This window comes from Nibrella viscosa (genome assembly GCF_039541875.1).
Lineage (GTDB): Bacteria > Bacteroidota > Bacteroidia > Cytophagales > Spirosomataceae > Nibrella > Nibrella viscosa.
Genome location: NZ_BAABHB010000003.1, coordinates 519,042 through 576,712, shown reverse-complemented (window position 1 = coordinate 576,712; position 57,671 = coordinate 519,042). Strand labels below are relative to the sequence as shown.

Sequence of the window (57,671 nt, the reverse complement as noted above, 5' to 3'; positions counted from 1 at the left end):
CGCCGGGCAGGTTGCGCCTTGTAGTTTCGCTCCGTCGTTGAGATCGACTGTGCCGGCAGCACAATACCTGTCATACGACCATCGCGGGAAGAAGGACGTTTATAGTCACCAATGGTTACCCGACGGGCATTTCGTTTCCGGAATGATACTGATGCTTCCGGCTCCCACTGGCTGGCCACAGCCGCTTTGTTGGGATGCTTATAATTGCGCGTTGAGTAGGTCACGTCCCGGCGCAGCTTGGTATCCTCCTGAGCCAGGCTGGTACCAGCTACAGCTACGCCTAACAGACCGAGCAGCGCCCGTCTTAGACTTTTCATGAGAGTAACTGTGGTTTTGTTGTGTTGATGCAAAAATAACCGAAAACTAATAACTAAAAAAATAGTTATAGTTAAATTATCTTCTTTGCCATCCGAATAACCGAGTCTGCCGAAGTAAATTCATTTATTCTGTCAACAAATACCCACTTTATATCTATTGTTTCGGATGAATGAACAAATTCATCATCAGGGTCGGCTTCAAATAGAAAACGAATATCGTAATGAAGATGTTCAGGTTCATTCCCCTTCGCCGGAATGGGATGGACATCAATATCGAATATAGCCGGGCTCACCAGCCGCAACGACATCAGCCCTACCTCCTCCTCGGCTTCGCGCCGGGCCACCCGTGCCACATCCGGATCGCCATCGGCATGGCCCCCCGGCTGAAACCAGCGGTCGAGCTTTCGGTGGTGAATCAGAACAACCTGCCGGCGGTCAGGACTCACAACCCAGGCGGAGCCGGTCACATGACCAATATGTAGCGAACGCTCAAAACAATCGGGATGTGCCTGAACAAAGGCCAGCGTTTGCTGCCACATGGCCGTTTCACCGGCATCGGCAGGCGCGTAGGTTTTCAACAGGGAAAGCAGTGGCTGACGGTGCATACAATAGAATCAAAACAGGTTAATCTTTTCTTTGTGCCTAAAAACCCGCAATTTCGCTTTGATATTTACACAAACACTTAATCCAGACAAAACCATGCAAAAAATTATGCTGAACGTGGTGGCATTCTGCCTGGTTGCCCAATTGGCTACCGCCCAGATTCGCCTGCCCCAACCCAGCCCCGGGGCCTCTGTGATGCAGACCATCGGTACTACCGACGTAACGGTAAAATACTCGCGCCCAGCCATGCGCGGTCGCGAAATTTTTGGCACCCTGGTTCCTTATGGTCAGCTTTGGCGTACCGGTGCCAACGCAGCCACTACCTTATCGACTACAACCGATTTGTTGGTCAACGGTCAGCGGTTACCGGCCGGTACGTACTCTGTATTTACCATTCCAACCCAGACCGAATGGACGCTGATCATGAACAAAAATACGGCAGCCAGCACCGATGCCTATAAGCAGGAAGAAGACGCCCTGCGTGTACAAATCAGGCCGCAGCAGAGTGGTGAGCGCACCGAAAGTTTCACGATTAACTTCAGCGATGTGACCGACAGTACCGCCAAACTGAATTTTATGTGGGCCAACGTAAAAGCAGCCGCCGACCTGCGAGTTGATGTCAAAGCCAACGCCCAGGCCAATGTAGAGAGGGCCGTAGCCGACAAACCGGAAGATCCGGCTGTATTGCAGGCCGCTGCCGCCTGGAACCTGGCGCAGGGCCGGAACCTGGAGCAGGCACTGGCGTGGACCGATAAGTCGATCGGCCTGAAAGAAACCTTCCGGAATGTCTGGACAAAAGCCCAGATCCTGGCGAAAATGGGCAAAGCCGCCGAGGCCCTAACCCTGGCCCAGCGGGCCATGTCACTGGGGCAGGCCTCCAACGACCCGAGTTTCCCATTCTTTAAGGATGCCATTCAGAACGGGATTACTGATTTCCAGGCAATGATTCCGCCGATGCCGATAAAAGGTAAGAAGAAGAAAACGTCCTAAGCGAGAGTGCGTACCCGGAAGCCCGTCTGCCTCAGACGGGCTTTTTTGTTACCGGCCGGAGGGCGGGGCTGGTGGGCAAGAGTTTTTCCAGGAGCCAGGCAATACCGATCACCAGCACACACCCAATCAGATTGAGCCAGAGAAAAGCCGTCAAATCAATCCAGTAGCAATATACCACCAGCCCTTCAGACAGCACAGCCGACCAGAAGGTAGCTCTGGCTCCCAGGCCTTTGAAATAGAACGCAACCAGAAAAACACCCAGAATAACGCCGTAAAACAGTGATCCCAGAATATTGACGGCCTCGATCATGCTGCCCAGCCGGTTGGCGAACTGTGCCACCAGGATACAAAATACCCCCCAGATAACGGTCGACACCCGCGACACCCACAGGTAATGCGCATCGGCATCTTTCTGGTGTACAACCCGTTTATAAATGTCAACGACGGTAGTTGACGCCAACGAGTTATAAGCGGCCGCAATTGACCCCATTGATGCGCTAAATATTACGGCAATGAGCAGGCCAATTAGCCCATGCGGCAGATAGTCGAGCACAAACCGCAGAAAAATATAGTTAACGTCGCTGGTATCGGCCGTAGGGTTATTTTTCTGAATCAGGCCTACCACATCTTTTCTAACGGTCGCAATAGCAGCATCGGCCTCGCGCAACGTTACGCGTGCCTGGTTTAGTTGTGTGTTATTGTCCGTATCCAGCGCTGTCTGAATAGCTGCCACCGCCTGCTGACGCTGGGCGTTCAGGTTCCGGTGCTTAATCTCCAGCAACTGATACTCGCCCGCGTACGGGCTTTGTTTCAGCGCTTCTGTTTCCTGTTTGTTAAAAAATACCGGTGTCTCATGGTACTGATAAAAGGTAAATACCAGCACCCCCACCAGCAGAATCAAAAACTGCATCGGCACCTTCAGCAGCCCATTCATCAGCAAACCCAGCCGACTTTGCCCTATCGATTCGCCCGTCAGATAGCGCCCTACCTGCGATTGATCGGTACCGAAGTACGAGAGCTGCAGAAAAAAGCCGCCAATCAGGCCCGACCAGACGTTATAGCGGCTGTCTGGATCAAATTTCAGGTCGATCAGGTTCAGCCGGCCCGCTTTCCCGGCGACCTGAAGCGCATCGGTGAAGCCTACCTCCTGCGGCATCAGGTGAACGGTCATCCAGCCGGCAATAATCATGGCCAGCGTCACAATCATCATCTGCTGAATATGGGTATACGAAATGGCCTTTGTGCCGCCGGTGACGGTATAGATCAGCACTAGCCCCCCCATGATGAGATTGGTCCAGTAGATGTTCCAGCCCAGAATGGTCGACAGAATTATGGCGGGCGCATAAATAGACAAACCGGTAGACAGCCCCCGCTGAATTAGAAACAACAAGGCGGTCAGGATTCGAACGCGGGCATCGAAACGGGTTTCCAGGTACTCGTAGGCGGTAAATACCTTAAGCCGGTGGAATATAGGGACAAACGTGATAGACAATACCACCATGGCCAGCGGCAAACCGAAGTAAAACTGCACAAAGCGCATCCCGTCGGTGTAGGCCTGCCCCGGAGCCGACAGAAACGTGATGGCACTCGCCTGCGTAGCCATCACCGATAATCCCACATGGTACCAGGGCAACGAGTGGCCCGCCAGCAGGTAATCGTCCATGTTACGCGTTCCCCGGCTTCGGTAAATACCGTAGGCGATGATCCCGAATAGGGTTATCAATAGCACCAGCCAATCGATACTGCTCATGAAAACCAGACCATTAAGGTGTAGAACAGAACGATCTCGAGCAGCAGTCCGCCAATGACAATGGCGTATAGCCGGGACCAGGAACGTACAAAGGGAGGTAGGTCGTGGGTGTCGTGGTGCATACGGTTTATGGTGGGTAGACAGACCAGCGCCGGCAGAATAAGCACCGGTTAGTTATATCAGGCAACGAAAATAGACAAATTTCAGGTATATGCCCGCCAGTTTTGCCAAGACTTCTTGGGGCTAGTGTTTGAATTGCCTGCCGAATGCCATAGTTTGCCGGCTGAAAAACATGTCCGACAAACAAAACCAGCATGGAAACACAACAGACCACGTCCCCCGAAAAACAGCTTTTTACCCTCAGCGGCAAAGTAGCCGTCATTACCGGAGCTAGCAAAGGCATTGGCGAAGACATTGCCCGGCTGTATGCCCGGTTTGGCGCTAAGGTGGTTGTCAGCAGCCGCAAACAGGAAGCGCTGGATCAACTGGCCGATGCTATTAAACAGCAGGGCGGAGAGGCCACCGGCGTTGCCGCCCATGCGGGCAATATGGATCACCTCCGTCACCTGGTAGACAAGACCGTTGAGCTGTACGGCGGCATTGATATCCTGGTTAATAACGCAGCCACCAACCCGGTATTTGGCCCGGCACTTGACTGCGACGAAGGGGCTTTTGACAAAATTATGCAGGTGAACGTAAAGGCTCCCTTTGAACTCAGCAAGATGGTGTACCCCTATATGAAAGCCCGTGGCGGTGGCAGCGTGATTATGATGAGCAGCATAGCCGGTCATACGCCCGATCCTGGCCTGGGGATCTACAGCGTCAGCAAAACGGCACTGAATATGCTAACCAAAGTGCTGGCCAACGAATGGGGCCCGGACGGTATCCGGGTCAATGCTATCTGTCCGGGCCTGATCAAAACCAGGTTCAGCGAAGCGCTCTGGCAGAACGAAAAGATTCTGGATCATTTTACCAAACGATTGCCCATTGCCCGGATGGGAACCACCAACGAGATCAGCCCGCTGGCTTTGTTTTTAGCCTCCGATGCCTCTACGTATTGTACAGGTAGTTTGTTTTACGCCGACGGTGGTGCTGTCATCTGAGACTTCTTTGAAACAAAACAGGCCCTCTCCATATCCGAAGAGGGCCTGCCATCAATCAGTAGGCGCTTACTGCACCGACACGATCTTGAATTCGGTCCGGCGGTTCTGCTGATGCTCCGGTTCACTGCATTCCACCCCGTCGACACACCCATTCACCACCTCGGTTTCGCCATAGCCTTTCGCGAGCAGCCGGCCGGGATTAACACCCCGCGCTACCAGATAATCCATAGCAGCCCTGGCGCGGCTCTCCGACAGCCGCAGGTTGTAAACATCGCTGGCGCGGGCATCCGTATGGGCACGTAGTTCAATTTTCATCTCCGGATATTCCTTCAGGAGTTCGACCACCCGGTCCAGTTCTTTGGCGGCATCCGGACGGATAAAGAATTTATTCAGATCATAATAGATGTTCTTCAACTGAAACACATCGCCCTCGCCATACAGACCCAGAGAGTCGGTGATTACCTTCGGGCTCCGGCCGGGCCTCATCTTCTCGTATTTGGCCCGTTTGGTAGCGTAACGGTCTTTTTCGGCCGTGATCGAATACGGCGCTCCGGGTTTCATATTAAACTCATAGCTACCATCGGGGCCGGTCACTACGGTCTGTTCTGTTTTATCTTTTTCATTGCGGAATGTCACCTTAACGCCGGCAGCCGGACTCTGATCCACTTCCGCTTTCACTACGCCTTTCATCAGGGCTCCTTCTGTGCGCTGGAGGTATATAGATACCGTCATAACGGGCTGCTTCGACTGCGTCAGGGTCGAGAACTTTACACTGTTTGTCTGAAACCCTTCTTTTGCGGCCTTAAATTCGTAGTCGGCGCTGGTTTCCAGACACAGGTCTGCCTTACCATCCTGACCGGTAATCCGCAGGGCCTGACTTATCTCTCCACGCAATACCCGAACATCAGCCCCTTCGAGCGGACTGCCCGTTTTGGCATCGTACACGAGAATATTGAGTTGCCGGCAGTTTTTCCGGAACATAAAAATATCATCGTCGCTCACGCCCCGTTTCCGGTTGCTGCTAACGTAACCCGACGACCGGTTTTTGTTGGTGATAATGCCAAAATCGTCTTTCTCAGAATTAATCGGAGCCCCCACGTTTTCGACACCCTTGTAAGCAATACCGTCCTTTAACTCGGCAAAAAAAACATCGAGACCTCCCAACCCTTCGTGCCCGTCAGATGAAAAGTACAGGTTGTTGTTTTCGTCCACAAACGGGAACATTTCGTTTCCTTCGGTATTGATCTCCTTCCCCATATTGACCGGGGTCGACCACTGTCCGTTCACGTATTCGGCTACGTAAATATCCGTCCCACCGTAGCCGCCCGGCATATCCGACACAAAATACAGTTTGGTATTGTCCGGGGAGAATGCCGGATGGCCCACCGAATATTCGTTGCTGTTAAACGGCAGTTCCTGTATATCGGTCCAGGTACCGTTCTTCTCCACGGCCGAGTAGAGTTTCAGCTTTTTCACCCCGTCGGAGCTTTTGCCGGCTTTGCCTTTACTGGTGTTATTCCGGGTGAAAATCACCATTTTCTGATCTTTGGAGAAGGTTAGTGGTCCTTCGTGATACTTAGTATTTAAAGTCCGGCTGAATTTCTCGGCTTTACTCAGGTTTTTATCATCCACAGTTGCATCCGACGGCAGATTTACGGCACTTCCTCCTCCCAGCACGGCGGTACTGGTTGTCCGGACTGCGGGATCATTGGTCAGGGGCTTGAACTGAGTGGTATCCGGAAAAAAGTAAAGGTCCAGAAACGGTGTCTGGTTCCAGCCAAACACCCGCTTCACGGCGCCTGACTCATCCCGGGCCGACACAAACACTAACCCATTCTTGTAATACATAGGGCTAAAATCAGCCTGCCGGGTATTAATGGGTAAAGCCGCCATCTGGTACGACGATGAATCCTGATAGAACCGGTTCATGTCCATGTACGACATGGTAAACCGGCGCCCCCGCATATCTTCTTTCTGCTTTTCACCGTAGCGGCTGTATATCTTTTGCGAGTCCCGGTATTTACCATTAGAGGCCAAAGCCTGTGCATAATACAGGTACACTTCGCTGCTCAGGTCGTCGTAGCTCTTGACCAGCTCCCCATACACCCGTTCGGCGTTACGGGTATCCTGCATTTTGCGGTAGCTGTACGCCAGCTTCAGCATGGCTTCGCGGGTTTCGGCTGGTTGGTTTTTTTTGTCCCCCCGGAGAAACTCCTCATACATGCGCACCGCCGTAGCGTAACTCATGTCGTCAAACTGTTTGTTGGCGGCACGCAGCCGACCACTTTGGGCCAGAAGAATATGGCTGCTAAACACCAGCCCTAACAGCAACAGTGTCCGTACAGAATAATTCATACGCGTTTCGTACAAGATCTAGAAGGCTTATAATAGACAAATATGCGGTAATATGCACAAAGATGATAATTGGTGCAAAAAAGAAACGATCATATTACAAGCTGTTTAGTATCGGATAATGTAACAAATGTACGGCAACAGGCTCCTAAACCAGACTTATTTGCAGAATTCGGCGCGTCTGCCCGGTCAGCCGGTATGCATGGCTAATACGCCGGCCAATGACCCAAACAATTTCGTTGCCGCTCAGCAATACGGCGGTTTGCTCCCGCTGCACTAGTGACACTTTCTGATCGTTCAATAAATCACTCACCAGTTTTTTTCCCTTTAGGCCCAAAGGCTGATACCGATCTCCCTGCTGCCACGGACGGATATACAGTGGCAACTGTATCCGGTCGGCGTCCAGACAGGCTATGGCCGGGTCGGTGGGCACCTGATACCCATCGGGTTTGTCAAATGTTTTGAAGCGGAGCCGCAACACGCCCATCACCACATCGCCCTGCGGCCATTCATCCAGTTGAATATGCCAGGCGTTGTCTGCTGCCAGCGGCATCAGTACCAATCCATCCCGGTCGTGTAGCAGCCGGTGCGTAGCCGACCGGAACGTTTGCCCCGGCTCCCGGCTTACGGCCATCCATATTTGCCGTATCTGATCGGAAGTGAAGCCATACGGCCGCAGCCACTCCTGCAGGCAGAACTGGGGCTCTGTAAGGTTGACGAGTTGACGGACATCAAACAAAAGCCTGCCCGCCTGTTCAACCACTACGGTCTGCCGGCGCTGTGCCAATACTTCGCGCAGCAGCCGCCCGGCCGCCCCAAGCCGCTCAACGGTTTCGGGCAGGGTATCGGTCAGTAAGGCCGGATTCAGCGCCTGTAACACGGGTAGTACGTGGTGGCGCAGGCGGTTGCGCAGGTATTTATCCTCTGCATTGGAGCTATCCTCCCGCCACGTCAGGGTATGCTCCTGCACATAGTCCAGGAGTTGTGTCCGGTTAGCGAACCACAAAGGCCGGATTACCCGTCCCTGCCGCACCGGAATTCCCTGAAGGCCGGCCAAACCTGTCCCCCGCACCAGATTAATAAGCAACGTCTCCAGTACATCGTTCTGGTGATGGGCTGTTGCAACGCCGGTATACCCAAACGAATCCAGCACCTGCTCAAACCAGGCATACCGCAGGTCACGGGCGGCCATCTGCACAGAAATTTTCCGGTTTTTGGCCACAAGAGCAGTTTCAAAACGGGCTTGGTGAAACGGAACCCTGTACCGGTCTGCTATGTTCTCTACAAAGCGAGCATCATCGTCGGAATCAGCCCCGCGCAACCCGAAATTAACATGGGCAATAGCAAACGGCTGACCAACCCGGTGGAAGATATGCGCCATCGCAACCGAATCGATTCCCCCGCTGACAGCCAGTAACACCTGGTCTGTTGGACCGAATAAAGGCTCTGCTCCCCCTGCGGGTGCGTTAATAAACGTTAAAAAGGCCTGTTCTAACGGGGTGTATCGGTCCGATACCATAGTTTTGTAGCTCAAAAATCGTTAATATAACGACGCCAGACCTTGCTTTTGCGAAAAAAGCACCTAAACGATATTTATTCGCCTATGCGTTGCAACCCTTTTCACCTGTTTAGGGTCTTTGTGGTAATCCTGCTGCTGGGCAGTCTGGCCGGGCTCCATCCCGTATGGGGTCAGTCTGGCCCGTCCGCTTCAGCGACCGGTGAGAAAGTAGAACTTCTCCCGCCGGGTGCCGACAGCCTGGTGGTGGTTAACCAACCCGGTATGGTAGTCCGTAAGTTGTTCAACAACGTACGGTTCCGGCATAAAGGGGTGCTGATGTACTGTAACCTGGCAATCCAGAACGTGACCACCAACGTAATAGAAGCGTATGGCAACGTCCGGATCATTCAGGGAGATACCATCAGCGTACGCAGTGATACTATGTTTTACTACGGCAACACCCGGCTGGCCAACATGCGCGGGCATGTTGTACTAAAAGACCGGAAAATGACCCTCAGTACATCACAACTCGACTACGACATGGCTAATGGGCTGGCGGTATACCCCAAACCAGGCCGTATTGTTGACCGGGAGAACGTACTGACCAGCAAAGAAGGGTACTACGACACCCGCACCAAGCAGTTTACCTTCCGGCAAAATGTTAAGCTGGTGAACCCGAAGTACACGCTGACGGCCGACTCGCTGTTGTATAATTCGCTTACTAAGATTGCCACCTTTCAGGGGCCAACCAAAATTGTGAGCAAAGACGGAACCCTGCTCGCCAGAGAGGGACAGTATAATACCATAACGCGGGTATCGAATTTCCAACGCCGGGCCACGGTGGAGACGGATAAATACACCCTGACGGGCGATACCCTCGATTTTGACAATACAACAGAAATTGGAGTGGCCAGGGGGAATGTGGTAATGGTGGCGAAGAGTGACCAGACGATACTGACGGGCAACCAGGGCCGCTACAACGGAAAAGCCGGCGTTTCGCGTCTGACCGGGAACGCCCTGGTGCGCAGTGCCATCAACCAGGATACGCTTTATATGCGGGCAGATACCTTGTTTTCGTTTGATAATAAGGAAAAGAAAACCCGCAAACTCGTCGGCCAGAAAAATGTGCTGGTGTATAAATCAGATCTGCAAAGCCGGTGCGATTCGCTGGTGTATGATGTTGCCGATTCAGTCATCTATTTCTTTAAGAAACCCATTGTCTGGAGTGAAAACTACCAGTTAGAAGCCGATTCGATTACCGCTAAGCTAAAGAATAACCACCTGCACACCATGCTGCTGCGCAGTAAGTCCTTTGTGATTTCGCAGGATACACTCCGGAATTTCAACCAGGTAAAAGGCCGCACCATTACGGCGCATTTTCAGCAGTTGGCCGACAAGGCAAACCCGACCGAAAGCAAGACCTCGCTGGACCGGGTGATTGTGGAGGGAAACGGCCAAAGCATTTATTTTGCGATGGATGACAAAAACAAAATGGTAGGCTTAAACCATGTGGAGTGCAGCAAAATGAACCTGGAATTTAAGGAAAGCAAAGTGGACCGAATTCGCTTTTATGGTCGTCCCGACGCAGCCTTTGTTCCACCCCACGAAGTTACCGATGATAAGAAGCACCTGGACGGTTTCCGGTGGCGAAAAGACGAAAAACCGACGAAGGCAAAAACGCTTGGTCAGGCGGAAAAACCGGCCGACGAACCAAAGCCTAAAAAGCCGGAAAAAATCAATGCCTCCATTAAACCTTCACCCGGCAAAACGGTTCTAACTGATAAAAAATAAAACTTTTAACAATTTTTTAGACCCCCTGCCGTTGACTTTGTCTTTTTCCTTAAATACGTTTGTGTTGAATACGTGTATCCTTACAATTTTTGAGAATGAAACAAACTTTACGTATATATGGTTGTCTGATCGGTCTGCTACTGGCTACCGTTTCGCTTCGAGCCCAAACCGATGGGCCGAACCGAAGCCGGTTGGAGTTGGGCCGCAAAACAACTACCCCTTCGGTACCGACTAGTTCCCGGGTGATTCACTCCCGGAACTTTCCGTTCCTGAAACACCCGGCCGCAGCCAGTCTGGACCGGGATGTTGCCGTGAGCAAAAACTCAGCGATCAACGCCTACTATCGTTCGCTGCTGATTACCCCGCCCCCTCAGAAGCCTACAGGCACTGCCCGATCGGTCCAGGCCGAAAGTACGGCTACAACGTCTGCACCAGCCAGCGAAATCCGTCCGGTAATCAGTGAGCAGTCTATAAAGTCGGAAGATATGATGTTTGTCAATGACCAAATTTCGGTCTCTAACATCTATCCAAATCCAGCCAACGATATAGCAGAGATCGATTACCAGCTTTCAGCCGGTATTGGAGAGGCCAAACTTATCCTTCTGAATGTGCTTGGGGCACCGGTGGCCGACTATGTACTGGATCGTACTGATCGTAAGCTCCGAATTATTACCCGTGATATGAATTCGGGCGTTTATTTCTATCAGCTCTCCGTTGATGGTAAAAAAGTAGCGACTAAGAAGCTTCTGGTACGGCATCATTGATGGTTGACCGGTAGCCGGCCGGTACTTGTTAAAATACCATAAAATTGCTTCAATTTGGCTACCCTCTCCGGCAGGGGGGGCACTTTTCCGGTTTTACCATCGTTTAGGAGGTGTAACTACCTGGGCCATGCTTCCCGTATGGTCTGTTTTTTTATTATCTTTGCGTCCTTATGCAAAATCGTCGCTTTATTGGCATTCTGTTTAGCGTATTAGTCGTCGTGTTTTCTTCGTGTAGCGACTTTACCCGCTTACAGAAAAAAGGAACCGATGACGAGAAGTACAAAGCAGCCGTCAACTACTACAAGAAAGGAGACTGGTACCGGTCGGGCATTCTGTTTGAAGAGCTGATCCCGGTGCTGAAGGGGAGTACGGAGTCGGAGATGGCGCAGTTTTACTATGCGTATACCCAATACCATCAGAAGCTATACTCCGTGAGTGCGCAGTTGTTCAAGCGCTTTTACGAGACCTTTGCCCGAAGCGATTACGCCCAGGAGGCTATGTATATGTACGCCTACTCGCTGTACAAAGACACGCCCAATTATAACCTGGACCAGTCGAACACGGTAGTGGCCATGTCGGCATTACAGGACTTTATCAACGCGTATCCGGAGAGCCCCTTCCGGCAGGAATGTACGGGCATGATTCTGGACCTGCGGAAGAAACTGGAGCGTAAGGCCTACGAGCGGGCTAAACTGTATTATAAAACCAGTGGCTTCAACATCGCGTCGTATAAATCGTCGGTGGTAGCCATCAATAACTTTCAGAAAGAGTTTCCGGATTCGGAGTACAACGAAGAGCTGGCGTATTTGAAAGTAGATGCGCAGTATAGTCTGGCTAAAAACAGTCTGGAGACGAAGCAGAAAGAGCGGTATCAGGAAGCCGTTGAGGCTTATCAGGCACTGATCGATAAATACCCTAACAGCAAATTTCTGAGGACGGCCGAAAAGATGTATGAGACCAGCCTGAAAGAAATTGACCGGATTGCTGCTCAGGAAAAAGAAAAGGAAAAACTGAAAACGCCTGATCCGAACCGCCCGGCAAAAGTCACTTCGGCCAACTAAACAGGACCATTTTAAGCAAAGCATAGTTTGACAGTATTGTCCATTATATAGATTACCCAAGCGACATGGCAACAAATCCATCATTGATTACCCGCGATACCGATAAGATTGCAGCCGCCACCGGCAACCTCTACGAATCTGTATCGGTTATCTCAAAACGTGCCCGTCAGATCTCTTCCAAAATGAAAGAAGAACTGAGCAATAAATTATCGGAGTTTGTGTCGGCCGTTGATAACCTGGAAGAGGTATTTGAAAACCGGGAACAGATCGAGATCTCCAAGTATTACGAGCGGATGCCGAAACCAACTACCCTTGCCACCGATGAGTTTCTGGAAGGCAAGATCTACTGGCGCAACAACGCCGACGAGGAGCAACAATAATTAATCGTTCTTTATGAGCAGAAGGCCGCACGACAACGGACAGGTTTCCGAGCGTGCGGCCCTTTTTAGTTAAGAATTAAGAGTTAAGAGTTAGCTGGCGCACGCTTTTTTAACTCTTAACTCTTCACTCATTACGTCTATGCTTTCCGGGAAGCGCATTCTGGTAGGAGTTACGGGCAGTATTTCGGCGTACAAATCGGCGCTGCTGGTGCGGCTGCTGGTCAAAGCCGGTGCCGAGGTGCAGGTAGTAATGACCGAAACGGCTAAAGACTTTATTACACCGCTGACGCTGGCTACGTTGTCGAAACGCCCGGCCCTGTCAGCGTTTATGAGCGACGCGAACACCGGCACCTGGAACAACCATGTTGAACTGGGTCTCTGGGCCGATGTACTGCTGATTGCCCCGGCCTCGGCGCATACGCTGGCCCGCTGCGCCCACGGCTTCTGCGACGACCTGCTCTCGGCGGTGTACCTGTCGGCAAAGTGTCCGGTGTATTTTGCACCGGCTATGGACCTGGATATGTACCGCCACCCAACTACGGTAGAAAATCTGAACCGCCTGGCCTCCTTCGGCAATTACATTATTCAGGCTGAACATGGCGAACTGGCCAGCGGGCTGATTGGCGAGGGCCGCCTGGCCGAGCCGGAAACAATTGTACAGGCGCTGAAGCGCCATTTTGCCCGGCGAACAGCCCTGACCGGTAAACATATTCTGATTACGGCCGGCCCAACGCAGGAACCCATCGACCCGGTCCGCTACATCAGCAACCACTCAACCGGCAAGATGGGCTACGCTATTGCCCATGCTTTTTGTCTGGCCGGGGCCAACGTGACGCTCGTCAGCGGCCCCACCGGCCGCTCGCTGCCTGACCCGGCTATCCGGCGCATTAATGTCCGCTCGGCGCAGGAAATGTACGAAGCTGCGGCCCGGGTATTTCCGCAAGCCGACGTAACTATTCTGAATGCTGCCGTGGCCGATTATACACCCTTATCGCCCGCCGACCGGAAGATCAAGAAATCAGAATCGGTATTTTCGCTGGAACTGACCAAAACGATTGATATTGCTGCTACTCTGGGCACGCGCAAGCAGCCGGGTCAACTGCTGATGGGCTTTGCGCTGGAAACGGATAACGAGCACAGTAACGCCCTGAAAAAACTTCACGCCAAAAACCTCGACTGGATTGTGCTGAATTCGTTGCGCGACGCGGGGGCCGGTTTCGGACACGATACCAATAAAATTACCGTTATTGACAAAGACGAGCAGACGACCGAATTTGCGCTGAAATCGAAGCAGGGTGTAGCAGAAGATTTGGTATCTTTAATTGAAAGAAAATTAATAGAACGTGGGGAATAGAACGCGGATGACGCGGATTGGGCAGATTCACGCAGATTTTTTATAAATTAAATCCTTTTATATCCGCCCAATCCGCGTCATCCGCGTTCTATTCCAACATTCAAGTAAGCCATGAAGCTAATTAAAATCATACTCTATTCCCTCCTCATCCTGCCCGCTCAGGCGCAGGAACTGAATTGCCAGGTAAACCTGAACTACGATCAACTGTTTGCCCAGCAGAAGACGGATTTCGGGTACTTTAACCAGTTGAAAAGCGTCATTTCAGAGTTTATGAATACCCGTCGCTGGACCAACGATCAGTACGGGCCTGCGGAGCGGATCAACTGTATTCTGAACATTAATCTCACAAAATCGGTCTCTCAGGGCGTATTTGAGGGGAATGCTCAGATCGCTGTCACCCGCCCAGTCTACGGCACCTCGTATGAAACCCCAATCTTCAGCTACGTCGACCGGGCCTTTAATTTTGCGTGGCTGCCTACTACACCCGTTTTCTTCCGCGACAATGTGTACTCCGACGAGCTAACCTCGCTGATGGCCTTTTACGCCAATGTTATTCTGGCCGCCGATTACGACAGCTTCAGCAAACAGGGCGGCAATATCTTTATCCAGAATGCCTATAACATCATGAACCTGGCGCAGCAGAGTTCGCCAAGCCCCTCCTGGCAGGCGAGCGGTGACCGCCGTAACCGGTACTGGCTTATCGAAAACCTACAGAGCCAGCAACTGATCCCCTTCCGCGAAGGCTACTATGCCTATCACCGGCAAGGCCTTGACAACTTTGCCAATAATCCGGTGCAGGTCCGCCAGCAGGTGCTTGACTTATTAACGGTTATCCGCAATATCACCCAGCAGAAACCCAATGCAGTACTCCTCAACTCCTTCTTCGATGCCAAATCCGAAGAATTATTCAACATAATGTTTGAAGGAACACCGGTCGAACGCAAAAAAGCGTTTGATTTGCTGTCGTTTCTGGATCCGGCAAAAACCGAAGCGTACCGGAAGTTGCTTCGCTAAAATTGTTTCAGGTTTCACGTTTCAAGCTAAACTGCGCCAAAAACATACCCAACCTGAAACTTGAAACTTAATTTCCGAACGGCGTTGTTAAAGAAGTGAGGAGCCAATCGTATGCTATCGCATCTGATTATTAAGAACTACGCACTGATCGAACAACTCGAGATGGCGCCCGATCACGAGTTGAATATCATAACGGGCGAAACCGGTGCAGGGAAATCAATTATGCTGGGGGCCATCGGCCTTCTGCTGGGTAACCGGGCCGATACGCGGGTACTCTATAACCCCGATCAGAAATGTGTGATTGAAGGCACCTTTGCGGTATCGGGCTACGTGATTGAAACCATTTTTGAGGAGGAGGAACTGGACTACGCCCCCACCTGTATTGTCCGGCGGGAAATCAGCCCAAGCGGCAAAACGCGGGCGTTTGTCAACGATACTCCCGTCAATCTGGAAACCCTCCGACGGGTAACCAGCCAACTAATGGACATTCACTCGCAGCACGACTCGATCCTGCTTGGCTCCAACGAGTTTCAATTACAGATTGTGGACACTTACGCGCAGGACGACGAATTGCTTCGTCGATACCGCGTTGATTATCAGGAATACCGGCAAAGACAGTCAGCTTTTGAACAACTGCATTCAGAAGCCAACGCCATGCGCCGGGAATTCGACTACAACAACTTTCTGTACGAAGAACTGGCTAAAGCCCAGTTGCAGGCCGACGAACAGGAGTCTCTGGAGCAGGAACTGACCATTCTGGAGAATGCCGAAGAGATTAAAGAACGGCTGCAACTGGCGTACGAATACCTGGACAATGCCGAACAGTCGGTGGTGTCGTTTCTGAAGAGTGCCGTCAGCAACCTGAACCACATCAGCAAACTGTCGGACCAGTACCTCCAATTACAGGAGCGCGCACAGAGTACACTGATCGAATTGCGGGATCTGGCCGGCGAAATCAGCACCGAGCAGGAAAGTGTGGAAGTAGATGACACACGGGCCGAAACCATCCGCGAACGCCTGAACCTGATTTACCAGCTACAGACCAAACACCAGGCCGCCGATATTGCCGAACTGCTGAGCATTCAGGCCGAACTGGGGCAGAAAGTCAGTAAGGTCTTGAACCTGGATGATGAGCTGGCAGCCGCCAAAGCCCAGGCCGAAGCCGCCCGCAATAAGCTTGACAGCAGCGCCGAGAAATTATCCAAAGCCCGGCAGAAGGTCCTCAAACTCATTGAGAAAGAAGTAGGCTCCCTGTTGCATGATCTGGGGATGCCCAATGCTTCGCTCCAGATCCTGTCGGAGACGGGCAAACCAACGCCGACGGGTATTGATACCGTAAATTTCCTGTTCAGCGCCAACAAGGGCATAAAACCGCAGCAATTGAAAAATGTAGCCTCTGGTGGCGAATTTTCGCGGCTGATGATGGCTATTAAATACATTCTGGCCAGCAAGCGCTCCCTGCCGACCATCGTATTTGACGAAATTGACACCGGGGTATCGGGTGAAATTGCCATCAAAATGGGTCAGATGATGCGCGACATGGCCCACAGCCACCAGATTATTGCCATTACGCACCTGCACCAGATTGCTGCCCAGGGCGCGGCCCATTATTTTGTGTATAAAGATAACTCGGCCGCCAAAACCGTCAGCCGGATCAAAAAGTTGAACTTTGAGGAGCGCGTAGCCGAAATTGCGCAGATGATCGGCGGCAAAAACCCCTCGGCCAGTTCGATTAATAACGCCCGCGAAATTCTGACGCAGAATGCGCCGGCGGCTACCTAATGCCTGTTTTATTATTGTAAACCTATGTTATCACTACACCGTATCTTGTCTGCCCCCACCGTTGCAGCCGTTGCGCTTGTTCTGAGCATTACTGCCTGTTCGACCAACGATGGCGAAAAAGTCCAGGAGACCGAAAAAGAAGTCTTTGCTATTCACGATGAAGTTATGCCCCGCATTGACTCCGTGATGATCCTTCGCAAACAGCTTACTCAGCGCATCGACAGCCTCGATAAGGCTGGTTCCACTGCACAGGCAGCTTCGGCAACGGTCCGCGCCGACGATGAAAAAGCCCAGGCAATGCGGCTAAGTCAGCGGCTGAAAGAAGCCGATAGCCTGATGATGGACTGGATGAGCCGGTACAATGCCGATACGCTTAAGCAACTGGATCAGGCGCAGGCCCTCCGATATCTGGAACAGGAAAAAGACAAAATTGCCAATGTTAAAGAGAAAATCAATAGCAGCATTAACGATGCCCGCCAGTACCTCAGCCAATAACCTGCTTGTTCTGCTGGGACTGCTCGTAGGGGTAGCGGGCTGCGGACCATCCAATAACCGCCTGCCGGTGCTTGGGGAGAAACAGGCCGTTACCAAAACAGTCAACGGCAAAGAAGTCGTCGATTCGGTTGACCATACCATACCGAACTTTCGCTTCGTCAGCCAGTACAACGACACGGTGACGGCCAACACGCTCGACGGCAAGATCTACGTAGCCGACTTCTTTTTTGTTAACTGCCCCACCATCTGCCCTAAAATGAAAACGCAGATGAAGCGGGTATATGACCGCTATAAGGGCAACCCGGACGTGATGATGCTCTCCCACACCATTGACCCCGAGCACGACTCGGTTGCGGTGCTGAAGGAGTTTGCCGAAAACCTGGGCGTTTCGGGTCGTCAGTGGCTGTTTGTGACGGGTCTTAAAGAAGACATTTACGAGATTGGTCAGAAAAGCTATATGGTAACAGCCGCCGAAGATAAAACCGCACCCGGTGGCGTGGTCCACAGCGGGGCCTTTATCCTGATCGATAAAGAAAAGCGCGTTCGGGGAGTATATGACGGAACTACGGAAGAAGGTGTTAATAAGCTGATGGGCGATATAGATAAGCTGCTGGCAGAGTATACGCAATGAGAGAGACTATTCAGATTAATTATGTTGTTGGATTACTACTCCTCGTCAATGCCTGCCAGAGTGAGGAAGAAATTAAGCGGCAGAAATACATTACCGAAGGAAAGCAGTTATACAAGACGTATTGCGCCAACTGCCACCAGGCCGATGGCACCGGTCTGGCCAATTTATACCCGCCCCTCAACGGCTCCGATTATCTGGCAAAAAAAGACAGTGTGATTTGCCTGATCCGGTCTGGACAGCAGGGACCGATTATAGTAAACGGCCAGACCTACAACCGGATTATGCCTGCCAATCCGCAGTTGAGCGAACTGGAGATAGCGGAGATAGCTACGTACATCTATAACAAGTGGGGTAATGAAACCGTCACGACAGACATAAAAACGGTACGCGAACAGTTAGCCCAATGCGCTAAACCATCCGGCCAGGCTGTAGCGCCGTAACGACTATTACCCATCCAGCCAGTTCTTGAAGGAAGGAGCGCGTTCGCGGCTCACCAGCACCTCCTCAGCCGACTCCGGCCGGAGTTCCAGCTTCAGCTTGCCGTTAAAATAGTTATGTATCTTCTGAATGGCTGATAGGTTGGCTAGGTACTGCCGGTTCAGCCGGAAAAACTGCCGGGGGTCCACCAGCGTTTCCAGGTCCTCCATCGTGTAGTCGACGATAAACCGACGACCGTCCTGCACTACCAGTCATGACAGTTCATCGGCAGTGTAAAAATACGCCACTTGTTCCTGCGCAATCGCTAGCAATTGCTCCCCCTGCTTCACCAGATAGCGGCTTTTGTACGTGCGCCGGCTCAGGCCCAGGCTATCCAGCAGCGACTCAACCTGCCGTACGTAGGGCGGGGTGAAAAGTCCTGTTTCATCGATTCATACTTCCCCATAGCCGTACTCGGCTTGCACGTTATAGCCACCCAGCAACACCTGCGAAATACCACCACCGAGGGTGAACCGATTGGGGTACGGAAAATCGGCGCGGGATTGGCGCGACGGTACAGCCTAAGCCAGGGCAGCGAAGTTCAGAACCAGTGAAACGGCAAAACCAGCGAAGAGCTACGTAGCGTTTTCATAAGAAATGGGATATACAGTGTGTGTTGGTTCATTTATGCACCAATACTGAACACAACAGCCCGATTCTGAAAACCAGCCGGGGGCAAACATCATGAAAGACAAAGCCACCCCGCATCATACGATAAGGGCGGCTTTGTCTTAGACGGAGTCGGATCAGAATCCGGTACCGCCTTCAATATTGAAGATACCTGTGGGCTTGCGGATTGAATATTGGGAGAAATCCTGATTGGCATCAAGACCAACACCTTTCAGCGTTTCGCCGGTGGCTTTACTGATAACGGTAACGGCTTTTTCGGTGTACACCTTTTTGGTGTTCGGGTTCCAGTTCAGCACATCCGTCAATAGTTTCTCCTGCTTCTGCTTGTTAATGACCACCACATTGCCCATAACAGTATACAGGTCTTTGGCCTTATCATAACGACCCGAATCGGAGCGGAGGGTAGTAACTTCCTCGCCGGCCGGCCCAAAGAAGCTGATGTTCACCGTCTCCGGGTATTTCCGGTCGTCGCTCTGGTAGCGCAGTTGCCGGGCCGTAGTCATTTTAACTTTCAGCACCGCAGCCTCACTATACAGCATCTGCACATTATTAATCTCCTCAATCGGACCGATATAGGGATTTACTTTCCTGGCAGCCTTCTCCTCTTCACAACCGCTAAATCCAAGCAGGCTGCAAACCGCTAATCCGGTAATGAAAAAAGACTTTATGCGCATACGACTCCTGATTATTGGTATTCTGAGCGTCTAGAGCTTATTACTCGCCAAAAGAACATCAGCCGGCAATAATAAGTTTATCCGTGGTCGACCGATTAGTCGATCACCACCTTACGGAACCACAAGTCATTAAGCGATAAACCAAGCGAAATTCGAACGTAGCGCTCCCGGATCTGAGTGCCGGTCAACGCGCCCCGCTGCCCGCCAACCAGGGCCAGGTTAACATGGTTGACCAGGTAGGCACCTACCGGCAGCGATATACCCAGGCTCCCGTTGATGTCGTTCAACTGCCGACCATCCACGGCATAAGGTGTTTTGTTGTACTGAAAGCCCGCCCGGTACGATACCAGATCCCAATAGCGGGTAGAGTTGCTCTTAGGCGTGAACTCGATACCGGCCGCAATATGGAGCGCATCACGCAGATTGCCAGGCTGATCGCTGATGGTACGAAACTGACTCAAAGGATTCAGCCCCACATCAACACCAACAATCAATTGGTTGTTACGCTCAATGCTGACCCCGAACTGTAGCTGGCGCGGCATAGTCACTGAGCCGGCCTGGTTGATTCGGAGCGTATCGGGTGCCGATAAGCTTTGTCCATTCAGCACCTGCTGGTAAATATCAGTTTCGCGGGCTCTTACTTTTGTACCAGGATCAACGGTGGCTCCCACGTTCAGCGTCCAGTTTTCGCTCAGCTTCGGGCGCCAGGCAGCGCCCAACCGCCAGACAAGATCACTGTAATTGACCCGATCGATACGGGTTACCTGCACATCCGTCGACGAGTTAATCAGAACCTGTGAGTCAGAATTATTGGTAACATTGCCGAAAAGGTACGACATCTCCGCCCCCAGAAAGATATTTTTCCAGAGCCGAACCCCGTTTGAAAAAGAAGCTTTATTAATAGCGCCCCGGCCGGAGTACGTATATTCCGCTTCGTAGATGGTACCGGGTATGCGGCCATACTGCCTCGTCTGGTAATCAATATAGCTGTACGGACGCAGGCTCAGCGACATATTCCACCGCGACGAAGCCGGGAACGCCAGTGCCAGATAACTCAGGTTGGCCCCAAAGTCACGCTGAGACTGCTGACTGTCCAGCACGCGCTGACTCAACTGTTTGGATTGTCCGAGAAGGCCGACTTCAAAAATCGTAAACCGCGACCGCCGGGCCAGCAGAGCCGGGTTCTGGCTGTTCAGATAAAATGGGCTGGCGTAACTGACCCCAATGCCGCCCATTCCCAGGTTGGTTACGTTGGCCTGCCCTAAGACCTCACCAATCCCCAGTGCCGAGTAAGGAGAGTTTCCAAACCCCTGCGCCATGGCAGCCGGCGCGGCCAGCGACATGGCCAGTAAACTCATATTCGCAACCCTGCTTACTCGCTTGTAATTACTTGACATTATGTTCTAAAATACGATTCAAACCGATCAGCACCACCTCCGGCGCTACAAATATGGGGGGTTTCAGACGACTTTCAAAAAAGAGAGCGTCTCCCCCACAGACAACTACCTTCAAATCGGGCCGCTCGTTGCGGTGTGCGGCAATAATTCCGTTTAATTCAAACAACATACCGTTGATGGCTCCGCTAAGCATGGCCTGCTGTGTATTCCGGCCCGTCAAGGGCGGCAGTTGCCGCACCGACTGCAAATCCGGCTCAATGAGCGGTAGTCGCTCGGTGAACGTATGCATCCCACGGAAGCGCATCCGCAGACCGGGCGAAATCAGGCCTCCCCGGAATACGCGCCCCCCATCTACAATATCGGCCGTAATGCAGGTACCCATATCAATGACCAGGCAATGCTCACCCGGAAACAACACCGTAGCCCCTACAGCAGCCGCAATTCGGTCGGTACCCAACGTAAGCGGTGTATCATAATCAATGGTTACCGGCACAGGCGTAGTCGTTTCGAACAATAGCCAGTTTGTGGTGTCTGCCATGCCCGTACCGAGTTCGGCCACCTGGCTGCGGAGCTCCTCACCGGGCCGGCTTGTCGATGATACAATTACCCGATCCGGTTGCCGGCCCTTACGGATCTGTTCAGTCAACAACTCCTGAAGGTCGTCCGATGACATATGATACCGCGTTTCCGTCAACGCCAACCCCTCAAACCAGCCCACTTTAAGAGACGAATTGCCCCAGTCGATTACCAGATTCATGGCAGACTATCTATGTTTAAACGTTCAGAAGACGCGCAAAAATTGTAAATAGCCGCTGTTTTTAACCAATTTTAACAAGACAAAATTTACACCACTGCCTGATCAGCTTCTGAACTAAGGGCAGCGAGTAGTTCCGGGCCACCCCGTAGTCATGCTTCATACCAGGCGTCTTATGTAATTCTGCCAAGCATAGCCTTATTGGAACTGCCTCCGGAACTCTTTGGTTTAGTAGCACGTTTTGCTTTTAAACTAGCAATTTTCTTATTGCCTCGCAGAAAACATTCTGAAATTAAAAGCGTTTTATTGACAATAGCAGTAAGTTAATTTATCTTTGCCCGCACAGTTCTGTAGGCAGCGACCTGTTAACTCACTTCTAGAGCGGACGCTGACCGTCAATCCGGCGGACCTTCCAGTAATTTTCAGAAGCAAAAACTTGAACACCGCACGACGGATCGTCACCCTGGTGGCTGATTGTTTTTAGCTACCATTGTTAAGGGGCAGTTTGGGTTAGTGACCCGGTCATACAAACCACTTCCTCTACTTAATTAATGTATTTTTCGTATAATTAACTAACCCTCAAAAGCCTCCGCCCTGCATTGACAGGTAACCAGCGATCGGCAACTCGTTACTTTCCATCGATCACTATTTCACATGTAGCAAGTCTGTCTTGCTAGTCAGTACTGTATGTATAACATTGAAGAATTAAATCTGAAACTCTTGTCGGAGCTACGCGCTATTGCCGATGAGTTTGGTATCAGCGACACCAGTAAATACCAGAAAAAAGAATTGGTTTATAAGATATTGGACCAACAGGCCCGTATGCCGGTTCCGGAAGAGGCTGTAGCCACCGCCCAGCCGGCCGAAGGGGTACGACGGGGTCGTCGGGGCCGTTCGGTGCAGCCACAATCAGCGGGCGAACCGGCCACCGTTAGCGCAACGGATACTCCGGCCGCCGATATCACACCCGATGAACCGGACAGCAAACCGATAGCAAACGGTTCGCCGGGCGAAGGCGAACAGCGGAACCGGCAACGCGTTCGGCGGGATGCCGGCGCGGCAGATACTCCTCCCCCTGCCCCGGAGGAAGGCTTTGTCAGCCGCACGGAAGAAGGCCAGGGCCGTCAGCCCCAGGAAGCAAGATCACACGAAGCCGAGCCCCGTGACACCCGCTCACGAGAGGCCGGGCCACGAGAGGATGGGCCACGTTCGGCCGGACGTCGGGAAGGGAATCAACGGCCTAACGGGCCACGAGAGGCCGGGCCACGAGAGGCCGGGCCACGCGATGTAAATCGGCGGGATATAAAACCTCGGGAAGAAAGACAAGTTCGTTCTGCCGACGCGGGTAGGCCTGAAACTAATCCCAGACGCCGGGAACGTACCCGTCCGGTAACCGATGATCCGGCACTGGCAACGGGTCCCGAAACCGACGATGTGTTGTTCTCCGGCACCAATGAGAATTCGCCGGAAACAACGTTTATGACCTCACCGGAAGTTGCGCCGGAAACAGCCCGTACCGATGGGGATGGCCAACAACCTTCCGATAACATTGCACCGGTTGCCCCTCAGGAGCCGAATGGTGCGCCGGAAGGCGAACGGCCTCAATATGCCGCTCCGGCTCAGCCGGCTATCAATCAGCCATCGCGGGAAGCCCAGGAATATACAAACCGTATTCGCCGGCAATATAATCAGCACGTCCGGGAGTTCGACGGTATCATCGAGAACGAAGGGGTACTGGAAATTATGCAGGATGGCGGCTACGGTTTTCTACGCTCGGCCGATTACAATTACCTGGCCAGCCCGGATGATATTTACGTGTCGCCTTCGCAGATTAAGCTATTTGGTCTGAAGACAGGTGATACGGTACGTGGCCAGATTCGTCCACCGAAAGAAGGGGAAAAATACTTTGCTCTGCTGCGGGTAACGACAGTGAACGGCAAAACGACCGAAGAAATCCGCGACCGGATACCGTTTGAGTATCTGACTCCGCTGTTTCCGGAAGAACACCTTAAACTAAGCACCCGGCCAGACCAGTACTCAACACGCCTGCTGGATCTGTTTGCCCCTATTGGTAAAGGCCAACGGGGTATGATTGTGGCTCAGCCAAAAACCGGTAAAACAGTCCTGCTCAAAGAGATTGCCAACGCCATTACTAAGAATCACCCGGAGGTTTACCTGATTATCCTGCTCATCGACGAGCGGCCGGAAGAAGTAACGGACATGGCCCGGAGCGTAAATGCCGAGGTAATCTCATCGACTTTTGATGAACAGGCCGAGCGGCATGTGAAAGTATCGAGTATGGTGCTGGAGAAAGCCAAGCGTATGGTTGAGTGCGGCCATGATGTTGTAATTCTCCTCGATTCTATTACGCGTCTGGCGCGTGCGTACAACACCGTGGTTCCCTCATCGGGTAAAATCCTGTCGGGTGGTGTGGATGCTAACGCCCTGCACAAGCCAAAGCGTTTCTTCGGAGCCGCCCGGAACGTAGAGAATGGCGGCTCGCTGACCATTATCGCTACGGCCCTGATTGATACCGGCTCTAAGATGGACGAGGTTATCTTTGAAGAATTCAAAGGTACGGGTAATATGGAACTCCAGCTCGACCGCCGTCTGGCCAACAAGCGCGTATTCCCGGCTATTGACGTGATGGCTTCCGGTACCCGTCGCGAAGACCTGCTGCTCGACAAAGAAGCGCTGCAGCGCGTCTGGATTCTGCGAAAACACATGGCCGATATGAATCCGATGGAAACCATGGACTTCCTGCTCGACCGCCTGAAAGGCACCCGCAACAACGAAGAATTCCTGATTTCGATGAATCGATAGGCAACATTCAGTTGAGCCACAAAAAAGCCCCTTTAAACAAAAGGGGCTTTTTTGTGGATTATGCTTTTGTCACCTGGTCATAGTTACAACCAATGACGTTTTTCAGTGTCAGCGATTCCTGTATCTTTACACAGGTACGCATCCTGAAACGCAGCAGCCCAGCGTTGATGAGCTGATAACCCTGCCACTATCTTCCTGTATGTTGACAAATCGCACGCCCTGGATTATTCTGTTAGTGGTCTGGATAGGAGCCTCCGTCTGGTGGCATGTCTGCAAGATTAAGCAGCTCTGCCCCGATGAGCTTGCCGAGGTTATTCCGATTGTTACGGCTCAGGACAGTATTAAAGCAACCCCACCGCTGCCCGACTATATACCCCCGTTAGTGATTCAGGACCCCGGCCGTTTTATGCTCAAAGCGAATGACAACATCAGCTTTGCGGTTTCATCGCCGGATATTAACCTGAACAGTCTGGAGTTTGTCATTGATTCGGTTGCTGATTACCTCCGGGTTCATCCTGAACGGCGACTGCTGGTGATAGGAACCTACTCACCCAAAGAGCAAAACCCTACACCTTACGAGAATTTGGGCGTGGTCAGGGCCGATCACCTGAAGCAGTATTTCCTGAATATGGGACTTCCGAACAGCCAGTTCGAAACGCGGGGTATTGAAAAAGCCGACCTGTCGTTTACACCGGCCGGTGATTCGTTGTACGGCGTTTTGTCGTTTGTCTTTATGGCAGCCGACAGTACGGGCCGGCTCCGAACGAGTATGATGCCTCAGCTCTCTACCCTTGAAGCCCTGGCCTCAGCCGAAAAGTTTACCAGCGTGTATGATCCCATTAGCCTGTACTTCAGAGAAGGGTCGACGGCTTATATTCATACCAATGAGACAAGTCAATTCTTTAAAGAAGCAGCCCGCTACCTGCGGGATGAGCGGAATCGGTTCAAAAAGCTGCTGATAACCGGCTACACCAGCCAAGCCGGTAAAGACAATGTGTATCTTGCCCGTCAGGGAGCCGAACGTGTCCGGAATCAGATCAGGGAGTTTGGTATTCCATATGGACAAGCCACGGTACAGGCCAGCGTGGGTACTCAGCGTAAGCAAGCCGCCCAGGCAGAAGGCAGCCAGCCCGTACGAAGCTGGGTCACAGTTGTCATTCCCAGGGACACACTCAGACTAAATCCGTAACGACCGACCGATATGATTAACCTGAACCCCCTCAATAGCCCTGACGCACTCTGGCAACATGCCCTTATGTTGTCAATAGCAGCCCTTTTTGGGTTTATGATTAGCTTTATCTCCCGCCGGCAGCTAATCAGCCAATTAACGAATGAACTGGCCAATACTGAACGGGAACTGGATGATTGCCAGAGTATGCCGGCTCCGCCAGTATCATTTCATGCCGGTGACGACCCGATCCTGAACCGGATTCTCTCGCGTCGGAAAGACCTCAATTTCGAACGCATCGGGCGGGCAACGCCGGCAACAGCGGATAATCTGAAAGAGATTGTGGGCATCGGCCCGTTTACGGAGCGAAAGCTAAACGCCCTCGGTATTTTTACCTTTCGGCAGATTGCCCGGTTTACCCGCGATGATATTGAAAAAGTCAATGACATTATCGAGTTCTTCCCCGGCCGTATCGAACGGGACAACTGGGTAGGGCAGGCGCTTGAATTAATCAGCCGAAAACGATAGGTTTACGCCTTCACCCACCACTCTTTACCACACACCAACTATATGTTTGACATTGACCCGCTCAGTCGTCCGGTTGCTATTGCCGAAATCCTGCTTCTGCTCGGGGCTTCTACAGTCTTCGGCTGGCTGATGGCCCGCCTTATTTTCAGCGACCGTATTCAGGCCTTACGTACTCAGATTGCCGAAAAAGAAGCGGAACTGGAAAATTGCCGCCGGACCAAAATAGTGGCCCCAAAAAAGAAGGAGACCAGCGTTGTACCCGCCGACCCTGTCAACCGGCTTGCTGCTTCTGAAGCGGACAGCCATATGGTTTCGCAGCCTTCCCTCTACACGTCATCAGAAACTGCCGACATTAGTCACATTCCAGCTACGTCCGAAGCGGCCGTACTGGCCCGTATTGCCTCGCGGGCGCCGGAGCTCAATTTTGACCGTATCGGCCGGGCTACCCCTGCCGAAGCCGACGACCTGAAAGATATTGTGGGTATTGGTCCACTGCTGGAGCGTAAACTGCATAGCCTGGGGATCTTTACCTACCGGCAAATTGCTAACTTCACAAAGGAAGATATGGCTAAAGTGAACGATATAATCGAGTTCTTCCCCGGCCGCATTGAACGCGATAACTGGGTAGGCCAGGCTAAACTGATCTTTGAACGGAAATACGGGTCAAAGATCTAACGCTTTTCCGGGTTATCAGGATAAGCGAGTGGCCTTTTGTGGCGTGCTGCTTAGTTTGGCCGTCTGGCCAGTCTGGAAGTAGTCGCAGCGGCTTTGCAGCACACAGGCGGGGCACTTCGGCTCATACCAGGTGCAAACGCGCTGCCCATGCCAGAAAAAGTGCTTATGAAAATTATACAGCGTTTCGGCAGCGGGCGGTAAGTAGGAAAGCAGCAACGTATGCGCTTTTTCGGCACTTACCTTTGGGCCAATCAGACCCACCCGCTGCGTAACCCGGTGTACATGCGTATCGACGGGCAGAACGGGCTTATGAAACTCAAACAGGAGCAGTAAGGTAGCCGTTTTGGGGCCTACCCCCGGCAAGCGGTTTAGCCACCGCATAGCCTCTTCGGTGGTAAGCTCGTGCAGAAAATCAATGTTGGCCTCTCCCCGCTCCTGGATAATGGCCATTAGCACAGCTTTAATGTAAGACGCTTTTACGTCGGGGTAATTAGCTGTTTTAATGGCATCGATCAACTCGTTCAGCGGGGCATCGCGGACGCCCTCCCAGGTGCCAAACCGCTCCATCATGGTACGGTAGGCCGTCATCTCGTTGACGTAGGTGGTGCGGTGCGACAGAATAGTCCGGATCAGCTCACGCATCGGATCTTTGCGCTCATAGAGATCCTGCACCCCATACTGCTCGTTCAGCGTCTCGTGCGCCCAGCGCGTTTTCTCAATCAGCTCTTCTCTCATTCCCACTACTACCGTTCACTTAGCTTACAGGCTTAACCTGGTGTTCGGAGAAGCTGTTTTATTCAGGGGTAAAATAACGGAAAGAAGCTACTGTGCCGCTGCTATAAGCTGTTCCGCTAAACGGGTCAGGCCAACCGTGGCCGGCTCCGGGATAAAGGTCAGGTTCTTCCGCGACGAAATATCCGGGATATTGGGATCGATAATGTAGATAGGTGCTCCGGCTCGGACGTAATACACTAAGCCGGCCGCCGGGTACACCACCAGTGAAGTACCTACAACGATGAAGATGTCCGCCTGCTCAGTGATGTCGATAGCGGTATCCATCATCGGCACAGCCTCGCCAAACCAGACAATATGCGGACGGAGCTGTGAACCTTTTTCGCAAACATCTCCGCGTTTCAGCTCCCAGCCGTCTATGTCGTAAATCAATGATTCGTCGGCCGTGCTGCGTGATTTGAACAGTTCGCCGTGCAGGTGCACAACGTCCGACGAGCCGGCTTTCTCGTGCAGGTTATCGACGTTCTGGGTGATGATAGTTACGTTGTAATACTCCTCCAGCTTTACCAGCGCCCGGTGGCCGGCATTAGGCTCTACGGTAAGGGCCTGCTTCCGGCGCTGGTTATAAAAGTCCAGCACCAGATCCGGGTTTCGCTGCCAGGCTTCGGGCGTAGCCACGTCTTCAATCCGGTGGTTTTCCCACAAGCCGTTCGAATCCCGAAAGGTAGCAATACCGCTTTCGGCGCTGATGCCGGCACCAGACAGAACGACGATTTTCTTTTTCATAATAAGGGGAAATAGAATGCGTATGACGCGGATCGGGCCGATTTACGCAGATAAAATTTAAATATAATTTGCGTAAATCGGCTCAATCCGCGTCATCTGCGTTCTATTTTATTTTTTCGCAGCCTTCTTAGTCGTTTTAGCCGCAGCTTTAGCTGGAGCTTTTTTTGCCGGGGCCTTTTTGGCCGGGGCTTTTTCGGGCGTAGCGCCGGACGCAGGCTCGCCGGCCAACTCCAGACATTTTTCCAGCGTCAGCGATGCCGGGTCAATGTCTTTCGGAATCTTGACGTTCCGCTTGCCGACGGCAATGTACGGCCCGTACATGCCATTAACTACCTTTACGCTTGTATTCTCGGCAAACTCCTTAATGTATTTGTTGCTCTCCGTCTGCCGCTTTTGCTGAATCAGTTCGATGGCCCGCTCCAGCGTCATACCCGCCAGGGTATCACCCTTCGGTATCGAGATGTACTTATCTTCAAACTTGACATACGGCCCAAACCGGCCCTTACCGGTCGTTACCGATTTACCTTCAAACTCGCCCAGCGTATCACTCACCGATTCGGCTCGCTTCTGCTGGATAAGCTGAACAGTCCGCTCGGCAGTGATGGTGTACGGATCATCTTCTTTGGTAAGCGACACGTATTTATCATCATGCTTCACGTACGGACCAAACTTACCGATGCCGATGGTCATCGGTTTTTCTTCAAAGAAGCCAACCTCACGGGGTAAGGCAAAGAGATCGAGTGCTTCGTCCAGAGAAATCGTTTCAATAAGCTGGCCAGTGCGCAGGTTGGCAAATTGCGGTTTGTCTTCGTCGGTGGCTTCGCCTATCTGTACGTACGCTCCGTATTTACCCAGCCGCGCCGATACCTTTTTGCCAGTTCGCGGGTCGATACCGAGGTCACGCCCGGCCGACTTGGACGCTGATACTGCGGACCCTTGAACAGTTTCGACATTCTTGTGAAAATCACCGTAGAATTCTTCCAGCATCCGCTGCCAGTTCAGTTTACCCTCAGCAATCTCATCAAACTCCTTCTCAACGGTGGCCGTGAATTTGTAATCGACAATCTCCGGGAAGTACTCGACCAGAAAATCATTGACCACCATACCGGTATTGGTCGGGAACAGCTTGGCTTTTTCTGAGCCGAACGTCTCTTTACCGGTTGTCTCCCGAACGGCGTTGCGTTCCAGAATCAGTTCTTTAAACGGCCGCTCCTGCCCGGCTTTGTCCTGTTTGACAACGTAGCCCCGGTTGATGATGGTCGAAATTGTAGGCGCGTAAGTCGACGGGCGACCAATACCCATTTCTTCCAGTTTTTTTACCAGGCTGGCTTCCGTGTATCGGGGTTGCGGACGCGAAAATTTCTCGGTGGCCTTCATCTGCCCCAGATTCAGTAGCTGACCGATCGTCAGCGGAGGCAGCATGCCTTTGTTTTCCTCGTCTTCCGCATCATCTTTCGACTCTAGGTAAACTTTCAGGAAGCCGTCGAATTTAATAACCTCACCCTGGGCAACCAATTCTTCAGGTGTTGTAGAAATAGCGATGGTAGCGGTAGTACGCTCCAACTGGGCGTCGGCCATTTGTGAAGCAATCGACCGCTTCCAAATTAGTTCGTACAGGCGCTTCTCGTCTTTGTTGGCACCGGCATGGCGGTCGGCGAAGCTGGTCGGCCGGATCGCTTCGTGGGCCTCCTGCGCCGACTCATTCTTGGTTTTATACTGCCGGGTGTGCAAATACTTGTCGCCAAACTCTTTGACAATCTCTCCCGTGGCGTTGTCGATTGCCTCCTGCGACAGACTGGTCGAGTCGGTACGCATGTACGAGATCTTACCAGCTTCGTAGAGGCCCTGCGCCAGCCGCATGGTGCGGTCTACGGCAAAGCCCAGTTTACGGGAAGCTTCTTGCTGTAGGGTTGAGGTAGTAAAGGGCGGAGCCGGTGATTTCTTGCCCGGTTTGGTTTCGAGATTGCGAATGGTGAACGTAGCCCCAATGCATTTCTCCAGAAACGCCCGGGCCTCTTCAACTTTGGCAAACGACTTGGGTAATTCGGCGTTTAGGACTTTGCCGTCGGTGAGCAGGAACTGCGCCGTCACCTTAAAGCTTGATTTCGCCTGGTGCTGCTCTACTTCCCGCTCCCGCTCAACGACCAGCCGCAGGGCTACCGACTGCACCCGGCCGGCCGACAGCCCGGTGCTGCCACCCCTGATCTTACGCCAGAGTACGGGAGACAGTTCATAGCCCACCAGCCGGTCGAGCACCCGACGCGCCTGCTGGGCATTCACCAGATCGACATCAATATTACGGGGCGAACGAATGGCATTCTGGATCGCGTTCTTGGTAATCTCCCGGAATACGATCCGCTTGGTATTATCTTTCAGGCCGAGCGCTTCTTTCAGGTGCCAGGAGATAGCTTCGCCTTCGCGGTCGTCGTCTGTAGCCAGCCAGACCTCTTCGGCTTCTTTGGCTAACTTCTTCAACTCGCTGATCACCTGCCGCTTGTCAGGCGAAACCTCGTAAGATGGCAGGAAACCGTTCTGTACATCGACCGCCAGACCATCTTTGGGCAGGTCTCGTACGTGCCCAAAGCTAGACTTCACTGTGTAGTCTTTGCCCAGGTAACCCTCAATGGTTTTTGCCTTCGCCGGCGACTCTACTATGACTAAGTTTTTTGACATAAAAGGGTATTCAGGTTGCAAATAACCGCCCATCCATTCCCTCAAACAGCCGTTATCGGACTATCCCCTCTCAGGCAGGGGCCAAATATAGACGCAAAACCGGTAACTTGTGCAATGAACAGGTACCGGCTTTTTTAACGGAAAATTCTGGATGGGCTGTGTAGGCGTAACAACTTGTAGCGGCCGAACGTTCTAAAAATTACCGTAGAAAACCCCTCCGACCCGATTTTCAGAACCAGACTGATCCTTCCGCCTAAAACTACAGACGAATAAAGGCAGCAATAAACAGGCACAATAAACCCTATCCGCCAACATATAAGAAAAAGTCCTAATTTTGCCGCCGTAACCGGGAATCCGAAAGCTGTTATCCCGGTTATCCAAACAGATAGTTCCTTTAGTAACCGTATTCCCTCTATACTATGGCTTTTGACTTTGACATGATTCAACGCGTGTACGCCGGATTCGGTGAGCGCGTCGAAGCAGCCCGGCAAGTTGTGGGACGCCCCCTAACACTGTCGGAGAAAATCTTATACGCCCACCTCACAGCCGGCACCCCAACGCAGGCTTTTGAGCGGGGTAAGACGTATGTTGATTTTGCGCCGGACCGCGTTGCTATGCAGGACGCTACCGCGCAGATGGCCCTGCTGCAGTTTATGCAGGCCGGCCGAGCCACAGTAGCGGTTCCGTCTACGGTTCATTGCGACCACCTGATTCAGGCCGAAGTCGGTGCCGATCAGGATCTGGATGTAGCCAAAAACAAAAACAGAGAGGTGTACGACTTCCTGTCGTCGGTCTCCAATAAATATGGTATTGGTTTTTGGAAGCCGGGTGCGGGTATCATCCATCAGGTTGTGCTGGAAAACTATGCCTTTCCCGGCGGTATGATGATCGGTACCGACTCGCACACGCCTAACGCGGGTGGTTTGGGTATGATCGCCATCGGGGTGGGTGGTGCCGATGCCTGCGACGTGATGGCCGGCCTGCCGTGGGAGTTGAAAATGCCGAAACTGATTGGTGTAAAACTAACCGGTAAACTGAGCGGCTGGGCCGCGCCAAAAGACGTGATCCTGCGCGTGGCGGGTATCCTGACCGTGAAAGGCGGTACCGGCTGTATTGTGGAATACTTCGGCGAAGGGGCCGAAAGCATGTCGGCAACCGGTAAAGCTACCATCTGTAACATGGGTGCCGAGATTGGGGCTACAACCTCGATCTTCGCCTATGACGAGAGCATGGCCAACTACCTCCGCGCTACCAACCGCGCCGATATCGCCGATGCCGCCAATGCGGTTAGACAGCACCTGCGGTCCGACGATGAGGTATACACTGATTCGGCACAGTATTTCGACCAACTGATTGAAATCAACCTGTCGGAACTGGAGCCGCACATCAACGGTCCCTACACCCCAGATTTGGCATGGCCGCTCTCTAACTTCGCCAAAGCGGTGAAGGAAAACGGCTGGCCTGAGAAGCTGGATGTGGGTCTGATCGGCTCCTGCACCAACTCTTCCTACGAAGACCTGACCCGTTCGGCCTCCATTGCGGCTCAGGCAACGGAGAAAAACCTGAAAACCAAGTCGGAGTTTACCGTTACCCCTGGCTCTGAGCTGGTCCGGTTTACGGCCGAGCGCGATGGGCTGCTGCAAACGTTTGAAGGTATCGGTGGTGTGGTCCTGGCGAATGCCTGCGGTCCCTGTATCGGTCAGTGGGCGCGTCATATTGACGATCCGAACCGGAAAAACTCCATCATTACCTCCTTCAACCGGAACTTCGCCAAGCGAAACGATGGGCTGGCCAGCACCCACGCGTTTGTGGCGTCACCGGAAATCGTGACAGCCTTTGCCATTGCCGGTAGCCTGACATTCAACCCGATGACCGATAAGCTGGTCAACGAAAACGGGGAAGAAGTGATGCTGGATGAGCCGCAGGGTATCGAGCAGCCGCCGAGAGGGTATGACGTAGAAGACGCCGGCTACCAGGCTCCCGCCGAAGACGGCAGTCAGGTACAGGTAAAAGTAAGCCCTACCTCCGACCGTCTGCAACTGCTCGACGCGTTCCCGGCCTGGGAAGGAACCGACCTGAAAGGATTGAAACTGCTGATCAAGGCAAAAGGCAAGTGTACGACGGACCATATCTCGATGGCCGGTCCGTGGCTGAAGTACCGTGGTCACCTCGACAACATCTCCAACAACATGCTGATTGGAGCCGTGAACTACTACAACGACAAGACCAACACAGTGAAGAACCAACTGACCGGCGAATACGGCGAAGTGCCGGCCGTTCAGCGGGCCTACAAAGCCGCCGGCATCGGCTCGGTAGTGGTTGGTGATGAGAACTATGGCGAAGGTTCATCCCGCGAGCACGCAGCGATGGAGCCGCGTCACCTGGGCGTTCGGGCCATTCTGGTACGGTCTTTTGCCCGTATCCACGAAACCAACCTGAAAAAGCAGGGTATGCTGGCCCTGACGTTTGTCAACCCCGCCGACTACGATAAAGTGCAGGAAGATGACAACATAGAGATCCTGGGTCTGACCGAGTTCGCGCCCGGCAAGCCGCTGACCGTGGTCCTGCACCACGTCGATGGTACCGTCGACGAGTTCCCGGTAAATCATACGTACAACCAGGGTCAGATTGAGTGGTTCAAAGCCGGATCGGCCCTGAACCTGATCAAGATGCGCGTAAACGCTTAGTAGAACTTGTACAACGGAATTGTATTCCGTTTCTGGTAGAACGGAATACAATTCCGTTGTACAAACAGCCGGCTAATCATCCTGTCTCTACAGCGCATGATTAGCCGGTTCTGTTTTTGACAGGTATTTCCCAACGGCATACACAAATTTTTACTTGATTTGTGTATGCGACTATTTCCTAAAACTCAACAGTTCCTCTTCTGGCTTTTCATTAGCGTTGGCTTCTCAATCCTGTGGGCATTTACACGCCCAAAGCTATCCCTGAGCCAAGCTGCTCCTATCCGCCCTAACATCGTCTTTATCCTCGCCGATGACCTTGGCTGGGGTGACCTGTCGAGTTTCGGTGCGCCGGACCTGCGAACACCGCATATAGACAGCATCATCAACGGCGGAGTCAAGTTCACTAACTTTTACGCCAATAGTCCGGTCTGCTCGCCAAGCCGGGCGGCTCTGCTATCGGGGCGGTGGCCGGAGCGGATGGGGGTGCCGGGCGTGATTCGGGATGAGACCTGGGATAGCTGGGGCTACCTGGCTCCCGGCCGACTTCTGCCTGACCATCTAAACAAAGCCGGTTACCACACCGCCCTGGTGGGGAAATGGCATCTTGGACTGGAATCACCCAATCTGCCCAACGAGCGGGGATTTCAGGAGTTTTATGGGCTGCTGGAAGGCATGATGGACGACTACGTAGCCAAGCGCCGGCACAATACCAACTTCCTGCGGCATAACAAGCAGACTGTTGACCCGCCCGGCCATGCAACTGACCTGTTCACGGATGAAGCCGTCAACTACCTTAACGGCCGCAAAGCCAAAGCCAATCAGCCTTTCTTTCTCTACCTCGCCTACACCGCTCCGCATGACCCTTTGCAACCACCCGCCGAGTGGCTCGACCGGGTACAGAAGCGCGAACCGGGCATCGACCCCGTACGGGCCAAACTGGTGGCCCTGATCGAGCATATGGACCATAACGTGGGCCAGGTACTGGCTGCGCTGAAAGCCAATGGACAGCTCAGCAATACCCTGGTCATCTTTACCAGCGACAACGGCGGCTGGAAGCCCGGCAAAGCCAATGTAGGCCCTTACCGAGGTTTCAAAGGCACCATGTATGAAGGCGGCATCCGCATTCCCACCGGTGCCATGTGGCCGGGACATATTCAGGCCGGACGGGTATCCCCGGAAAAACTGCTCTTGATGGACTGGATGCCTACCCTGCTGCAAGTGGCCGGTGCTGCCGTTCCGGCCGGATTAGATGCCCAGTCTTTTTTGCTCCAAATGACCGAAGCCAACGCCCCCGCCCTACCCGAGCGGCCGCTGTACTTTGTTCGTCGCGAAGGGCAGGACACCTACAAAGGTTTGCAGATACACGCGCTGCAACTGGCCGACTGGAAACTCCTGCAACCAACCCCGTTTGCGCCTTACGAACTCTACAACCTGAAAAACGACCCGGCCGAGACCACTGATCTCTTTTCTAAAGAGCGGAAGAAAGCCGATGAACTGGTTAAGATGCTGATGGAGCATATCCGGCTAGGCGGCTCGGTGCCGTGGCAGAAGCCAGTTGGTACCCGATAGTTGACCATGACACTTTTTGCTTTGCCGGAAAACCTATAAGTTCGCGCCATGAGTACGCAACCTATAGCCGCGCTGTTCGATATGGACGGCGTTATTGTCGATAATCACCGGTACCATACCGATTCCTGGTTTCAGTTTGTAGGCCGTTACGGCCTTTCGCTAACACCAGAACAATACGCTTCGTACATAAATGGTCGGGTAGCGGCCGATTCATTACCGTATGTATTTCAGCGTTCGCTGACACCGGAGGAACTTGTCACCTATACGGAAGAGAAAGAAGAGATTTACCGGGAGATGTACCGCGCCAATCTCCAGCCTACGCCCGGCTTAATTTCATTTTTGGAGGAGCTGAAGCACAATCAGGTACCAATGGCGGTTGGCACGTCGGCACCCGTCAGCAATATTTCGTTTACGCTGGACGGCATTCAGGTACGGTCGTATTTTGATACGGTGGTTGATGCCTCCATGATTACGCGGGGTAAGCCGGACCCGGAGATTTACCTCACCGCTGCGGAGCGGCTGGGTATACCACCAGAGCGGTGCGTCGTTTTTGAAGATGCCTTTTCAGGAATTGAAGCCGGGCTGCGGGCCGGTATGCGCGTTGTTGCTCTGGCTACTACCCATACGCGGGAAGAGTTGACGAATACGGGGGCAAGTTTGATTATTGCTGATTTTAGGGAGATTAATTTTAAACAGTTGATAGAACGCGTAATAGAACGCGGCCGGGCTGGCGTTTCATAATTTATGCGCATAGGCATTGAAATAGGCGGCACCAAGCTGCAACTTGTAACTGGCAACGATACCGGACAGATCAGCCAACGGTATCGTTTTGCGGTAGATAAAGAGTTGGGAGCCACGGGAATCTTAAACCATATTGACCAGGTTCTCCGGCAACTACCCGAGCAACCTACGTCTATCGGCGTTGGCTTCGGCGGCCCCGTCGACTGGAACACCGGCCGTATAGCTACCTCTCACCAGGTAGCGGGCTGGGCGGGCTTTGGTTTAGCCGACTGGCTTCGCGAGCGAACAAATGCAGCTACCATACGGATCGAAAACGACGCGAATGTGGCCGCGTTGGGTGAAGCCAAGCGAGGGGTAGCCAGTTCGTTTAAGCATGTTTTTTACGTCACCTTAGGCAGTGGTGTCGGCGGGGGTATGGTTGTCGATGGCAACATATACCACGGCGCTATACCCGGCGAAGCGGAGATCGGCCACCTCTGGCTGGTTCCGCCCGATGCGTCCGGCAATCCGGGGCAGACAGTGGAGCAGACCTGCTCGGGTTGGGCGGTAGACCGTCAGATTCGTGACCTGCTCCCCCAACTCGACGATAGTTCTCCGCTAAAGAAGCTGGTTGGCAACACTATTGGCGGAGAAGCCCGCTTTCTGCACCCGGCTTATGAGAAGAGCGATCCGGTGGCCCGGATGCTGATTGAGCAAATTGGCTCAGTGCTGGCGTTTGGCCTGTCGCATGTCGTACATTTGTTCCACCCGCAGGCCATCGTGCTGGGCGGAGGGCTGTCATTAATCGGTGAGCCATTAAGAGCCGCTGTTCGTACAGCTTTGCCCCGGTTTGTTATGTCGGCCTTTCACCCGGCTCCGGTTGTGTTGCTGGCCAAATTAGGCGAAGATGCCGTGCCGGTGGGAGCCTTACTTTTATCATCATGAGTTACTTTCAGGATTACCTAAACCAACAAAAAGCCGCCTACGATTCTATCCCCGTAGAGCAGGTAGCCCGCATCGCCGATTTGATGAAACAATGCTGGCAGGAGGATCGCCAACTCTTCGTGTTCGGCAACGGTGGCAGCGCGGCCAACGCGTCACACTTCATCACCGACCTGGGCAAAGGCGCTTCTGATAAGCTTGGCAAACGCTTCCGATGCCTGTCGCTTAACGACAACACGGCCTGGCTCACTGCACTGGGCAATGACTACTCGTACGATGATGTCTTTGTCGGGCAGTTGCAGAACTACGCCCGGCCCGGCGATCTGGTGCTGACCATGAGTGTTAGCGGCAGTTCACCCAACCTGGTCAAAGCTATGGACTGGGCCAATCAGCAGGGTCTCACTACCGTTGCCCTCGTCGGCGGCAAGCGCGGCAAACTTGCCGATCTGGCACAGGAGGTCATCGTCATCGACTCCGAACACTATGGCCGTGTCGAGGACGCGCATATGACCATTTGCCATATGCTATGCTATACCTTTATGGAACAAAACGTTTAAGACTCAGCTATACCGATCGTTGCGCCAGGGATAAGCGGTGTTGGAGTAGCCGCGTTCTTCCCAGAAACCAAGCTGGTTGCCGGCCAGAAATTCAATACGCTTGATCCATTTGGCCCCTTTCCAGGCGTATAGCTGGGGGGTAATCATGCGGAGCGGCCCGCCATGTTCGCGGGGCAGCGGCTCACCGTCGGCGGTATGCACCAGCAGCACATCGGGCTTCAGGGCCTCTTCCAGCGAGATGTTGGTGGAGTACCCGTCGTAGCCGTAGCACATGATGTGCGTAGCCGTATCTTTCGGACGAACCAGCGCGGCCAGGTCCATAAACCGGATGCCACCCCAGGGGACATCCAGCCGCGACCAGGTGGTTACGCAGTGAAAGTCACTGATGTCTTCTACCTGCGGCAAAGCCATCAGATCCGGCCATTTCAGTCGCATGGGCTCTTCTACTTCACCGTCTAGCGCGAGTTGCCATTTATCCAGCGGTATGTTCGGCTGGTAGCCCAGGTCTAATACCGGCCACTTTTTGGTTATGGTTTGGCCAACCGGCACCTGCGGCATCCCGTGGCGGTTAGTTGGCCCGGAGCCCCTCGGTTTGTCATCGGCCATAGACGGTGTTTGCGCCATTTTCTCCTCAAACCGACGCTTCAGCCTCATCCGGGCGTCAATGATTTTATCCAGCTTCTCGTTCGTATCCATTATTTTAAAAAGGTACTTTCTATGAACGAAAACCGTTGTATAGGCTTTAAGTTCACGGTCAGCAAATTGGCGGGAAAAGTGGTATCTTTGGTAAACAACCCAATGACTAATGACTGCACAACCTAAAATATATTATACCCCGGAGCAGTACCTGGAACGGGAGCGTGAAGCTCTTTATAAAAGCGAGTACCACAATGGCGAAATATTCGCTATGGCCGGCGCTTCGCCCAACCATGTTCGTATTACGGCGAATCTCACCATTGAGACTGGGATAAAGCTGCGTGGCTCATCGTGTCGGGGATATTCCAGCGATTTGCGCCTGCACATACCAGAGACTACTTTGTACACCTACCCCGATATACTGGTTATCTACGGACCAAACCAGTACGCCGATGCTAAGCGGGATACGGTAACTAACCCTACGCTTATTATCGAAGTATTATCAAAAAGCACTGAAGCCTACGACCGGGGGAAAAATTTGTCTTCTACCGCCGGATTCCCACTTTATCTGAATACGTGCTTATCGACTCGCAAACGATCCGGGCCGAAGTGTTTCGGAAAGGTGAAAACGATTTCTGGTTTCTGGCCTCAGAAGCTCAGTCCATCAACGAAAGCATTTATCTGGCCAGCATCGACCTGACGATCAGTATGCCCGTGGCGTATGCCGATACCGAGGATATTCTGCCTGTAAACGCCTGAATCAGGACACCCGCACGTAGCTGCCCAGCCACTTCACTTCAGCCGTGTGGTGATTCAGAATATCCTTTAAGGCAGGGTCATCAACGTGCCCTTCGCATTCGAGCAGGAACCAGTAGCGGAAGGTAGCGCCTTCGCGGAGTGGCCGGCTTTCTATTTTGGTCAGGTTGATGTTGCGGGCGTTGAACTCCTGGAGAAACTCAGCCAGCACACCGGGTTTGTTGGTATTGGCCAGCCGGGCAATCAGGGTAGTCTTGTCGTGACCACTGGGCTGGTTCACAAAATCCTTCGCCAGAATCAGGAAGCGGGTGCGGTTCAGGTCACTGTCTTCTATGTTATCGAACAGGATGGGTACCGTAAAGAGCTTGGCCGCAATGTGGGAGCAGATGGCGGCTGCATTGGGCTGCTGAGCAGCCAGTTTGGCGGCCTTAGAGGTAGATTCAACCGGCACCATCTCCACCTCGGTATCCTCGAAATATTCACTCAGGAATTTACTGCACTGCCGGAACGCAATGTCTTTAGAGTAGATGTGGGTAATTTCGTTGATGTTGTCCGACTGAGTGGCAAACGTAAAATGCACCGGAATCTGGGCTTCGGCGGCAATAGTCAGCTCTTTTTCCAGCAGCAGGTCGATAGTTTCATTCACAACCCCCTCCTGGTTATTTTCAATCGGCACCACCCCGAACCGCGTCCGGCCTGTCTCTACGCTCTCAAATACTGAGCGAATTGTAGGCAACGCCATATAGGAACTCATGGCTCCAAACCGGCTTTCGGCTACCTGATGGGTAAAGCTCCCCTCTGGCCCTAAAAAGGAAACCCGCTCCGGCAATTCCAAATTGCGCGAAACGGCAAAGATTTCCAGAAAGATAGCTTCAATAGCCGCCCGGTTCAGCAGGCCGTTGTTTTGCCGGGTAAGCCGGTCTACAATCTGAAGCTCCCGCTCAGGCCGGTAAATGATGGCATTGCTTGACCGTTTCAGTTCCCCCACCTGCCGCACCAGGTCCATACGCTGGTTGAGCAGGCTGAGCAATTGGTCATCAATGGAGTCAATCTGGTTACGGAGGGATTCAAGCGTCATACAGGGAATTAAGAGTGATGAGTTACGAATTAAGCGTGGTAAGCTGCAAAGCTACTAACCCATTCTCCATAATTCTTCACTCATCACTCTTAATTCTTAACTCCTACACCAAAGCGGCTTCTTCGATGTCTTTTTCGATGCGCAGGTTTTCAATGATAAACCGCTGACGGTCGGGCGTATTCTTGCCCATATAGTAGCTGAGCAGTTTGGGAATGGAAGTTTCCTTCTCCATAATCACCGGCTCCAGGCGCATGTTTTCGCCGATAAAGAGTCCGAATTCTTCGGGAGAGATTTCACCTAATCCTTTAAACCGGGTAATCTCGATCTTGCGGCCACCCGACGATAGCTTGTTCATCGCTTTCTGCTTCTCTTCTTCCGAGTAGCAATAAATGGTCTCTTTGTGGTTCTTCGGGTTGCGTACCCGAAACAGGGGCGTCTCCAGAATATACAGGTGACCGTTCCGCACCAGATCGGGGAAGAACTGTAGGAAGAACGTCAGCATCAGCAACCGGATGTGCATGCCGTCGACGTCGGCATCGGTGGCAATCACAATGCGGTTGTAGCGCAGGTTGTCCAGCCCATCTTCAATATCCAGCGCGTGCTGCAGCAGGTTAAATTCTTCGTTTTCATACACCACCTTTTTGGTAAGGCCAAAGCAGTTGAGGGGCTTACCACGCAAACTGAATACCGCCTGCGTCTGTACGTTACGCGACTTGGTGATTGATCCGCTGGCCGAATCGCCTTCGGTGATAAACAGCGTAGTCTGGTAACGGTCCTCGGCCTTGCTGTCCGGCAGGTGAATGCGGCAGTCGCGCAGTTTTTTGTTGTGCAGATTGGCTTTTTTGGCACGCTCATTGGCTAATTTCTTGATACCTGCCAGTTCCTTACGCTCCCGCTCCGACTGCTCGATCCGCTTCTTCAGCGCATCGCGGGTTTCGGGGTGCATGTGCAGGTAATCGTCCAGCCGGTCTTTCACAAAGTCGAGTACAAACGACCGGACCGTAGGCGCACTGGCATCCGGTGCCATGTTTATTGACCCTAGTTTGGTCTTGGTTTGCGACTCGAACACCGGCTCCTGTACCCGAAGGCTGATAGCCCCAATAATCGACGCCCGCACATCCGACGGATCGTAATCCTTGTTGAAGTGTTCCCGAACCGTTTTGACGATGGCTTCGCGTAAGGCCGCCAGGTGAGTCCCGCCCTGGGTTGTATACTGCCCGTTCACAAACGAGTAGTATTCTTCGCCGTACTGGTTACCGTGGGTCAGTGCGATTTCCAGATCCTGCCCTTTCAGGTGAATAATCGGATACCGGAGTGCATCTTCATCCGTCTTATTTCGCAGCAGGTCGAGCAGGCCATTCTGGGATACAAACTTCTGTCCGTTGAACTGGATGGTCAGTCCGGCGTTCAGGTAGCAGTAATTCCAGATCATATTCTCCAGGAACTGGGGAATGAAGTGGAAGTTCTTAAACACGGTATTATCCGGCTCAAAGATGATCTGGGTACCGTTCCGCTGATTTGTATTCTCCAGGTCCGATTCAGCTGCCAGTTCCCCGCGCTTAAACTCCGCCCATTTGGTCTTGCCGTCGCGGAACGACTGCACGCGGAAGTAGGTGGACAGGGCATTAGTCGCTTTGGTGCCGACACCGTTCAGGCCAACCGATTTCTGAAAAGCGCCGGAATCGTATTTACCACCCGTATTTATTTTGGAAACGCAATCGACTACTTTTCCCAGCGGAATACCCCGGCCGTAGTCGCGTACCTCAACGCGGTGATCGGTGACTTTAATATCAATAATTTTGCCATTCCCCATCACGTGTTCGTCGATGGAGTTGTCAATGATTTCTTTCAGCAGCACATAAATGCCATCGTCGGCGGCTGAGCCGTCGCCCAGTTTTCCAATGTACATACCCGGGCGTAGACGTATATGCTCCCTCCAGTCGAGTGACCGAATGCTATCTTCCGTATACTGTACATTTTGGTTTGTTGTTTCAGCCATGTGTGGTCCTTAAATTGTTCAATTAGACTGGTTGTTGAAGAAAGAAAAAATGATAAGGTGGTTCCCCACGGATTCGGAAAAATGACCCCCTCACCGCCAATATAAGAATTTAATCCGCTGAATAGATAACTATTTAAATTACGACAAAAGTTCACTTACTTTGCTTCCTGAACTGTTGTAAAAGTACTACTTCGAGCTATATCAGCGTTTAAAGAATTGACTTTGCAGAAAAGCTGTCTCCAACAGCACACATCTTAAAAATATGCAAAATAGCCAAATTTTCCATCTTCTAATGGCACAATCATTCAGGAAAAAAGTTGGTTTATCCGGTCTCCGGTTGGTATTGGGATTAGTTCTGGCAGGTATGCTTAGCGGCAATTTGCTGGGGCAGGCCGTACCGGCACCCGCCACCCCGGCTCCATCGTCCACTCCCTCTACTTTACCCGGAAATTTACCTCGTAACCTGCCCACTCAGGGCCTGCCCGGGCGCCCTGTTCCCGGCCAGACGTCCCCGCAAAATCCGGCCGGCCGGAGCACCTCTGGTCAGCCTCAACCCTCAACGCAATCGGCACCGGGCCAGCAACCCCAGACCGGCCGTACCCAAACGCAGCTATCGAACCAGAACGGAGCTAACCCAACCGGAACTGACTTTGAGATTCAGGCACAGGAAGACCAGAAAGCCAAAAACCAACTGACCAGTGATGAACTGCAGGAACAGGGCTATGAGGCTGCCCGTGAGCGGGAGAAACAGGAAATCCGCCGGAAGCTGTTCGGGTTTGAGATTTTCAACAATCCGGCCTACCAGGAAACGTTTGCGCCCAACCTCAATATGGCCACTCCTCAGAATTATCAGGTCGGGCCGGGCGATCAGCTAAATATTCGCTTGTATGGCTATTCAGAAGCCGATTTCTCCCAGACCGTCTCTCCGGAGGGTAATATTTACCTTGCCAACCAAACCGGAATTGGTCCGGTATCTGTAGTCGGCTTATCCATTGAGGCTGCTAAAACCCGGATCATCGATCGGCTGTCGAAAAAATTTGTAGGACTTCGCAACAGCACCTACGGCCCCCAGAATACCTATCTGGAGTTGACGCTGGGTAATATCCGGAGTATCCGGGTGTCTGTCCTGGGCGAGGCCGTAAAGCCAGGTACCTATTCTATCTCTTCATTGTCAACGGCGATGAACGCCATTTACCAGTCGGGAGGGCCAAATGAACTGGGCTCGTTCCGTAAAGTGCAGGTTATCCGGAACAACAAGGTCATCGCTACCCTGGACCTGTACGATTTGCTACTGCTGGGTGTTCAGCGAAACGATGTTCGTCTGCGGGACAATGACAACATTCGCTTCCAGACGTTTGAGAAACGGGTAGAAATTACCGGTCCCGTCAAGCGTAACAAAACATTTGAGATGCTGCCCGACGAGCACCTGGGTAAGCTTCTTTATTTTGCGGGCGGCTTTTCGGCCAACGCTTACAAAAGCCGGATTAAGATTACGCGGCTGACCGACCGGGAGCGCAAAGTTATTGATGTTGCCTCCGAACAATTCGACACCTTTACCCTACAGGATGGCGATCAGGTAATGGTGGAGCAGATTCTCGACCGGTTTGAGAACCAGGTAACCATAGAAGGGGCCGTATTCCGGCCGGGGCAGTATTCGCTGGATCAGAATAAGACCCTGAAACAGTTAATTGCTACTGCCGATGGCCTCAAAGGAGATGCCTTTACGGGCCGGATTACCATTGTGCGTACCCGTGAAGATCTGGCGATTGAGACCATAACTGTGAACTACGCCGATATTATCAATGGGACACGGGAGGACATACCGCTACAGCGGGAAGACAATATCGTTATTCCGTCGCGATTTAACCTGGCCGAACCAGCTACGATTATCATACAGGGCGAGATCAACAATGCAGCCGACTATATTACGATGCCGTACATGGCAAACATGACGCTGGAGGATCTGATTCTGCGGGTTGGCGGTTTAAAAGAATCGGCCGCTTCGTCGCAAATTGAGGTGGTTCGCCGGAAGAAGGATGTCGATCCCAAATCTACGACCGCCGAAGTAGCGGAAACGTACCGCATCTCCATCAACCGAGATCTGTCAATCAACCCCGGCGAGAGTAAGTTTTTGCTGGAACCCTTTGATCAGATAACCGTTCGGCGGTCACCAAATTATCAGGTCCAGACCTACGCCCGGGTAGAAGGGGAAGTAATTGTACCGGGCAATTACCCTATCCGGAGCAAGGATCAGAAAGTCTCGGATCTGGTAAACATGGCCGGCGGGTTAACGCCTTATGCGTACATAGAAGGTGCTACCCTGGTTCGCTCCATTCAGCTAAGCCCTGAGGAGATTGCCCAGCAACAGCGCTCAATAGCCGAAGTAGCCGATGATGCCCGCAAAAGCGTGGTTCGGGTCGATCCGCTCGCTACCGGTAAGCAAGAAGCAATAGGCATTAACCTGAAGCGTATTCTGGCCAACCCCGGCTCAACGGAAGATATGTTGATTCAGGAAAATGATGTGCTCCGGATTCCCAAGCGCCTGGAAACAGTCCGGCTTCAGGGCGAAGTGCTGCTACCGAATACGGTGAAGTTCCGCCCGAGTCAGACGTTTCAGGATTATATAGCGCAAGCCGGGGGCTTTACAGCCAAATCACAGCGAAGAAAGGCATTTGTGGTATACGCCAACGGCTCCGTCGACCGCACCCGAAAGTTTATGTTTTTTAATATTTATCCCCGGATAGAGCCCGGCTCGGAGATTATAGTGCCTACCCGGACTACAAACCCGCTTACGCCACAGCAGGTCCTGGGTCAGGCAACGGCCATTACCAGCTCCGTTATGACCCTGATTACCCTGATCCTGGCCTACCGGACCATTCGATAAAAAACAGACCTGGATTACACTTATGAGTACTGTCAACTCAACCGAAACAAACAATATGACCGTGCGGCCTGTACCGCCGGATCAGGTCTCACCCAAGGCGGTTCTGCTCTCCATCTTTCGCCTGAAGTATGTTTTCAAACGAAACTGGAAGATTTTACTGGGCCTTGTGCTGGCTGGTGGCATTATCGGCTTTGTTAAAGATAAGCTGACCGATAAAAAAGTGATTTATTCGGCAACCACTACCTTTAACCTGGGCGGTGCCAGCAACAGTTTTGGTGATATGGGCGCCTTAGCCACCGCTTTTGGACTGGGGCAGGCCGCACCCGAAGCCAACATTTTTGTAGGAGACAACTTCATGATCTATGCCAAATCCCGGCCGGTTGTCGAGAAAACCCTCATGAAGACCGTCAACATCAAGGGCAAAGACACCTTGCTGCTTAACTATTATATCCGCCATGGCGGAATCCTTGATGATGAATGGGAGGAGAATGAGGAACTCCGGACTTATAGTCTTCCGCAGGCCAAAAAGCCGGAAGAGTATACCATGCATGACCATAAGGCCCTGGCCCAGATCTACACCCGGATTCAGAATGAGATAGGGGTTAGTCAGCCGGAACGTAAATCGTCCTTTATGCAGCTACGAGCCGGTATGGAAGATGAAGATCTGGCCAAGGCATTTGTGGAGACCCATCTGGAGACCATTGAAGAAGATTATCGGCAGAAACAAACCAAGAAGACCCGCGAAATGCACGAGTTGCTAAAGCGTCGGGCCGACTCGCTGGGCAGGGAACTGGGATTGTCGGAAACCAGGCTGGCCCGGTATCAGGATCAGAATCAGCAGGTCGTAGTTGCCGAAGGGCGCGTTCAGGAAACGAAACTTACCCGTAACTCCTCTTTCCTGACAACGGTCTATTTCCAGGCGCTGCAGAGTGAAGAAAACATGAAGCTTTCCCTGATACGGGAAGCGCCTTTGTTTACGATTATTGAGCCGGTATCTTTACCACTTTTCCGGGAGGTAAAGTCGTCTGCAGCCATGCAGGTCGGTATAGCGCTGGGGCTTTTTTTCAGTGTCATAATTATCTTCTTCCGGGAGACGTACCGCTCCATTATGCAGGAAGGCTAGGAAATAAGTGATATGTTAAGAATTAAGACGGGGCCGCCCGGCAGTTGGGCTGACGTACCACATTGTTCTTTTTAATTCTTAACTCTTAATTCTCAACTCTTAATTCAACTAGTGAAAACACAGGAAATAGTTATCGAGTCTGGTCGGTCGGAGCGCCACTACTGGCGTGATCTCTGGCGTAACCGTGAACTGCTCCTCATTCTCTCAATGCGTGATATTTCTGTGCGCTACAAACAATCTGCACTGGGTATCTCGTGGAGTCTGATCCGACCATTGACTACAATGCTGATTATGGTGTTCGTATTCAGCAAAGTGGCCAAGCTGCCCGCCGATCCTGGGGTACCGTATCCTCTGATGGTTTTGGCCGGTCTCACCGTCTGGACATTCTTTTCCAATGCGTTTACGCAGGTCAGCTCCAGCATCACCGTCAATGCCAACCTGGTAACAAAAGTATACTTTCCGCGGTTAATAATGCCGATGAGTTCGGTTATGGTGAGTTTCCTGGACTTCCTGATCTCCCTGGCCCTCTTTGTCTTATTTGCGGTCTGGTATCAGGTTTCGCCAGACTGGCACCTGCTGTTTCTGCCGGTGTTTATCCTGCTGGCCCTGCTGGCTTCTTTTGCTTTCGGCCTGTTTTTTGCCGTTCTTAACGTTCGCTTTCGTGATGTGGGGCAACTAATTCCGTTTCTGGTTCAGATAGGATTTTACGCCTGTCCGATTGCGTATAGCAGTCGGCTCGTAGCCGACGAAAGATGGTACTCTTTATATATGTTAAATCCCCTGGTTGGGATAATTGATGGCTTTCGCTGGTCTTTGCTCGGCGGAAAAGCCTTTTTTAATCCACAAAGTGTTCTCGCTTCGGTACTGATTGTAGGGATTTGCCTGATCCTGGCTCTTTACTTCTTCCGAAAACGGGAAAATACATTTGTCGATGACATTTAAATTCACCATTTACTGACACCACATTATGTCGGTTATTGCAGCGGAAAATATCAGCAAACGGTATATCATAGATCATAAACGGAGCAAAGGTTCGAATACCCTGCGTGACGTAGTCACCGAGAGTTTTCGAAATTGGTTTGGGCGCAAACAGGAGCAGGAACAGACTTTCGAAAAAGAAGAGTTCTGGGCGCTCCGCGACGTTAATTTCAGCATTGATCAGGGCGACCGCGTCGGCATTGTCGGCCATAACGGAGCCGGTAAATCAACGCTGCTGAAGATTCTCAGCAAAATTACGGAACCGACCACCGGCTCGGTGCGCATTCAGGGGCGGGTTGCCAGCCTGCTCGAAGTTGGGACTGGTTTTCATCCGGAGCTGACCGGCCGCGAAAATATCTACCTCAACGGCTCCATTCTGGGCATGAAACGGGAAGAAATCCGGAAAGCGTTTGATGCTATTGTGGATTTTGGTGGTATCGAAAAGTTTCTCGATACACCCGTTAAGCGGTACTCGTCGGGTATGTACGTGCGATTAGGCTTCGCCATTGCCGCCCACCTTGACCCGGAGATCATGATTATCGACGAGGTACTGGCCGTGGGTGATGCCGAGTTCCAGAAAAAATGCCTCGGCAAAATGCGCGATGTATCGGCCAGCGGCCGCACCGTTCTATTTGTCAGCCATAACCTCACGGCTGTGCAGGCGCTCTGCAACAAGACCTTCTATTTTGAGAAGGGACGGCTGATCGAACAGGGAGAAACCAACCAGGTGATTGCCTCTTATCTGAGTAAAGTGTCCAAAACCAAACTGGTACGCACCTGGCAAACACCCGAAGAAGCGCCCGGCAATGATCGGGTCCGCATCCGACGCATTGAGCTGATTCCGGACTACCCCGACAAAGCTACCCATATCGACGTGCGCACACCGCTACGGGTCCGGTTTGAGTTCTGGAATATGACAGACCGCGTAAACCTGAACCTGAGTCTGCACCTGAACTCGCTGACCGGCGAATGTATCTTCAACATCGGTACACAATCGCAGACCTACAGCAAAGGACTCATTGCCGGCGAGTGCTACATTCCGGGGTATTTTTTAAACGATGGTTCTTATACAGTATCGGTAATGGTGGTCAAAGATACGGTCACGCCTTTGTTCAATCTGGAAGATGGCCTTACTTTCGAGGTAGAAGATTACCGGGAAGGTGTGGCCTGGTACGGTAAATGGCCCGGTTATGTACGTCCACAATTTCCGTTCGAAATGAAAATGGTAGAGGAGGAGGCTTTTGCTAAATGACCAATGTAACCAAATCGTACCTGCCTGACTTTGAGGACTACTGCCGTTATTTGAAAGGTGTCTGGGAACGGGTTCACCTGACCAATGATGGCCCGCTGGTACGTGACCTGGAAAACCAGTTGAAAGAGTATCTGGGTGTCAAGCACCTGAAGTTCTGTAGTAATGGAACCGTGGTGCTGCAAATGGCGCTGAAAGCCCTTCAGATTACCAAAGAGGTCATTACCACGCCCTTTTCGTACTGTGCTACCACCAACGCCATTCTGTGGGAGAACTGCACGCCCATCTTCGCGGATGTTCACCCCGGAGACTTTTGTATCGATCCGGCCGCTATTGAACCGCTGATTACGGAGAACACGCAGGCCATCCTGGCTACACATGTTTATGGAAATGCCTGCCGGATTGAGCAGATACAGGCGCTGGCCGACAAATACAAGCTAAAGGTTATTTATGACGGCGCTCATGCGTTTGGTGCCCAATACAACAACCGGTCCCTGCTTAGCTACGGGGATCTGAGCACCTGTAGTTTTCACGCGACCAAAGTATTTCACACTGTCGAAGGGGGGTGCATTATTACCAACGACGATGAAATGGCGCATAAACTGCATTTTTACCGGAGTTTTGGCCACCGTAACGATGATTACCAGAGCATTGGCATCAATGCCAAGAACTCTGAATTCCACGCGGCTATGGGGCTGTGCAATCTGCCTATGGTAGATGAGCTGATTGCTGCCCGCAAACAGCGATCAGCTTTGTATGACAGCCGGCTGGACTTCGCCCGGCTTGAGCGCCCTTCCCGCTTACCCGGACTGCAGTATAATTATGCGTATTATCCGGTCTTGCTGGAGTCGGAGCAGAAGCTGTTAGACGTGAAGGATGCGCTCCAGAAAGAAGGTATTTTTCCCCGGCGCTATTTTTACCCGTCGCTGAATACCCTGCCCTTTATAAAGCCGTTTCAGCCCTGCCCGGTTTCTGAAGATGTAGCTCTTCGGGTGCTGTGTCTGCCATTGTACCCGGATCTGCCGGAAGAAGATATAGAGCGAATCTGTACTATCGTCAATGAAGCGGTCTATATTACGGTATAGCCTTTTCTTGCACAGATAGACAACTATCCACCTGCTAACTTGAATCGTTTGTCCTATGACGGCTATATACCTGCTGTCTTTTGTTCTCTTTGTTGGCTATGTTGGCTGGCTTGCCACCCGGATTAGCCGGTATTCGCTTACCGAATGGCTGCTTACCTCGTTTCTCCTCTTTACCGGTAGTGTAATCCTGACCGGCTTTCTTTTGTCGGCGCTGTATCTGACGTCCACAACCCCGGCCTGGGCTGCTGGTGTATTCATAACCGCTACTGTGATTGGCGAACTGCTGCGCCGGCTGGTGCCCGATCGTACTCCTTTTTCGGTCCGGCAACTGCTGCAGGATCGCCGGCAGTTGCTAAGCCGGTGGTACTGGTCGCTCCGCCCCTATGTAAAGGCAATATTTACGGTCCTGTTTGTCACGCTGGCCATTATTGCGGTTACCAACCTGTTGCTGGTGCTATTTACAGTTCCCAATGAATGGGATAGTATGACGGGGCATCTTAACCGGGTTATGCAGTATATTCAGCGGGGTAGCATGCGCCACTTCGGTGGTACCAACTGGAATATGGACACTTACCCGAAGAGTGTCTGCACCCTGCAGATTTATTCGTTTCTGATAACCGGCCGGTTTGAGAGTGCATTCCGGCTTATTCACCATCTGTCGTACTGGATCAGTATCGTTGCCGTATTTGGCATTGTGCAGCGCATCGGCAGCAACCTAACGGCCAGTTTCTTCTGCGCACTAGGCTATGCCCTTCTGCCCAATTTTCTGATGCAGGCCATTACCACCGAGACCGATATAGTGCTGACGGCCTATCTGAGTGTACTGCTTTACATGCTTTTCACCTACCGTCAAACCCGCGATAGCCGCTATCTATACCTGGCGGGTATGGCATTCGGCATCGCCTATGGGCACAAAATCACGTTTACGCTGCTGCTGCCGTCGGTATTCGTTATTATGCTTTACACCGTCTTTCTGGCACCAGACTTTGGTCAGTTTTTCGGAAGGGTCCGGCGGTTGGCACTAGCCATCATCGTGGGTATGTGCATCTGGACCCTGCCGACGGGCTATTTAAAAAATATTGAAGTCTTTGGGCACCCCATTGGTCCGCCCACGGCGCTGAAACACCAGTCGGTAGAGCGGGCGGGCTCGTTGCCTAACCTGGTAAAACAGGGTAGCCGTAACCTGGTGCGCTACGCCTACGATCACTTCAATCTTGATGGTATCCGTAACCTGCCGGCGGGGGTCTCGCTAAACGTTCAGATGCGAAGGCCCATAGTCTGGCTGGAAGATAAGTTTGGGTTACGGCTGGATGAAGAGACCGACTTTTCCATTATGCCGTTTGCCTTCAACCGAAAATTTGCGTATTACAATGCTAACCCGTACTGGGGAGTTTTCGGCTTTGGTCTAATCATTCCGCTGCTCATCCTGACGCTGCTGGGTGTTGCCCGGTCGGTGCCGCACCGCTATCTGGGCGTTGCCGTGCTGCTGCACTTTGCGGCCCTCTCCTACTCGGCGCCGTACGATCCGTTCAAAGGGCGGTATTTTATTGAAACAGGTTTACTGGGCATTCCCTTTCTGGCGCTGCTGTTCCTGAGTCCCCGGGTTTCGGTCGATAAACCCGGACGGGTGGCCGGCAAAGCATACGTCGGGCTGATAACCGTTTTAGGCTGTATCTCCGCGCTGCTCTGCGTATTCTGTAATATTCGGGCGCTACCGTTTAGCTGGAACGGACACGAATCAGCGTTCACTGCCGGCCGCATGCAGCAGATAACCGTAGGCCGGCCGGATATTTATATACCCTACAGCCGCTTCGACTCGATTGTGCCCCCCAATGCCACCGTAGCCCTGGGCACCATCAACGATGATTATGAGTATCCGCTCTACGGAAAAGACCTTTCCCGGCGGCTGATTACAATCAATCCCTTCGAAAAGGGGGTTCAGCCTATTCCCAAAGAAGCCGATTACCTGTTCTTTGCCCGGAGTGTCATTACTCCGCAACCCGGAGACCTCCGGCTCGGCACAGATACTACCCTGCGCGAAAAAATGACGGTACCGGGCGAAGATTATTACCTGAGGAAGCTTAAATGAAACTCGCTATCATGCAGCCCTACTTCCTGCCCTACATTGGGTATTTTCAGTTGATGAACCTCGTCGATAAGTTTATTCTCTACGATGACGTGGCCTTCATTAACCGGGGTTGGGTAAACCGCAATCGAATGCTGCTCAACGGAAAGGAACACCTGTTCACAATTCCGCTGAAAGATGCCAGCCAAAACAAACGGATCTGTGATATTTCCCTGGCCGACGATCCGAAGTGGCGGGATAAACTGCTGAAAACGATAGAACAGGCGTACCGGAAAGCTCCTTTTTATAATACGGTTTTTCCTTTAACCACAAAAATGCTCAATTTCGGGGCAGCCAATGTGGCAGACTACATCCGGCATAGCTTTGAGGTGCTGAATCCCTACATCGGTATTCAAACGGAGGTGATTCCGTCCTCGTGTGTATACGCCAATGACAAACTAAAAGCGCAGGACCGAATTCTGGATATTTGCCGGCAGGAAAACGCAACGCATTATATTAACCCAATTGGGGGAATGGAACTCTACCGGAAAGAGGATTTTGCCGCAGCCGGTATGCAGCTTAGCTTCATACGATCGCAGCCGGTGGTGTATCCACAATTCCGGAATGAATTTGTCCCCTGGCTGTCTGTGCTGGATGTCCTGATGTTTAATGAGCCGGCCACCGTTCGGTCGATGTTAGCTAAATACGAACTCTTGTGATCTGAAAACCCTATGGCGAAAGTAGTTATTTTTGGTGTCCTGGACACGGCCGAACTGGCCCATTTTTACCTGACCAACGATTCAGATCACCAGGTGGTGGCCTTTACGGTTAATCGGGAGTATCTGGAAGCCGATCAGTTTAAAGGTTTACCGGTGGTAGCCTTTGAAGACCTGGAAACGTTTTACCCTCCGCAGGATTACCGTTTTTTTGCGCCCATGACCGGCCGGAAGATGAACAAAAACCGTGAGAATGTATACCAGCAGGCCAAAGCCAAAGGCTACGACTGTATTTCCTACATCAGTTCGAAGGCAACACTGTTCGGCAACACCATCGGCGAAAATTGCTTTATTCTGGAAGATAACACCATCCAGCCCTTCACCACCATCGGGAATAACGTAGTGCTGTGGAGCGGTAACCATATTGGTCACCACGGGCAGATCGGCGATCATGTGTTTTTCACCTCACACGTGGTGCTGTCGGGCCATTGTGTGGTAGAGCCGTATTGTTTCTTTGGGGTCAATAGTACCATCCGTGATTACACCCATCTGGCCACCGGAACCCTGGTCGGAATGGCAGCCGCTATTTACAAAAACACGGAGGAATGGGGCGTTTACATTGGTAACCCAGCCAAGAAACTCCCTCAGCCCAGTCATGAAGTGTATTGATTAGTTGAGGTTTGAGGTTGCTACACTACGCTAACTTTAAACGTCAAACCTCAAACCTGAAACTACAGACTATAAACGATTGTCTAAAAAGCGTATACTTTTTATTGGTCACGATGCCAACCGCGCCGGCGCTCAGTTGGTTTTGCTGCAACTTATTCGGCTGCTGCAACAGGATGGCGGCTATACCATGCACCTGCTGCTGGGTGAGGGTGGCCCACTGCTAGCCGATTACCGGCAGCTCTGCCCCGTAACGCTCTGGCCACCGGCCACCCCCTACCTTTTGGGGCCGGTGGCCGATAAAATTATCGGGAAACTTGGTCTCTGGCAGACGCTGGCCAGCCGGCAGCAAACGCAACGGCAACAGACCCTTTATCAGGAACTACAGCTCGATACGGTCGATTTGGTTATGGTCAACACCGTTGCGGGTAGCCGCTGGTTCCGGCAATTACCCCTTGCCGGAACCCTGCCGGTGATTACGTTTGTCCACGAGCTGGAAATGTCGGTGCAGATGTATACCCAGCCCGATGAGTTGGCCTACCTGCTCGAGCGGTCTAACCAAATCCTGGCTGTTTCTCAGGCGACCATTGGGTATTACCAGACAGAGCATGGGGTGCCCCCCGCCAAGATCTCGCAGTTCACCCTGGTAGACCTGCCAAGCCTGCAGCAGGCAATTGCAAACGCCCGTACCCGGCCCAAGCCGCTGCTCGACCACGGCATTCCCGAAAATGCCCTCATTATTGGCGGCTGTGGCAATGCCGAATGGCGAAAAGGAAATGATCTTTTTGTGGTTCTGGCCCGGCTGGTCAAAAGCCGCCTGCCGCAGACCGATATCCATTTTGTCTGGGTGGGAATGCCCTCAGGTTCGCTCCGGGACGACTTACTTCTAGACATCAAAAAGGCGGGTTTAGCGGACCTGGTGCACCTGATCCCGCCCACGCCCGACGTACTCCGGTACATTGCCCACTTTGATATATTTGTGCTTTGCTCGCGCGAAGACCCCTATCCGCTGGTTGTGCTGGAGGCCGGCCTGAGCGAAGTACCGGTTGTTTGTTTCGACAAGGCCGGTGGTGCGCCTGAATTGGTAGAAACCAATGGTGGTTTGGTAGCTCCTTACCTCGACCTGTCGACCATGTGTGAGCAGATGGTACAGTTGGCAACCGATGCCGCTTTACGGCAGACGCTGGGGCGGCAGCTTGCGCAGAAAATTGTTGCACGCCATAACAATACCCAAAGCATGCACTTGCTTTTAACGAGTCTGCGCACTCTTATTCCGTAAAATATGACGCTGGCCTTTACCCTTTGTTCAGTCAACTATCTGGCTCAGGCCCGTACACTGGGCGACTCGCTGGCGGAGACGAATCCTGACTGGCAGTTTGTGATCGGTTTGGTCGATAAGCTGGCAACCGCCGGTTTACCCGAAGCCTTATACCCCCGCTATCGGATGGTTGAAGTCGACCAGATTGGTATTCCTGATTTTGCCGGTATGTGTGACCGGTACGACATTACAGAACTTAATACGGCGGTTAAACCGTTTTTTATCGATTATTTTTTCAATACGCATCCGGCTGTCGATAAAGTTATATATTTCGATCCGGATATTATCGTGTTCGAGCCGTTGAACCGGCTGAGCGATCACCTGAACCAGCATTCAATGGTGCTTACGCCACATGCCTGTACGCCCGTTGGCGACTGGGAGCGGCCCAACGATCTGCACCATTTAAATACGGGTATCTTTAATCTGGGGTTTATAGGTCTCCGGCGTACACCCGAGGCCCGTCAGTTCGTTACCTGGTGGGCACAGCGGCTGGTCAACGAATGCCGGATTGATTTATGCGCCGGCCTGTTTGTGGATCAGCACTGGGTTAATTTCGCCCCCATCTACCACAGCAATGTCTGGATCGAGAAGCACCCGGGGTATAATGTAGCGTACTGGAATCTCCACGAACGATTTTTTACCCACGAACCGGCAAACGAGCCGGGGAAAGCCGACCGTTGGCTAATTAACAAAAAAGAAACGCTGTTTTTTTTTCATTATAGCGGGTATAATCCCGGCAAACCTACAGACATATCAAAATATCAGACCCGGTATTCGTTCGCCGATCGACCTGATGTACTTGCTCTGTTTGATTTATATAGGCATCGATTATTAGCCAATCAGAACGAAATATACAGCCAATACCCCTGCGTTTACATCAAACCACCTAGTGTGCAACGTTATAAACGTGTGCGAAAATGGCTTAAAGCACCGTTTAACCAATTGATTGCTGTGTTAGAATCCAGATAAGTATGATTTCATGGTCAGACTTTATTGCGCTTTGGACTCACCGATACCACAAATACACGCATATTGCGGGTAAGTACCTTTCATTTGCTAAAAAATACCTGCGGCTGCGTCGGTTAAAGGCAAGGCTAGGTAATCGTATGCTGGTCGGTATAATGCTTTCCGAACAGTTCGGCGATATTATTGCCTGCGAACCGGTAGCCCGTGAAGTCCGTATTCTGCATCCGGATGCTTACATCATTTGGTTTGTCCGCAAACCGTATGTAGAGCTCGTAGCCAACCACCCTGATCTGGACGGCTATATAGTTGAAAAATGTCCAGGCGAGCGGGAACAAATCCTGCGCTCCGGCATCCTGGATAAGGTATATAACCTGCATCTGTCTCATCGGAAATGCAAGTACTGCTTCGAAGACCCCATCAACCCGATTGCCGACCAGTTAGACATCACCTATGCCAACTATTTTCACAAGGGCAATCTGCTGTCTGTGTTTTCGAAGGCTGCCGGCCTGCCCCCCCTGGACGATACGCCACGGCTTTACCTGCCCAACCCCGTTTTTGGAAAAATTGATTCGTTACAGCTTCCGCAGCCTTACATTGTTATAAACTGCCAGTCGAGTCATGTACCAAAAGACTGGTCACCGGTCAACTGGAACCGGCTAACGCGCTGGCTGCTGGATAACTACCCGTATGCCGTTGTCGAAGTAGGGCTTAAGCCAGTGGTGAACCTGAGTCACCCGCGTTTTTTTAATCTCTGCGGGCAGTTACAAATTCTGGAGACGGCCGAGGTGATCCGACGCAGCCATCTGTTTATCGGGATTGATAGCGGCCCTGCCCACCTGGCCAACGCAGCCGGCACGGAAGGCATTATTTTATTAGGGCAGTTGTTTGATTTTGTCGATTACATGCCCTACTCCGGCCGCTATAAACGCGGAGAAGGTATAACCATTATCAACAATCTTGGACATCCCTGCGCCGACCTACCGTACGAATGGGTGCAGGAAGCGGTGGAACTCCGGTTGAGTCAAGTAAAACAGGTATGACAAGAGTTGACAATCCGAGCGTTTGCGTCGTTATTCCTATTTATAAATCAGAGCTGACTCCGTACGAAGCCATTGCGCTAACCCAATGTATGCGGGTGCTGGGGCACTATCCCGTAGTACTGGTGAAACCAAACTCCCTGGATGTACGTAATCTTACAAAAAATTACCCAACTTTACAGGTTCGTTGCTTTGCCGACAGCTATTTTACAGATATACAGGCGTATAACCGACTGATGCTGGCCGAACAGTTTTACAGGTCCTTTGCCGATTTTGACTATATGCTGATCCATCAACTCGACGCTTTTGTCTTCCGGGATGAACTCAGTGACTGGTGCCGGCGGGGCTACGATTACATTGGTGCCCCGTGGCTGAGAGACCGCGATTTTACGGGCTGGTCGGATGAGGCCCTTTTCGCGATCCGGAAAAAAGTAGCTACGCTGCTAAACCTGAAAAAAGCAGATGGCCTGACACCCCGCGAAATCGTCAGCCTCAACAGCGTTGGCAACGGTGGGTTTTCGCTCCGGCGTATTTCTGTGCTGCTCCGCTGGCTCCCCTATTTCCGGCGGGTCATCGAACAGTATGAGCGCGTTCATGCCCATCAATACAACGAAGATGTATTCTGGGGTATTGAAGTAAACCGCTATTTCCCGTTGCTGAGGATTCCCGACTTCCGGAAAGCCCTCCAGTTTGCGGTTGAATTTTATCCGGAACGGGCCATTGCGGTCTATAACCAGGGACATTTGCCTTTCGGCTGCCACGCCTGGGATATTCACGGCACTGAATATTGGCGACCGATTTTTGCCCGTTACGGCTACGAAATCTAGTGTATGAACCAACCGGAGAATAAACGGCCAACTGTATCCATTGCGTTGTGTACCTACAACGGAGAAAGCTATCTGCAGGCTCAGTGGCAAAGCTTGCTGGAGCAGCAGCAGTTGCCAGATGAAGTCATTGTCTGCGATGACGTTTCGTCGGATCAAACGGTTGACCTGCTGCATAAGTTGTCGGCCAATGCGCCCTTTCGGGTGCATATTGTTACCAACCCAACTCAGTTGGGGTACAACAAGAACTTTGAGAAAGCGCTGTCCCTCTGCTCGGGCGATTTGATTTTTATCTGCGATCAGGACGACTTCTGGCTGCCGGAAAAGATGGCGACCATGCTTCGCTTTATGGAGCAGCGGCCAGCCGTACAGGTAGCCTTCAATAATGCGGAGCTGGCCGACGAACACCTGAAGCCTATCAATCAGCTTTTCTGGGAACAGGTGCGGTTTGATCCGCTCACCCAGGACCGCTGGAGAGCCGGCGAAGCGCTGGATATATTACTGGACGGCAACCGCATGATGGGGTGTGCCTCGGTCATTCGCCGGCAATTCCTGCCCAAACTCCTGCCTATTCCGGTGGATCTGCCAGGTTATATTTACGACGGCTGGCTGGC

The 57,671-nt window shown here is 52.2% G+C and carries 52 protein-coding genes and 1 pseudogene (2 of these 53 cut by a window edge); 37 read left to right on the top strand and 16 right to left on the bottom strand.

What is annotated here, in order from left to right; all coding sequences use genetic code 11:
• Together ABD931_RS11000 and ABD931_RS10995 are read right to left on the bottom strand one after the other, a co-directional pair.
• Positions 1–317, bottom strand: partial view of a hypothetical protein gene (locus ABD931_RS11000; protein WP_345266923.1) — the 5' portion only. The gene continues 73 nt to the left of window position 1, outside the view; only the first 317 of its 390 coding nucleotides appear in the window; it begins with the start codon at positions 315–317; the stop codon falls past the left edge of the window.
• 71 nt (positions 318–388) lie between these two features.
• Positions 389–922 (bottom strand): NUDIX hydrolase, encoded by a 534-nt coding sequence (locus ABD931_RS10995; protein WP_345266922.1) that lies wholly within the window; start codon positions 920–922, stop codon positions 389–391.
• 94 nt (positions 923–1,016) lie between these two features.
• Between ABD931_RS10995 and ABD931_RS10990 the strand changes: the two genes are divergently transcribed.
• Positions 1,017–1,910, top strand: coding sequence for a DUF2911 domain-containing protein (locus ABD931_RS10990; protein ID WP_345266920.1), 894 nt, complete (start codon positions 1,017–1,019; stop codon positions 1,908–1,910).
• Positions 1,911–1,941: 31 nt separating this feature from the next.
• On the opposite strand, the gene ABD931_RS10985 is transcribed toward ABD931_RS10990, so the two are convergent.
• Together ABD931_RS10985 and ABD931_RS10980 are read right to left on the bottom strand one after the other, a co-directional pair.
• Complete coding sequence (locus ABD931_RS10985) at positions 1,942–3,660, bottom strand: sodium:solute symporter family protein (protein WP_345266918.1); 1,719 nt, start codon at positions 3,658–3,660, stop codon at positions 1,942–1,944.
• A complete protein-coding gene (locus ABD931_RS10980) occupies positions 3,657–3,782 on the bottom strand; it encodes a hypothetical protein (RefSeq protein ID WP_345266916.1) in 126 nt (41 codons plus the stop codon). Before ABD931_RS10980 ends, ABD931_RS10985 begins: the two co-directional genes overlap by 4 nt.
• A 192-nt stretch (positions 3,783–3,974) precedes the next feature.
• Between ABD931_RS10980 and ABD931_RS10975 the strand changes: the two genes are divergently transcribed.
• The gene (locus tag ABD931_RS10975; protein WP_345266914.1) at positions 3,975–4,763 is read left to right on the top strand and encodes an SDR family NAD(P)-dependent oxidoreductase; all 789 of its coding nucleotides are present in this window, start codon (positions 3,975–3,977) and stop codon (positions 4,761–4,763) included.
• Between the two features lie 66 nt (positions 4,764–4,829).
• On the opposite strand, the gene ABD931_RS10970 is transcribed toward ABD931_RS10975, so the two are convergent.
• Both ABD931_RS10970 and tilS read right to left on the bottom strand, forming a co-directional pair.
• Positions 4,830–7,118 (bottom strand): carboxypeptidase regulatory-like domain-containing protein, encoded by a 2,289-nt coding sequence (locus ABD931_RS10970; RefSeq protein ID WP_345266912.1) that lies wholly within the window; start codon positions 7,116–7,118, stop codon positions 4,830–4,832.
• Between the two features lie 145 nt (positions 7,119–7,263).
• Positions 7,264–8,634 carry a tRNA lysidine(34) synthetase TilS gene (gene tilS / locus ABD931_RS10965; RefSeq protein ID WP_345266910.1) on the bottom strand — a complete coding sequence of 457 codons (1,371 nt, stop codon included), beginning with the start codon at positions 8,632–8,634 and terminating at the stop codon, positions 7,264–7,266.
• 84 nt (positions 8,635–8,718) lie between these two features.
• Between tilS and ABD931_RS10960 the strand changes: the two genes are divergently transcribed.
• The 10 genes from ABD931_RS10960 to ABD931_RS10915 all read left to right on the top strand — a co-directional run bounded on the left by ABD931_RS10960 (position 8,719) and on the right by ABD931_RS10915 (position 18,325).
• Entirely contained in the window at positions 8,719–10,404 is a 1,686-nt protein-coding gene (locus ABD931_RS10960; protein WP_345266908.1) for an OstA-like protein, read from the top strand.
• 95 nt (positions 10,405–10,499) lie between these two features.
• Positions 10,500–11,168: a T9SS type A sorting domain-containing protein gene (locus ABD931_RS10955; RefSeq protein WP_345266906.1), complete on the top strand. Its 669-nt coding sequence runs from the start codon at positions 10,500–10,502 to the stop codon at positions 11,166–11,168.
• 170 nt (positions 11,169–11,338) lie between these two features.
• A complete protein-coding gene (locus ABD931_RS10950) occupies positions 11,339–12,229 on the top strand; it encodes an outer membrane protein assembly factor BamD (RefSeq protein WP_345266904.1) in 891 nt (296 codons plus the stop codon).
• Between the two features lie 65 nt (positions 12,230–12,294).
• Positions 12,295–12,609, top strand: a complete 315-nt coding sequence (locus ABD931_RS10945) for a DNA-directed RNA polymerase subunit omega (RefSeq protein WP_345266902.1) — start codon at positions 12,295–12,297, stop codon at positions 12,607–12,609.
• Between the two features lie 139 nt (positions 12,610–12,748).
• Positions 12,749–13,963 carry a bifunctional phosphopantothenoylcysteine decarboxylase/phosphopantothenate--cysteine ligase CoaBC gene (coaBC, locus tag ABD931_RS10940; RefSeq protein WP_345266900.1) on the top strand — a complete coding sequence of 405 codons (1,215 nt, stop codon included), beginning with the start codon at positions 12,749–12,751 and terminating at the stop codon, positions 13,961–13,963.
• A gap of 111 nt (positions 13,964–14,074) precedes the next feature.
• The gene (gene porD, locus ABD931_RS10935; RefSeq protein ID WP_345266898.1) at positions 14,075–14,977 is read left to right on the top strand and encodes a type IX secretion system protein PorD; all 903 of its coding nucleotides are present in this window, start codon (positions 14,075–14,077) and stop codon (positions 14,975–14,977) included.
• Between the two features lie 111 nt (positions 14,978–15,088).
• A complete protein-coding gene (gene recN, locus ABD931_RS10930) occupies positions 15,089–16,759 on the top strand; it encodes a DNA repair protein RecN (protein ID WP_345266896.1) in 1,671 nt (556 codons plus the stop codon).
• A 24-nt stretch (positions 16,760–16,783) separates the two neighbouring features.
• The gene (locus ABD931_RS10925; RefSeq protein ID WP_345266894.1) at positions 16,784–17,254 is read left to right on the top strand and encodes a viral A-type inclusion protein; all 471 of its coding nucleotides are present in this window, start codon (positions 16,784–16,786) and stop codon (positions 17,252–17,254) included.
• Entirely contained in the window at positions 17,229–17,885 is a 657-nt protein-coding gene (locus ABD931_RS10920; RefSeq protein WP_345266892.1) for an SCO family protein, read from the top strand. Before ABD931_RS10925 ends, ABD931_RS10920 begins: the two co-directional genes overlap by 26 nt.
• Positions 17,882–18,325, top strand: a complete 444-nt coding sequence (locus tag ABD931_RS10915) for a c-type cytochrome (protein ID WP_345266890.1) — start codon at positions 17,882–17,884, stop codon at positions 18,323–18,325. Before ABD931_RS10920 ends, ABD931_RS10915 begins: the two co-directional genes overlap by 4 nt.
• 6 nt (positions 18,326–18,331) lie before the next feature.
• Here the strand turns inward: ABD931_RS10915 and ABD931_RS10910 are convergent, their stop codons facing one another.
• Positions 18,332–18,568, bottom strand: a complete 237-nt coding sequence (locus tag ABD931_RS10910) for a LytR/AlgR family response regulator transcription factor (protein WP_345266889.1) — start codon at positions 18,566–18,568, stop codon at positions 18,332–18,334.
• 66 nt (positions 18,569–18,634) lie between these two features.
• Between ABD931_RS10910 and ABD931_RS10905 the strand changes: the two genes are divergently transcribed.
• Complete coding sequence (locus ABD931_RS10905; protein WP_345266887.1) at positions 18,635–18,916, top strand: hypothetical protein; 282 nt, start codon at positions 18,635–18,637, stop codon at positions 18,914–18,916.
• A gap of 192 nt (positions 18,917–19,108) precedes the next feature.
• Here ABD931_RS10905 and lptC read toward each other — a convergent pair whose 3' ends face one another.
• From lptC to ABD931_RS10890, 3 genes are all read right to left on the bottom strand, one after another.
• Complete coding sequence (gene lptC / locus ABD931_RS10900; RefSeq protein ID WP_345266885.1) at positions 19,109–19,666, bottom strand: LPS export ABC transporter periplasmic protein LptC; 558 nt, start codon at positions 19,664–19,666, stop codon at positions 19,109–19,111.
• A gap of 95 nt (positions 19,667–19,761) precedes the next feature.
• Complete coding sequence (bamG, locus tag ABD931_RS10895; protein WP_345266883.1) at positions 19,762–21,024, bottom strand: BamG family beta-barrel-assembly machinery protein; 1,263 nt, start codon at positions 21,022–21,024, stop codon at positions 19,762–19,764.
• 28 nt (positions 21,025–21,052) lie between these two features.
• Complete coding sequence (locus ABD931_RS10890) at positions 21,053–21,820, bottom strand: type III pantothenate kinase (protein ID WP_345266881.1); 768 nt, start codon at positions 21,818–21,820, stop codon at positions 21,053–21,055.
• 684 nt (positions 21,821–22,504) lie between these two features.
• Here ABD931_RS10890 and rho point away from each other — a divergent pair.
• From rho to ABD931_RS10870, 4 genes are all read left to right on the top strand, one after another.
• Positions 22,505–24,640 (top strand): transcription termination factor Rho, encoded by a 2,136-nt coding sequence (gene rho, locus ABD931_RS10885; RefSeq protein WP_345266879.1) that lies wholly within the window; start codon positions 22,505–22,507, stop codon positions 24,638–24,640.
• Positions 24,641–24,839: 199 nt separating this feature from the next.
• On the top strand, positions 24,840–25,829 hold the full coding sequence (locus ABD931_RS10880) for an OmpA family protein (RefSeq protein WP_345266877.1): 990 nt from the start codon (positions 24,840–24,842) through the stop codon (positions 25,827–25,829).
• 12 nt (positions 25,830–25,841) lie between these two features.
• The gene (locus tag ABD931_RS10875; protein WP_345266875.1) at positions 25,842–26,336 is read left to right on the top strand and encodes a helix-hairpin-helix domain-containing protein; all 495 of its coding nucleotides are present in this window, start codon (positions 25,842–25,844) and stop codon (positions 26,334–26,336) included.
• Between the two features lie 42 nt (positions 26,337–26,378).
• Complete coding sequence (locus ABD931_RS10870) at positions 26,379–27,011, top strand: helix-hairpin-helix domain-containing protein (protein WP_345266873.1); 633 nt, start codon at positions 26,379–26,381, stop codon at positions 27,009–27,011.
• Positions 27,012–27,026: 15 nt separating this feature from the next.
• On the opposite strand, the gene ABD931_RS10865 is transcribed toward ABD931_RS10870, so the two are convergent.
• The 3 genes from ABD931_RS10865 to topA all read right to left on the bottom strand — a co-directional run bounded on the left by ABD931_RS10865 (position 27,027) and on the right by topA (position 31,202).
• A complete protein-coding gene (locus ABD931_RS10865) occupies positions 27,027–27,746 on the bottom strand; it encodes an endonuclease III domain-containing protein (protein WP_345266871.1) in 720 nt (239 codons plus the stop codon).
• Between the two features lie 87 nt (positions 27,747–27,833).
• Complete coding sequence (locus ABD931_RS10860) at positions 27,834–28,529, bottom strand: SIR2 family NAD-dependent protein deacylase (protein WP_345266869.1); 696 nt, start codon at positions 28,527–28,529, stop codon at positions 27,834–27,836.
• Positions 28,530–28,637: 108 nt separating this feature from the next.
• On the bottom strand, positions 28,638–31,202 hold the full coding sequence (gene topA, locus ABD931_RS10855) for a type I DNA topoisomerase (protein ID WP_345266867.1): 2,565 nt from the start codon (positions 31,200–31,202) through the stop codon (positions 28,638–28,640).
• Between the two features lie 419 nt (positions 31,203–31,621).
• Between topA and ABD931_RS10850 the strand changes: the two genes are divergently transcribed.
• The 5 genes from ABD931_RS10850 to ABD931_RS10830 all read left to right on the top strand — a co-directional run bounded on the left by ABD931_RS10850 (position 31,622) and on the right by ABD931_RS10830 (position 37,677).
• Positions 31,622–33,889 (top strand): aconitate hydratase, encoded by a 2,268-nt coding sequence (locus tag ABD931_RS10850; RefSeq protein ID WP_345266865.1) that lies wholly within the window; start codon positions 31,622–31,624, stop codon positions 33,887–33,889.
• Between the two features lie 165 nt (positions 33,890–34,054).
• On the top strand, positions 34,055–35,458 hold the full coding sequence (locus tag ABD931_RS10845; protein ID WP_345266863.1) for a sulfatase-like hydrolase/transferase: 1,404 nt from the start codon (positions 34,055–34,057) through the stop codon (positions 35,456–35,458).
• A 48-nt stretch (positions 35,459–35,506) separates the two neighbouring features.
• Complete coding sequence (locus tag ABD931_RS10840) at positions 35,507–36,199, top strand: HAD family hydrolase (RefSeq protein ID WP_345266861.1); 693 nt, start codon at positions 35,507–35,509, stop codon at positions 36,197–36,199.
• A 3-nt stretch (positions 36,200–36,202) separates the two neighbouring features.
• Positions 36,203–37,123, top strand: a complete 921-nt coding sequence (locus ABD931_RS10835) for an ROK family protein (protein WP_345266859.1) — start codon at positions 36,203–36,205, stop codon at positions 37,121–37,123.
• Positions 37,120–37,677 carry a D-sedoheptulose-7-phosphate isomerase gene (locus ABD931_RS10830; RefSeq protein WP_370469316.1) on the top strand — a complete coding sequence of 186 codons (558 nt, stop codon included), beginning with the start codon at positions 37,120–37,122 and terminating at the stop codon, positions 37,675–37,677. The genes ABD931_RS10835 and ABD931_RS10830 overlap by 4 nt, the downstream gene beginning before the upstream one ends.
• Before the next feature lie 3 nt (positions 37,678–37,680).
• Here ABD931_RS10830 and ABD931_RS10825 read toward each other — a convergent pair whose 3' ends face one another.
• Entirely contained in the window at positions 37,681–38,373 is a 693-nt protein-coding gene (locus tag ABD931_RS10825) for a sulfite oxidase-like oxidoreductase (protein ID WP_345266857.1), read from the bottom strand.
• Positions 38,374–38,482: 109 nt separating this feature from the next.
• Between ABD931_RS10825 and ABD931_RS10820 the strand changes: the two are divergent.
• Positions 38,483–38,794: pseudogene (locus ABD931_RS10820) on the top strand (Uma2 family endonuclease); the annotation flags it as partial.
• Positions 38,795–38,889: 95 nt separating this feature from the next.
• Positions 38,890–39,072: a hypothetical protein gene (locus ABD931_RS10815; RefSeq protein WP_345267243.1), complete on the top strand. Its 183-nt coding sequence runs from the start codon at positions 38,890–38,892 to the stop codon at positions 39,070–39,072.
• 1 nt (position 39,073) lies between these two features.
• Here the strand turns inward: ABD931_RS10815 and pheA are convergent, their stop codons facing one another.
• Complete coding sequence (gene pheA / locus ABD931_RS10810) at positions 39,074–40,147, bottom strand: prephenate dehydratase (RefSeq protein ID WP_345266855.1); 1,074 nt, start codon at positions 40,145–40,147, stop codon at positions 39,074–39,076.
• A 103-nt stretch (positions 40,148–40,250) separates the two neighbouring features.
• Positions 40,251–42,146, bottom strand: coding sequence for a DNA topoisomerase IV subunit B (locus tag ABD931_RS10805; RefSeq protein WP_345266852.1), 1,896 nt, complete (start codon positions 42,144–42,146; stop codon positions 40,251–40,253).
• A gap of 364 nt (positions 42,147–42,510) precedes the next feature.
• Here ABD931_RS10805 and ABD931_RS10800 point away from each other — a divergent pair, with 364 nt between their 5' ends.
• The 13 genes from ABD931_RS10800 to ABD931_RS10740 all read left to right on the top strand — a co-directional run.
• Positions 42,511–45,030, top strand: coding sequence for a polysaccharide biosynthesis/export family protein (locus ABD931_RS10800; RefSeq protein WP_345266850.1), 2,520 nt, complete (start codon positions 42,511–42,513; stop codon positions 45,028–45,030).
• A 22-nt stretch (positions 45,031–45,052) separates the two neighbouring features.
• A complete protein-coding gene (locus tag ABD931_RS10795; protein WP_345266848.1) occupies positions 45,053–46,153 on the top strand; it encodes a GumC domain-containing protein in 1,101 nt (366 codons plus the stop codon).
• A 111-nt stretch (positions 46,154–46,264) separates the two neighbouring features.
• A complete protein-coding gene (locus ABD931_RS10790; protein ID WP_345266846.1) occupies positions 46,265–47,095 on the top strand; it encodes an ABC transporter permease in 831 nt (276 codons plus the stop codon).
• 25 nt (positions 47,096–47,120) lie between these two features.
• Positions 47,121–48,383: an ABC transporter ATP-binding protein gene (locus tag ABD931_RS10785; RefSeq protein WP_345266844.1), complete on the top strand. Its 1,263-nt coding sequence runs from the start codon at positions 47,121–47,123 to the stop codon at positions 48,381–48,383.
• Positions 48,380–49,465 carry a DegT/DnrJ/EryC1/StrS family aminotransferase gene (locus ABD931_RS10780; RefSeq protein WP_345266842.1) on the top strand — a complete coding sequence of 362 codons (1,086 nt, stop codon included), beginning with the start codon at positions 48,380–48,382 and terminating at the stop codon, positions 49,463–49,465. Before ABD931_RS10785 ends, ABD931_RS10780 begins: the two co-directional genes overlap by 4 nt.
• Before the next feature lie 55 nt (positions 49,466–49,520).
• A complete protein-coding gene (locus ABD931_RS10775; RefSeq protein WP_345266840.1) occupies positions 49,521–51,554 on the top strand; it encodes an ArnT family glycosyltransferase in 2,034 nt (677 codons plus the stop codon).
• The gene (locus ABD931_RS10770) at positions 51,551–52,249 is read left to right on the top strand and encodes a WbqC family protein (RefSeq protein WP_345266838.1); all 699 of its coding nucleotides are present in this window, start codon (positions 51,551–51,553) and stop codon (positions 52,247–52,249) included. Before ABD931_RS10775 ends, ABD931_RS10770 begins: the two co-directional genes overlap by 4 nt.
• Before the next feature lie 12 nt (positions 52,250–52,261).
• Positions 52,262–52,915, top strand: a complete 654-nt coding sequence (locus ABD931_RS10765; RefSeq protein ID WP_345266837.1) for an acetyltransferase — start codon at positions 52,262–52,264, stop codon at positions 52,913–52,915.
• A gap of 79 nt (positions 52,916–52,994) precedes the next feature.
• On the top strand, positions 52,995–54,191 hold the full coding sequence (locus ABD931_RS10760; RefSeq protein ID WP_345266836.1) for a glycosyltransferase family 4 protein: 1,197 nt from the start codon (positions 52,995–52,997) through the stop codon (positions 54,189–54,191).
• Positions 54,192–54,194: 3 nt separating this feature from the next.
• Entirely contained in the window at positions 54,195–55,199 is a 1,005-nt protein-coding gene (locus tag ABD931_RS10755; protein ID WP_345266835.1) for a glycosyltransferase family protein, read from the top strand.
• Between the two features lie 137 nt (positions 55,200–55,336).
• Positions 55,337–56,236 (top strand): glycosyltransferase family 9 protein, encoded by a 900-nt coding sequence (locus ABD931_RS10750; RefSeq protein ID WP_345266834.1) that lies wholly within the window; start codon positions 55,337–55,339, stop codon positions 56,234–56,236.
• Positions 56,233–57,060, top strand: coding sequence for a DUF5672 family protein (locus ABD931_RS10745; RefSeq protein ID WP_345266833.1), 828 nt, complete (start codon positions 56,233–56,235; stop codon positions 57,058–57,060). Before ABD931_RS10750 ends, ABD931_RS10745 begins: the two co-directional genes overlap by 4 nt.
• 3 nt (positions 57,061–57,063) lie before the next feature.
• Positions 57,064–57,671 carry the 5' portion of a glycosyltransferase gene (locus ABD931_RS10740; protein WP_345266832.1) on the top strand. The gene runs 427 nt beyond the window's last position, so the window shows 608 of its 1,035 coding nt (coding positions 1–608); the start codon lies at positions 57,064–57,066; its stop codon lies beyond the right edge, outside the window.

What these genes read in the sequence shown, in the direction of transcription:
- ABD931_RS10995 (WP_345266922.1), bottom strand. Translation starts at nt 922, where the DNA reads ATGCACCGTCAGCCACTGCTTTCCCTGTTGAAAACCTACGCGCCTGCC.
- ABD931_RS10990 (WP_345266920.1), top strand. Translation starts at nt 1,017, where the DNA reads ATGCAAAAAATTATGCTGAACGTGGTGGCATTCTGCCTGGTTGCCCAA.
- ABD931_RS10985 (WP_345266918.1), bottom strand. Translation starts at nt 3,660, where the DNA reads ATGAGCAGTATCGATTGGCTGGTGCTATTGATAACCCTATTCGGGATC.
- ABD931_RS10980 (WP_345266916.1), bottom strand. Translation starts at nt 3,782, where the DNA reads ATGCACCACGACACCCACGACCTACCTCCCTTTGTACGTTCCTGGTCC.
- ABD931_RS10975 (WP_345266914.1), top strand. Translation starts at nt 3,975, where the DNA reads ATGGAAACACAACAGACCACGTCCCCCGAAAAACAGCTTTTTACCCTC.
- ABD931_RS10970 (WP_345266912.1), bottom strand. Translation starts at nt 7,118, where the DNA reads ATGAATTATTCTGTACGGACACTGTTGCTGTTAGGGCTGGTGTTTAGC.
- tilS (WP_345266910.1), bottom strand. Translation starts at nt 8,634, where the DNA reads ATGGTATCGGACCGATACACCCCGTTAGAACAGGCCTTTTTAACGTTT.
- ABD931_RS10960 (WP_345266908.1), top strand. Translation starts at nt 8,719, where the DNA reads ATGCGTTGCAACCCTTTTCACCTGTTTAGGGTCTTTGTGGTAATCCTG.
- ABD931_RS10955 (WP_345266906.1), top strand. Translation starts at nt 10,500, where the DNA reads ATGAAACAAACTTTACGTATATATGGTTGTCTGATCGGTCTGCTACTG.
- ABD931_RS10950 (WP_345266904.1), top strand. Translation starts at nt 11,339, where the DNA reads ATGCAAAATCGTCGCTTTATTGGCATTCTGTTTAGCGTATTAGTCGTC.
- ABD931_RS10945 (WP_345266902.1), top strand. Translation starts at nt 12,295, where the DNA reads ATGGCAACAAATCCATCATTGATTACCCGCGATACCGATAAGATTGCA.
- coaBC (WP_345266900.1), top strand. Translation starts at nt 12,749, where the DNA reads ATGCTTTCCGGGAAGCGCATTCTGGTAGGAGTTACGGGCAGTATTTCG.
- porD (WP_345266898.1), top strand. Translation starts at nt 14,075, where the DNA reads ATGAAGCTAATTAAAATCATACTCTATTCCCTCCTCATCCTGCCCGCT.
- recN (WP_345266896.1), top strand. Translation starts at nt 15,089, where the DNA reads ATGCTATCGCATCTGATTATTAAGAACTACGCACTGATCGAACAACTC.
- ABD931_RS10925 (WP_345266894.1), top strand. Translation starts at nt 16,784, where the DNA reads ATGTTATCACTACACCGTATCTTGTCTGCCCCCACCGTTGCAGCCGTT.
- ABD931_RS10920 (WP_345266892.1), top strand. Translation starts at nt 17,229, where the DNA reads ATGCCCGCCAGTACCTCAGCCAATAACCTGCTTGTTCTGCTGGGACTG.
- ABD931_RS10915 (WP_345266890.1), top strand. Translation starts at nt 17,882, where the DNA reads ATGAGAGAGACTATTCAGATTAATTATGTTGTTGGATTACTACTCCTC.
- lptC (WP_345266885.1), bottom strand. Translation starts at nt 19,666, where the DNA reads ATGCGCATAAAGTCTTTTTTCATTACCGGATTAGCGGTTTGCAGCCTG.
- bamG (WP_345266883.1), bottom strand. Translation starts at nt 21,024, where the DNA reads ATGAGTTTACTGGCCATGTCGCTGGCCGCGCCGGCTGCCATGGCGCAG.
- ABD931_RS10890 (WP_345266881.1), bottom strand. Translation starts at nt 21,820, where the DNA reads ATGAATCTGGTAATCGACTGGGGCAATTCGTCTCTTAAAGTGGGCTGG.
- rho (WP_345266879.1), top strand. Translation starts at nt 22,505, where the DNA reads ATGTATAACATTGAAGAATTAAATCTGAAACTCTTGTCGGAGCTACGC.
- ABD931_RS10880 (WP_345266877.1), top strand. Translation starts at nt 24,840, where the DNA reads ATGTTGACAAATCGCACGCCCTGGATTATTCTGTTAGTGGTCTGGATA.
- ABD931_RS10875 (WP_345266875.1), top strand. Translation starts at nt 25,842, where the DNA reads ATGATTAACCTGAACCCCCTCAATAGCCCTGACGCACTCTGGCAACAT.
- ABD931_RS10870 (WP_345266873.1), top strand. Translation starts at nt 26,379, where the DNA reads ATGTTTGACATTGACCCGCTCAGTCGTCCGGTTGCTATTGCCGAAATC.
- ABD931_RS10865 (WP_345266871.1), bottom strand. Translation starts at nt 27,746, where the DNA reads ATGAGAGAAGAGCTGATTGAGAAAACGCGCTGGGCGCACGAGACGCTG.
- ABD931_RS10860 (WP_345266869.1), bottom strand. Translation starts at nt 28,529, where the DNA reads ATGAAAAAGAAAATCGTCGTTCTGTCTGGTGCCGGCATCAGCGCCGAA.
- topA (WP_345266867.1), bottom strand. Translation starts at nt 31,202, where the DNA reads ATGTCAAAAAACTTAGTCATAGTAGAGTCGCCGGCGAAGGCAAAAACC.
- ABD931_RS10850 (WP_345266865.1), top strand. Translation starts at nt 31,622, where the DNA reads ATGGCTTTTGACTTTGACATGATTCAACGCGTGTACGCCGGATTCGGT.
- ABD931_RS10845 (WP_345266863.1), top strand. Translation starts at nt 34,055, where the DNA reads ATGCGACTATTTCCTAAAACTCAACAGTTCCTCTTCTGGCTTTTCATT.
- ABD931_RS10840 (WP_345266861.1), top strand. Translation starts at nt 35,507, where the DNA reads ATGAGTACGCAACCTATAGCCGCGCTGTTCGATATGGACGGCGTTATT.
- ABD931_RS10835 (WP_345266859.1), top strand. Translation starts at nt 36,203, where the DNA reads ATGCGCATAGGCATTGAAATAGGCGGCACCAAGCTGCAACTTGTAACT.
- ABD931_RS10830 (WP_370469316.1), top strand. Translation starts at nt 37,120, where the DNA reads ATGAGTTACTTTCAGGATTACCTAAACCAACAAAAAGCCGCCTACGAT.
- ABD931_RS10825 (WP_345266857.1), bottom strand. Translation starts at nt 38,373, where the DNA reads ATGGATACGAACGAGAAGCTGGATAAAATCATTGACGCCCGGATGAGG.
- pheA (WP_345266855.1), bottom strand. Translation starts at nt 40,147, where the DNA reads ATGACGCTTGAATCCCTCCGTAACCAGATTGACTCCATTGATGACCAA.
- ABD931_RS10805 (WP_345266852.1), bottom strand. Translation starts at nt 42,146, where the DNA reads ATGGCTGAAACAACAAACCAAAATGTACAGTATACGGAAGATAGCATT.
- ABD931_RS10800 (WP_345266850.1), top strand. Translation starts at nt 42,511, where the DNA reads ATGCTTAGCGGCAATTTGCTGGGGCAGGCCGTACCGGCACCCGCCACC.
- ABD931_RS10795 (WP_345266848.1), top strand. Translation starts at nt 45,053, where the DNA reads ATGAGTACTGTCAACTCAACCGAAACAAACAATATGACCGTGCGGCCT.
- ABD931_RS10785 (WP_345266844.1), top strand. Translation starts at nt 47,121, where the DNA reads ATGTCGGTTATTGCAGCGGAAAATATCAGCAAACGGTATATCATAGAT.
- ABD931_RS10780 (WP_345266842.1), top strand. Translation starts at nt 48,380, where the DNA reads ATGACCAATGTAACCAAATCGTACCTGCCTGACTTTGAGGACTACTGC.
- ABD931_RS10775 (WP_345266840.1), top strand. Translation starts at nt 49,521, where the DNA reads ATGACGGCTATATACCTGCTGTCTTTTGTTCTCTTTGTTGGCTATGTT.
- ABD931_RS10770 (WP_345266838.1), top strand. Translation starts at nt 51,551, where the DNA reads ATGAAACTCGCTATCATGCAGCCCTACTTCCTGCCCTACATTGGGTAT.
- ABD931_RS10765 (WP_345266837.1), top strand. Translation starts at nt 52,262, where the DNA reads ATGGCGAAAGTAGTTATTTTTGGTGTCCTGGACACGGCCGAACTGGCC.
- ABD931_RS10755 (WP_345266835.1), top strand. Translation starts at nt 54,195, where the DNA reads ATGACGCTGGCCTTTACCCTTTGTTCAGTCAACTATCTGGCTCAGGCC.
- ABD931_RS10750 (WP_345266834.1), top strand. Translation starts at nt 55,337, where the DNA reads ATGCTGGTCGGTATAATGCTTTCCGAACAGTTCGGCGATATTATTGCC.
- ABD931_RS10745 (WP_345266833.1), top strand. Translation starts at nt 56,233, where the DNA reads ATGACAAGAGTTGACAATCCGAGCGTTTGCGTCGTTATTCCTATTTAT.